We start from the raw sequence: 43,991 nt of genomic DNA, 5'->3' as shown, positions 1-43,991 counted from the left end.
CAGCAGCCTCGGCTACCGCAGCCCAGCCGAGTACGAGACCGTGCTGGCGGCCTGACCACCACACCAACGGTGTCCGTCAAAGCGGAGCAAGCTCAGACCTCCTCGCGCGGCGGGGCCGACCGCGCGTCGAAGAACGACAGGTGGACGGTCACCTGGCTGGTCCCGGTGTCCAGGCCCGCCACCTGGAGCCAACCGGCGTACCGGCCGTTCTCCCGGGTGCCCCACTCCATCCGCATCTGGTCCTTCTGCGCCCGCAGGAGCCCGCGCTCGTCCTCGCCGGTGCGGTCCTCGTGCACGGTCACCGCGGGCGGGTCGTCGACCCGCACGTGCAGATCGCGGGGCATCCACGCGTCGAACCGTCCGGGGTCGGAGGCCTGGTCGAAGACCAGCTCCGGCAGGGCAGGCATGGTGCGGGTGCGCTCGTACTCGGTCATCGGCCGCTCCTCGGATCCTGTCCGCGCCGGCAGTGGGCCGGGCGGTCCGCTGCCCACCCTCGGCCCCGTCCGGCGATACCGCGACCAGGGAGCCGCCGGCCGACGGACGCCGGGCCCCGACGGACGGGGTCCGGCGCCGCGCCTGGACGCCCGGTGCAGCGAGCTCTCCCTTCCGGCGCTCGCCGGGACGGAGACGGCCGCGGCGCCGAAAGCGGCGGCGACATCGGTCCTGCCGGTCACAGGATGTCCTTTTTCGGGCCAGGCCGAAGCATGGCAACGCCGCCCGGCGCCGTCGGGAGGAGGGGGCACGGGAAGCGCCGAATCGACAGGGCATCCCCGGCCCCCCGCGCCTGATGTGTGCGCGGGCCAGCGAAAACAGGGCCTACTGGTGGCTCCGGTCCAACCCGGGCGCCACCAGAGGCCCTGTCCTACGGCTTCTTACCCCAGCTGCCAGCGACGCGAAAGGTCGTTGTCGCAGTTGTACTGGACGAGGGTGACGTTGTTGTCGGCGGAGACCCCTCCGGCGACGGTCGCGCACTTGCCCGTCTTCACGTTGACGAACTGGTAGGAGTTGCCGTTGCTGTTGCCGAGGCGCCAGCGGCGCGAGGAGTCGTTGTCGCAGTTGTACTGGACGAGGGTGACGTTGTTGTCGGTGGAGACCCCTCCGGCGACGGTCGCGCACTTGCCCGTCTTCGCGTTGACGAGCTGGAAGGTGTTGTTGCTCCAGTTGCTCAGGTACCAGTGCCGCGAGGAGTCGTTGTCGCAGTTGTACTGGACCAGAGTGACGTTGTTGTTGGTGGAGACTCCTCCAGCCAGGGTCGCGCACTTGCCCGTTGCCATGTTGACGACGTGGAAGCCTGTCTGTGCGACCGCGGGGTCGGGGACCAGCATCATGCCCCCGGCCACAAGAGCGGACGCCGTCAGGAGACGTGCCAGGGTGTTCTTGGTCATGAGAGTGCTCCTCGCGTGATGAACGGGAGGGGTGGAGACGGTCTCACGTGCAGCCTGCACTGCCGGTGTTGACCACGAAGGGTGGCCGGCGCAAGGGAGGGGCATGCCGTGATCGGAGCGGATCCGCCAGCTGTTCGCCGCCTCGGTGGAGGTGCGAAGTGGCTCCTCGCCAGGAGCCCTGCCGTTGTCGCCAGACCAGAACGACCAACGGCACGAGGCCGGCTGGTGGCATGACCCACACTTCGGCGCGCGCCATACGGCCACCGCGTCCACTATCGATGACCGCAATCCGGCCCGCAACCGGAAGCCATGACCGGGGGCCGGCCCGCTGACCCGGGCCGCGGGGCCCGTCCGTGGGACAACGACTCCGTCCCGCCACGACGGGTGAGCGGGTGGCGATCGCCCGCGAGCCCTGGACGGTGTGATGTGGCCCGGCAGTGTGGTGAGTTGACGCCGAGTTCGATGAGCCGGCCGTAGATCGGGCGGGCGCCGGCCACGTCCTGGCCGTGGCCCTGGCTGCCGCGGACGGCGAGAACCGTTGCCGGGTGGTGCGACGTCCGGCAGGTGCATTCCCGGCGTGACCGCCCGCCCGGTCCGCCGTTCGTCGACGGCTGCCCGGGTTGCGGGGGCGAGTACGGGCGCTTCTGGAAGCGGCCCTGCGGGCCCTGCCCACTCGCACCGCCCGTGAACTGCGGGCTGTGGTCGAGCCGCCACGAGATCGGTCCCGCCCCGCGGGCCGCGTGGGCGAGGGCGCACCGGTCCCGGGTGGCCGGGGCCCGACGGGCGGGACACAATCGTCGGGGCGGCGCGGCATCCTCCGTGCGACATCCTCGTGCCGCCGGTGGGACGGGGTAAGGACCGGGAGGCGACTGTGGCCGGTGTGAAGAGCGCCGATCTTCTCGTGGACGCGTTCGACAGGATCCGTGAAACGGTCGCCGACGTGGTCGACGGCCTGACCACGGAGCAACTGTCCTTCCGGGTGCGGGACTCGGCCAACTCGATCGCCTGGCTGGTCTGGCACCTCACCCGGGTGCAGGACGACCACCTCGCCGACGCGGCCGACCGCGAACAGGTGTGGACCGCCGACGGCTGGGCGGGCCGGTTCGCCCTCCCGTTCGCCGCGTCGTCGACCGGCTACGGGCACCGGCCTGCGCAGGTAGCCAAGGTCACCGCCACCGCCGACCTTCTCGTGGGCTACCACGAGGCCGTCCACGCACGGACCGTCGACTACGTGAGGGGTCTCGACAACCGGTCCCTCGTCAGGATCGTCGACGAGTCGTGGCAGCCTCCGGTCACCCTGGGGGTGCGTCTGATCAGTGTGATCGCCGACGACCTCCAGCACGTCGGCCAGGCGGCCTACGTACGGGGGCTGCTGGCCCGTCGCTGACGGCCCGCGCCCCGACGCGGGGCAGGCGCGGGGCAGGGCGGAACGACCGGTCCGGGCTGGTCCGGGGGACGGCCGATGGGGATCGGAAGGCTCTCAGGCCCTGGGGCGGCGCTCGCTCGGCATGCGCGCCGTGACCGGCTGCGTGAGAATGGGACGGCGTGAAGGCTTGTCCGTCGTGCGCGGAGACCTGACGCTTCTCGAAGGCAGTCGGCATGGACCTCGCCGATGCCGCAGGCCGCCGGCGCGCCGGCCGCTGCTCGGGCGGCGGGTCCGCGCCCCGCCGCCGTCCCGTCCCGCGGGAGCCGCAGGCCGCCGCGACGCGTCTCAGGCGGGCAGCACCCACTTCTGGTTGGCGCCACCGGTGCAGTCCCAGATCTGCACCTGGGTGCCCGCGGTGGTGGACCACCCGGGGTCGTCCAGGCACTTGTCGGACTGCGGGTTGTACAGCGAACCGTCGGAGCGCGGGATCCAGACCTGGGAGCCGGTGTTGTTGCAGGCGTAGATGTCCACCGCCGTGCCGTTCGCGGTGCCGGCCGCGTACACGTCCAGGCACTTGCCCAGCACGTGCAGCGTGCTGCCGGCCCGGGCGACCGTCCACTGCTGGGCGGGCGTGCCGTTGCAGGTGTAGATCTGCACCGGGTTGTAGTCGGCGGTGGAGGCGGCTCGGTCGTCCAGGCAGAGGCCGCCGTAACCGGTGATCGCCGAACCGCCGCCGCTGCCGCCGGTGGTGGTGTACGCCGCGACGGATGCGACGCTCATCGTGGCCCCGGAGGTGGTGGCGGCCGTCGGGGTGGTGCACCCGCAGACGCCGTTGGGGAAGCCGCCGCCGATGGCCAGGTCGAGGATGATGGACAGCGGGTGGTCGAAGGCCTGCTGCCAGACGGCGGCGCCGACCTGGTTCTCCGTCACGGTGAAGTACGCGGCGCCGTCGAGGTACCAGGTGATCGACTCGGCGGCGGTGTCGGTGCGGTCCAGGACCATCGCGTAGTCGTGGTAGCCGCTCTGGCAGCCCGGGCAGGCGCGCAGGCCGCTGCCGATCCCGTTGCCCTCGTTGCACACGCCGCCGGGGGAGGTGCCGCAGTGGACGGTGCCGGCCACCTGCGAGCGGGCGTTGACGTCCTCCATGATGTCGATCTCGCCGTTCTCGGGCCACTGCCCCGGGCCCAGCATCCAGAACGCGGGCCAGTACCCCAGTCCGCCGGAGGGTGCGGGCTGCATGATCGAGGCCGTGACCTCCAGCTTGCCGCCGGCCGGCGCGCCGGCGACCGCGCTCGGCGTCCGGATCCGGCCCGAGGTCCAGGAGCCGCCGCTGCCGAGGGCGGTGATGTCCAGGTTGCCGTTGCCGTCGAGGTGGACGTTGGCGGTCGAGTCGGTCATGGTCTCGATCTCGCCGGTCCCGAAGTTCGAGCCCGGGCCGGTGTCGTACGTCCAGTTCGCCCCGGAGGGCCGTGCGCCGGCGGCGCCGGAGAAGTCGTCGCTGAACACGGTCGTCCACCCCGGCGGCGGCCCGGCGGCGGCCACCGGGGCCGCCGCCGTCACCGCCGTGGTGGCGGCGGTGACGGGCGCCTGACCGATCAGCGCGAGGAGCATGCCGAGGGTGGCCAGGACCGCGAGTCGACGGCCGGGCCTGGTGAGTCGGCGAGCGCGTCGGCCGGTTCGGCGGCGCGCGGGGTCACGAGTCATCTACAGCTCCCGAGGAAGGGGCGCGGAGCCGGCCCGCGAGGTGGGGTGGGGGCCGGTTCCGCGGAGCGGAGCGGGGCTCCGGTCCGGCGGATCCTGCCGGACGGGCCCTGGATTCGTCCCATCGTGTGCTGAGCTGAGGCGCATTCAACTCCTGTACCTGTCAAGGCGTCAAGAGGTCGGAAGGGCACTCCGTGGCGTCAACTCGTGAAGGCCGATGGTGACGGCACGGGCCTCGCCGTTGCACGGGCCGGTTCGGATGAGAACGTCCGGATTCCGTCTTCAGGAGGTCGACCCCGGCGCGAGCGCCACCTACTCCACGTCGGTGGCGATCACGGTCCACGCTCCGGTCGACGTGTCGTCCAGCCGGAGATCGAACGCGAAGGCGATCGGCCTGCGCCGGCGTGCGTCGCCACGGAGCACCTGCTCGCTGCGCCGGTCGACCTCGTAGTAGACGCCCTCTGCGGCGACCGCGACACGGAAGACGATCGGGTCGCGTGAGACCAGCGAACGCACCGTGACCGACCTGACGACGGCGTCACGCATCACGGTTCGATTGACCGTGCGCACGGACGTGAAGTCCAGACTGCCGTCGTTCATGACCCACTCCTCGATGAACCGCTCGACGGCGACCTCGAGAACCGCCCTGTCGAACCGGCCGTCGAGCACGCTCAGATCGCCGACGGCGGTGTCGGCATCCGTGCTCCACGAAATGTTGGTGAGCGACAGGATGTCGCTCACACCCTTGACCGCGGTCTTCCCGGCCACCTCCAGCACCGCCTCGCGAGCGACCTCCTTCTGGTCCCAGCCGTCCGTCTCGATGGCGCTGGTCAGGTGGTGCGCACCCTCGGCCGCCTGCTCCACCGACGACACGATCCACTCTCCGGCCCGGCTCTTGCGCAGCGTCCAGTACTCGACCGGGCGCGTCGAGCCGTCCTTGCGCGCGGCATCCGGGCCGTGGCTGCGGCGCACGTAGTCCTTGAGCGTCGCGGTGACCCGGAAGGTGACGGTGTCGTTCAGCTCGCCCGCGCGATTCGCGACGTCGACCAGCTCGACCACCGGGCCCGAGACGATCTCCACGACGTTGACCTCGCCGCGCGACTCGTAGTCGCGCAGCTCGTCGGCCCACTTGCCGTAGAGCACCGGCGACAGGATCTGCTGCAACGTGGCGTGATCGTGCCGGGTCCAGGCTTGTTGGGCGGTCACGTACAGCCAGACGGCCCGGCGCTCGATCGCGGCACGATCGAAGGTCGCATCCGTGTCGGCAATGGCATCGACCCGGGCCCCGACCTGGGCGGCGCGCTCGCGCGCCTGTGCGTCCGCGCGGTGCGCCGTACGGTCCGACACGGTGTTCAGGCCGACTGCCTGCCCCGCCTTCCGGCGGCGGTACACGAGCCACAGGATCAGGAGGACGACGACCACGATCACCAGCAGGGCGAAGTACTCGCCGCCACCGGATCCGAAACCGAAGCCGCCGCCGGTCGATCCGTGGAAGCCGCCACCATGGCTGCCCCCGCTGCCCCCGCTGCCCCCGCTGCCCCCGCTGCCTCCGAACCCGTGGCTACCGCCCCCGCCGCGGGCATGCGCGACCGTCGGGCTGCTCAGCGCGACGGCTCCAGCGACCACAGTTGTCCACCGACGGGCGCGCACTGGGCTCCCCCTTCAAGAATCAGAGCTTTTCCACGTGAGCCTACAAGCCCGGTCGCCCGGGAGACCTCGGGGTCGGCCAGTCGCCCGAGAGCGGGGACGGCCGATCGGGGTGGGGCTCCCGCGCGCGCACGACGTCGATGCCCAGCGTGCGCCCGGAACGCGCGGGCCGTCCGCGTTCAGCCGGTTCCTACGGCGTGGTCCGGATCCTGCGGGGCATGAGCACGTACGCTGCCACGGCCAGGGCGAGCGGCAGGAGGCTCGTGACCAGCATGGTGAGCCTCAGGCCGTCGGTGAAGTCCAGCCCGAGGTCCAGCCCGGCCTGCCGGAGCAGGTTCGGGTCGTAACCGGCGCCGGTCGGACTCTGCGCCATCGCGCTGCGGGTCGCGTCCACGGCCTGGGCGGCCCGGGTCTCCGACAGGCCGCGTGCATCGGCGTCGTCGAGCCACTGCCGTCGGAAGAAGAGGTTGAACAGCAGGAGGTAGACGGCGGGGCCGAGTGCGTAGCCGGTCATTCCGAACGCCGGCTGGACGGAGGCGACGGCACCGGACCTACCGGGCGGGGCGTGCGAGAGGATGGTCTCGGCCACCGAGGCCGAGGCCACCAGCGAGCCCAGGTTGGTGAGCCAGGTGGCCAGGACCAGGACCCACAGCGCCATCGCGGGCCCGGCGGTGGCCGCCATCAGCAGCCCGCCCGCGACCAGCACCAGCATGCCGGTGATGAGCACCGGCCGGGGAGTGTACCTTCCGATCAGGCGCCCGGCGAGGACGACGGCGCCTGCCACCAGCAGCGTGCCGGGCAGGTACAGCAGGCCGATAGTGCGCGGGGACAGCCTGAGGACCACACTGCCGAACTGCCCCAGGGCGAAGCTGAACCCCGCGGCGATGAAGTTCAGTGCCAGGCTGGCCAGCGCGGCCACGGTGAACGCGCCGCTGCGGAAGAGCGACGGCTCCAGGACCGGCTCGGCGGCGCGGCGCTCATGGAGGACGAACAGCACGCCGGCGATCGCACCGATCACCAGGGGCAGCCAGGCCTGGAGCCGGGTCATCCCGTTCTCCGCCTCGGCGATGCCGTGGACGAGGGCCAGCAGGGCGGCGCCGACGAGGCTGACGCCGACCACGTCGACCCCACGGCGCTGGGGGACGGAGGACTCGGAGACGTAGCGGGCCGTCAGCCCGAGCGCGATCAGTGCCAGCAGCGGGACGAGCAGGAAGAGCCACCGCCAGCCGACGGCCCCCACCACCCAGCCCACGGCCGCGGGAGTCACCCCGCACAGCACCATTTCGACGGCCATGAAGATGCCGATGGCCGTCGGCCGCCGCTCCGGTGGCACCGCGACCTTGAGCAGGGCCAGTGACACTCCCAGCATCGCGGCCAGTGCCAGGCCGTCGAGGAGGCGCATCACCAGGAGGAACTCGTAGCTGGGGGAGAGCGCGGAGAGCAGGTTGACGACGATGCCGCCGGCCAGCCCCAGCATCAGCAGCCGCTTGAGCCCGAAAGCGTCCCCGAGACTGCCCACGGCGAGGACGGCGGCGGCCACGACCAGTGTCGCCGCGCCTCCCAGGAACCCGACGACGTCGGGCGGTACGTGGAGCGCCCGGCCGATCTGCGGCATGTTCAGGCTGAGGACCAGCGGGTCGACGGTCGTGATCGTGAACGCGGTGGAGAGCCCCAGGATGATCGGGAGGGTCGCGATGGTGGATCGCTTCTCCGCAGCCGACACAGCAGCACCTCCCGTACGTCGGGCGGCGGCGACCGCTCACCAGCTGACCGCGATCCGGTCACCGCTTCCGGAACGGCCTGCCACGGCCGACGCCCGCGGCCCCGGAGGACCGTGCCGATGTGGTCCGGAGCCACCCGCCGGTCGCCGCCTGCGTCGGTCCCGCAAGGGCTGCGGGGACTCCCGGCCCAGCTTTCCAGAGCATCGGCACCCGGGCGCTCTCATCCGCGGGTGGCGGGGCCTGGAGTTCACCTGCACTTGGCCGGGACCGCCGACGGAGCCGGCGCCGCGCTGAACCGGGCCTGATCCCGGAGCTCCTTCCCGAACCGGGGCCGGCCACCGCGCTTCGCGTCCGGATGCGCGGGGTGGCCCGGCGGGGTCAGCAAGTGCTCGCCAGGACGGCTCCGTTCCGGCGTGGGGACGAACCGGGTTGGAGCCGGGAGATGGAGCGTGACCGGGTGTTCGCCCACTACAGGTGACCCACGACCGACTCCGCGCCCACCCCGGTGGAGGGCCCGACCCGCAAACCCCACTTCGCGTCGCGGGTGCAACCGAAGCACCCCCACCGGCCGCACCTCCGTCCTCGACACCCGCGGCCGCTCCGTCCGTCGTCGGCCGGTGCCGTGGGCCGGTGCCGGTCACCCCACGGGTGGCGGCTCGGCAGGACCGTCGTCGGCGGCCGGTTCCCGGAGGTTCTGGCGGCGCGCCTTGGCAAGGGCCCGCTCGAACTGCTCGCGGGCCCGCCGCTGGATCGCGTCGCCGTCGTGCAGGAGCGCGTCCATCTCCTCGGATGTGGCCGGGACGGGTGACGGTCCTTCGTCGGTCAGGCGGTCGTAGAGCCACCGGCACGCCCGGTCCTCGTCCGTGAAGTGTTCGAGCACCTCTCGCCCGCCGCGCTCACGGACTCCCACGACCCACATCCCGGCGCGTTCTTCGAGGAAGTAGCGGTCGGCCCGGTTCGGGCCGCGGGGACAGCCGGGGATCTCGTAGTACGGCTGCGGGACCCCGGCCGCTCGAAGGGCCCGGCACAGCTGGAACCGGTCCATGCAGCCAGTCTCCTCCCACAAGCTCCCACCAGCGACAACGCCGGGGCCCGGCCTCCGAGGGCCGGGCCGCGGCGTCACGAGGTCATCGCGAGGTGGCTTTCCCGCTCATCGGCGCGGGCCTCTGCCCCGTCTGAGCCTCCTCCTCCTCAATCGGCGTGGTCTTCACTCTCACCAGGGTGCCGTTGTTCACCAGCGTGGCGACGGTGGCGAAGGGGATGCTCGGGCAGAACTTGCTCGACGCCACGTACTGAATGGCCCCGCCCGGCTGCTCGAACGCCGGGGCGGCCGGCCCCGCGCACACGGTGACGTCCTTCGCCACCCGGTACAGGTTGTAGTCGTACGGGTATCTGGGGTCGATGGTGTTGAGGCTCGATGGCGGGATCGCCCGCTGCCCGTACTTCGTGCCCGCCGGGGAGAAGAACCGGCCGGATTCGTTGCCGAACCGGTCGACCATCAGGTTCTGACCCGCCTGGAGCAGCAACGGCGCTGCGAGCACGCCGCCCGTGGCGTCGTGCGCGAAGCCGTCGTCCTTCGGATAGTTCCAGTCTCCCTCGCCCGAATCGAGGGAGGGGTCCCACCACGTGTTCAGGAACTCCACGGCGGTGAGCCCGCCGAGCCGGTGGTAGCCCTGGAGGATGTTTCCCAGCAGCCCATGGGTCGGCAGCCGCTTGGGGCCCAGCCGCCAGTCACCGCAGAAGTAGTACGGGCGGAATTCCTCGGGGATGGGGTACGGGACGAGTCCCTCGCACACACGCGGCCGACCGTGTTCGCCGTCCTCGTCCCCCCGGTGCGCCGACGACCCCGACGGCCCGGGCGCCGGCAGGGCCGCCCTGGGCTGCCCGAAGGCAGCCGCCCGACCGGGGCCGTCCACGAGCGCGGGCGCGGCCGACGACACGGAAGGGCCCACGACCAGGGAACCGGCCATGCCGACCGCAACCGCGCAGCCGACGGACCATCTTGACGATCTCACTGAACCTCCCACGAGAACTCGGCGTCCGGCACAGGCCGCCCGGCCCGCCGGGAACGACCGTGGAACGGCCGGAATGACGAGATCACTGAAGCGGAAGGCATCGACGAGTGCGAGCAGCCGTGCCGGACCCGCGTCCGAACGAGTTCGGCCGGATCGCGACCTGACGTGCCGTCCGGGTGACCTGACAGGCGGCGCGTCGGACATCCGTGTGAGGCTCCTCCGACGTGCGGGCGGGAGCCGCAACCCCTGTACGCGGTGCCGGCCCAGCTCCGGGCTGCGGCGCGGCGGGCCGGGATGGTGGCGGCGAGGGCACCGACGGTGGGGTCTGGGCGGCGCGGCTCGCTTCCGGCTTCCCGTTCCGGCGCGTCAACTCCGACGGCATCGCGGTGGCCGTGACCGCCGGAGCCGGAACCGAACCGCTTGGCTCTGCGGCTGACTTCGAGTCGGTCGCGTCCGAGTCGGGCGTGCGAGCATGGCCGGATGACTGTGAGTTCCGATGAGCTGTACGAGCTGCACCGGGTGACGACGCCGGTCCTGGAGATCGCCTACCGCCGGGTCGGCGAGCGCCGCCGGGAGGCCGACGTTCCGGTGGTCCTGCTGCACGGCTTCCCCTACGACGTGCGGGCGTACGACGAGGTGGCGCGGCTGCTCGCCGACGCCGGCCGGGAGGTGCTGGTGCCGTACCTGCGAGGCTACGGGCCGACCAGGTTCCTGACTGAGGACACCCGGCGAAGCGGCCAGCAGGCCGCGCTCGCGCAGGACTTGGTGGAGCTCATGGACGCGCTGGGGATCGAGCGGGCCGTGGTCGCCGGCTACGACTGGGGCGGCCGCGCGGCCTGTGCGGCGGCGGCGCTGTGGCCGGATCGGGTCCACGGCCTGGTCACAGCGGGGGGCTATCTCGTCCAGGACATCGCTCGCGCGATGGAGCCGGCCGCACCGGAGGCGGAGCGCAACCTCTGGTACCAGTACTACTTCCACTCCGAGCGCGGCCGCCTGGGGCTGGAACGCAACCGCGAGGAGCTGTGCGGGCTGCTGTGGCGGCTGTGGTCGCCGACCTGGGCGGACGCCGGGAAGGCGTTCGCCGCGTCCGCGCCCAGCCTGCACAACCCCGACTTCGTGGACGTCGCGATCCACTCCTACCGGCACCGGTACGGGCTGGTGGAGGGGGATCCGCGCTACCGGGCGCTGGAGGAGCGGCTCGCCCGCCGGCCGCCGATCGAGGTACCGACGGTGGTGCTGGTCGGCGAGGAGAACGGGGTGATCCCCGCCGCGGACCAGACCGGCACCGAGCGGTTCACCGGGCCCTGCGAGGTGCGGACGCTGCCCGGAGTGGGTCACAACGTTCCGCAGGAGGCGCCGGAGGCCTTCGCGGAGGCGGTGCTGGGCCTGGTGGGGTGAGAGGCGGCGGGGCCGCCGGGTGGACGGCGGCCCCGCGCTTCGGCCGGGGTGCTCCTAGCCGTGCGTGACGCACTTGTTGGCGCTGTTGGACCACAGGCCCTGGAGGTCGAAGGTGCCGGTGCTCAGGGTGACGTAGGCGTCGAGGTTCTCGCACTCGTCGCCGATCTCCCCGCCGCCGCCGTTCCAGCCGATGCTGGGCCAGAAGTCGGTGACGGTCTCGGCGTACTCGTGGGTCTCGGTGGACTCGATGCCGGAGAGCATCCGGCCGTCGGTGAAGGTGGTGCAGGCGCCCGCGCCCAGGTCCGGGATGTACGGCAGGTTGGTGTAGGCCAGCGTGCCGTAGGAGCTGCTGGTCTTGTCGTGCCAGGCGCAGAAGCCGCTGTTGGGGAAGCCGTCCGGGTGGGTGCCGGTGGGGGAGATCACCACGTACTGGGCGTTGAGGTTGGGCGCCTGGGTGGTGTTGCCGAAGTGGGCGGCGGCCTTGCCGGCCTCGGCGCCGAGCTGGGTGCTGGTGGCGCTCGCGGGCGCGGCGGCGGAGTTGTCGAACCAGACGCCCGCCAGCGGCGTGGTCGCCGGGTGCTGGACGTGGACGCCCTTGGTGCCGCAGCTGGTGGTGCCCTTGGCGACGCCCTCGCAGTACTGGTCGAGGACGGTGCCCCAGGTGTCCTGGCTGCCGTAGAGGCCCTTGAACATGTTCTGCATGTCGGCCGCCACCCCGGCCGGGTCGGAGGACCACTGGCTGCCCCAGAAGACCAGGTACACCTTCGGGGTGGGGGACACCACGCCCTGGCTCGCGGAGGAGCGGACCGAGAGGGTGTCGTTGGTGGTCGCGGCCGCGTGCTGGGCGGCGCTCGGGTGGAGCGGCTTGGCCCCGAAGTGGGCGGCGGCCGGGGCGGGTCGCGCCTCGGCTCCGGTGGCCAGGGCGGTGGTGCCGAGGGCGGCCAGGGCCAGCGCGGTGAGGGTGTGCGCGGCGGCCTTGAGCGGTGTGCGCATGCGTCTGCTCCCGAGTGTGAGGGTGTGGGAGGTTTGTCCGTGCTCATCGAGCCCGGACACCACATCAACTCGGCGGCGATGTCGTCCAGATGGCGGACGCGGCCGTGTCAAGCCTTTGCCGTGGTCATACCAAGTCCTTGACGGTGAACGGGCGATGGGCGTGTTCGATGGCGTCCGGCGGTTGGTACTACGATGCGCAGCGATGTCTTCCGGCCGATCGAAGGGGGGAGCCGATGGCGGGTCAGTGGCAGGAGCTGGTCACCTACCCGGGCGCCCGGCACGGCTTCGCGGCCGACCGTCCGGCGGACCACGACGCGCCGCGACCGCCGACGCCTGGCGGCGGGTCCACGAGGCGCTGGCCGAGCGGCTGTAGCCCGTTCCGGTCCGGCTGTTGGGCTGTTGGGCTGTTCGAACGGGGGAGCGCGATGGAGGAGCGGCGGTACGCGGAGCCCCGGCACGCCACCGTGCTGCGGGCCGGGCTGGAACTGGTCGGCTGGATCGGCCTGCCGATCGCGCTGTGGCCGCACTCGGTCCTGCTGGCGATCGGTGTGGACGTGCTGCTGATCGGCGTCCCGGCGGTGCTGCAGACGCCGGGGGACAAGCCGGGGACGGTCGTCGCGGTGCCCGGCTGGGCGACGGTCCTGATGGTGCTCGCCGAACTCGCGGGTGCGGTCACGGCCGCCGCGCTGCTCCTCCCGGGCTGGGCGGCGGTGCTGGTCATCCTCCTCGCGCTGGCCTGCTGCGTGACCGAACTGCCGCGCTGGCGGCGGTTGTTGCGCCAATAGGGCGCGCCCCGGCGCCGGGGCCCGCTCGGGACGCCGGTCGGTGGAGGACGTCCAGGGAGTCGGTGGCGTCGTCGACGAAGTGGACGGCGTTCCGGCCCAGGTCCACCGCGAGGCGGAACAGCGCGCCCGCGCCGGGCGGGTCACCGCTGGTGCCGGGCGTGCGGACGGTGACCTGCTCGCCGGTGTCGCGGCGGAGGGCGCCGTGGATCACGGTGATCCGGTTGCCGACGGTGTCCGCCACGTAGAGGTGTCGCCGTGGCCGACGCCGACGCCGGTCGGGCGACCACCAGGGCGTCGGGACCGGTCCGCTCGCCGAAACCGGAGCCGATCCGGGTGGTCGCGATCCGCTGCGGCGGCCGGTCACCCTCCCGACACAGGGTGACCCGCGGCACGGTGCCCTCGTCGATCTCGGCCCCGCCACCGGCCACCGTGCCGTTGAGCACGTTGCTGAACCTCCCTGCCGGTGACCTCGCGGTGACCGGGGCGGCGCTCGCCACGGCCTGGTCGGCCGATGGAGGCCGGCCGGGGCCGCCGCTGACGTTTGAGCGGGCGCTGCTGGGCAGACGCAGGGGTGGGACACGCGGGACCCGCGGGTCGGTGCGCGCGTAGGCGCGGCAGGCCCGGGGGTCGCAGAGCAGCGATCGGAAACGGCCATGAACGACCAGGAATCGACTTCATCTGCCCCGTCGACGGGCACGCCCCTGTTGCTGCGCCCGGTGGAGTCCGCCGCCTCCGCCGTGCGGCGCCTGCCGGGTGCCGGGGCCGTCGGCGGGATGGTCGACGGAGTGCTCGACACCGTGGGACTGGTGTCGCCGCGGGCCCGCCGGATCGCCGCCTACACCGGCGCCGGGCTGCTGGGAGCGCTGGGCGCAGTCGAGTGGCCGGTGGCCGCAGCCGGTGCGGCGGCCGTCTGGCTGACCCAGGCGCGGCCGAGGAGTTCCGCGCGGTCCGCCGCCACGCCCGCCCGGGCGGACGTGGCGGAAGACACGGCCGGATCGGCCGGTGCGGCGCAGCCGAGCACTCCGAAGGCCTATCGATCGGGTGGCACGGCGCCGAGCCGCCGTCGGACCACCGCCGCCACGTACGCCGGGTCGTCCCGGCGGAAGAGCGCCTGACCCGGCGGATCGGGGCCGAGCCGTGGTACTGCACCGACTGGCCCGACTGCCGGCGAGGGGCCTGGGGCTGACCCTGGCCGTGCCGGTGGTCCTCGCACGCTCCGCGGTACCCACGGCGCGCGCCGCCGCCCGGGTGGCCGCCGAGGCCGGGCGCGTCGGGGCCCGAACCACCGTCCGAAGCACCGTCCGCACCGCCACCTCGGCCGCCGGGACGGCGACCCGGGTGGGCCGGGTCGCCCGCAGCGCGGCCGAGGCCGGCACGGGCTACTGGCACGCGGGCTCGCGGATCCAGCTGCCGCTGCGCCCCCGGGGCGCCGCCGGGACGGCGCGGAACGTCGAGGCGGCGGCCCGGCGGGTGGCACTGGGGCTGGCCCGGCGGCCGGACGTGATCGCCGCCTACTGGGACGGCGGCCTCTCCCGGCTGGTGGTGCAGCTGGCCCAGGACGCGGCCACCGACCGCGTGGTGGAACGGGCCACCGAACTCGCCGCCGGCCAGCGCCTGGAACGGGTGGACGAGGACGTCCTGGAGACCGCCCACCCCGGACGGACCGGCGGTGTCCGCGCCCAGGCGGTCGCGCTGGTCTGCGACGCCGTCGGCTTCGTCACCGCCGTGGGAGCCCGGGCGCTTCCGCTGCGCACCGGGCCCCGGATGGCCACCGCCCTGGTCTCCCTGGTCCGCGAGGACCCCGACGTCCGCGCCCTGTTGCGCCGGCGGCTCGGCGAGGCCGGTTCCGAGCTGGCGATGGCGGCCGTCGGCGCCGCGGCGTACGGCGCCGGGCAGTCGCCCGGCGCGCTGGCCCTGGACGCGGTGCTGCGGACCGGGCGGCTGATGGAGACGATCGCCGGCGCCGCCGCCTTCGACGCCGCGCACGACACGGTCTGCGCGCCCGGACGGCTGAGCGTCGCGGGTGCGAAAAGCGCCCGGCCCGCGCTGCGCCCGCTGCCCGGCGAGGAGTTCGCGGACCAGGCGGTCGGCAGCACCCTGCTCGGCGCGGCCGCGGCCCTGCTGTTCACCCGCGACGTGGCGGAGGCCGCCGAGGGGCTGGTGGCGGGCAACCCGAAGGCCGTGCGCTACGGCCCCGCCGCGTTCACCTCCGTGCTCGGCACCGCACTCGCCCGTGAGGGCGTCCTGGTCCGCAACCTGGAGCGGTTGCGCCGACTGGAGCTGGTGGACACCGTGGTTCTGCACCCGGACTCGCTGCGCGGTACGGGCAGAACGGTCCTGGAGGTCCACCCCACCGCTCCCGACTGGGACCACGACCGGCTCTGGCAGGCGGCCGTCGCCGCCCTGGACCGGCCCGAGGCGGAACTCGAACTACGGCCGGTGCCCGACCGGGCGGGCCGGCCGGACGCCGGGACGGGGCTGCTGGTCGCGGCCGCCGGAGGCGTGGACGTCGGCACGGTCCTGGTCGGGCGGGAGATCGCCCCGGTGGCCGAAGCCGCGCTGGACGCCGCCCGCCTGGCCGGGCTGCACGTCGTGGTGGCCGACGACGGGACGCTCGGCGACTTCGGCGCCCTGGCTGATCAACTGATCGGCTACGAAAGGCCGTTGGCTGACGCGGTGCGCGAACTCCAGCGCGCGGGAAGGGTGGTGCTCACCATCGCTCGCGTTCCCGCGGATGGAGCAGCCGAGTTGACGGATGAAGCCGGCGAACTGCTCGCCGGACTGCTGCGCGGCGACCTCGCGGTCGCGGTCACGGACCCGGACAGCGCGGTGGTGTGGGGGGCGGACCTCCTCCTGCTGAACGGCCCGGACGGCCCGGCCGGCCTCGACTCCGCGTGGCGGCTGCTGTCCGCGATCCCCGCCGCCCGCACCGTCGCCCGGCACTCCAAGACCCTGGCCGAGGCGAGCGCCGCGCTGTCCGGGCTCCTGGTCGTCACCCGGGGCCGGCGCCCCCACAGCACCCTCCCGGTCGCCGCCCGGCTCTCCCCCGTGAACGTGGCGACCGCCGCGGCCCTGGTCTCGGGCTTGCGGGCCGCCCTGCGGGTCGGCACCCGCAGCGCCCCCCATCCGCCGCCGCGCGTCCCCTGGCACGCGCTCGCGCCCAAGGAGGCGCTGGCCCGGCTCAAGGCCGTCCGCCGCCCGGCGCAGCGCGACGGGTCGTGGGTCCGGCGGCTCGCCTCCCACCCGCCGCTGCGCGGGGCGGGCCGGCTGGTCGGCGCGGTGCGCTCCGAGCTCGACGATCCGCTGACGCCGGTCCTGCTCGTCGGGGCGACCGCCTCCGCCCTGCTGGGCTCGACCGTGGACGCGGCGCTGGTCGCCGGTGCCCTGGGGATGAACTCACTGATCGGCGCGTTCCAGCGGCTCCGCTCCGAGAGGGCCCTGTCCGCACTGGAGGTGACACAGCATCAGCGGGCCACGGTGGTCGACGGCGAGCGGACCCGGCGGGTGGGCGTCGCCGATCTGAGGCCGGGCCAGGTGATCGAGCTGAGCACCGGAGAGGTGGTGCCCGCCGACGCCCGGCTGATCCAGCTGGACGAGCTGGAGGTGGACGAGTCCGCGCTGACCGGCGAGTCCCTCCCGGTCGCGAAACAGCTGGCCGCCACCCCCGAGGCGACGATCGCCGACCGCCGCTGCATGGTCTTCGAGGGCACCACCGTGGTGGCCGGGCACGCCCGTGCCGTCGTCGTCGGAACCGGCGAGGACACCGAGGCCGGACGGGCCGCGCACCTCGCCGCCCGTACCCCGCCCGCCGGGGGAGTCCAGGCCCGGCTGCGCGAACTGACCGACCGCAGCCTGCCGTTCACCCTGCTCGGCGGAGCCGCCGTCGCCGGCCTGGCGGTGCTGCGGGGCCGCCCGGTGCGCGAGGCCGTCCGGGGCGGGCTGGCCGTGGCGGTGGCCGCCGTACCCGAGGGCCTGCCGCTGGTGGCCACCGTCGCCCAGCTGGCCGCGGCCCGCAGGCTCAGCCGCCAGGGCGTGCTGGTCCGCACCCCGCGCGCCCTGGAGGCGCTCGGCCGGATGGACACCGTCTGCTTCGACAAGACCGGCACCCTCACCGAGAACCGGCTGCGGGTGACCCGCGTCGCCACGGCCGACGGTGCCCGCCACCCGGCCGACGATCCCACGGCCGTCACCGTCCTGCGGATGGCGGCCCGGGCCTGCCCGCCGGCCCACGAGAACGAAGCCGTGCACGCCCACTCCACCGACGAGGCGGTGCTCGCCGCCGCGCCGGACGACCTCGGCTGGGCGCCCGCCCAGACGCTGCCCTTCGAGGCCAGCCGTGGCTACGCGGCCGCGACCGGGACGGAGGGCGACGGACGGGCGCTGCTGGTGGTGAAGGGCGCGCCGGAAGCGGTGCTGCCGGCCTGCGCGGGCGCGGGGGAGGGGCAGGACGGGGACGCGACCGTGGCAGCCCTGGGCGCGGACGGCCTGCGGGTCCTCGCCGTCGCGCTGCGACCGCTCTCCGAGGCCGACGAGGAGGCGCTCGACCGGCCGTTGGAGGGGCTGGAACTCGTCGGCTTCGTCGCTCTGGCCGACACCCCGCGCTCCGGGTCCGCGGCGCTGATCGAGGGGCTGCGCGGCACCGGGGTGCGGCCGGTGATGCTCACCGGCGACCACCCGGCCACGGCCCGCGCGGTCGCCCTCGCCCTCGGCTGGCCCGAGGACCTCGCCCTGGCCACCGGCGACGAGCTGGCCGGCCTCGACCGGACCGGTCGTGCCCGGGCGCTGGGCGGCTGCGACGTCGTCGCCCGGGTCGCCCCCGAGCAGAAGGTGCTGGTGGTCGAGGCGCTCCGGGAATCCGGGCGGGTGGTGGCGATGGTCGGGGACGGCGCCAACGACGCCGCCGCCATCCGCACGGCCGACATCGGGATCGGGATCGCCGCCCGTGGCTCGGCGGCCGCCCGCAACGCGGCCGACCTGGTGATCACCGACGACGAACTGACCGTGCTGACCGACGCGGTGGACGAGGGCCGGGCGCTGTGGCGCAGCGTCGCCGACGCGATCACCATCCTGATCGGCGGCAACGCCGGCGAGATCGGCTTCTCCCTGCTGGGCACCGTGCTCTCCGGGCGCGCCCCGATGTCCACCCGGCAGATCCTGCTGGTCAACCTGCTCACCGACATGTTCCCGGCGATGGCCGTCGCGGTCACCCCGCGGGACGATCCGCCGAACGGCGGGGCCGCCCCGCGCGTCGGCACCGCCGCGCTGGACGCCCCGCTCGCCCGGCAGATCCGGCACCGCGGCCTGGTGACCGCCCTCGGCGCGGCCACCGCCTGGCTCATCGGCACCGCGACGCCCGGCTCGGTCCGGCGCACCAGCACGATGGCCCTGTGCGGCGTCGTCGGTGCCCAGCTGGCCCAGACCCTGACCGGGCGGGCCCGTAGCCCGCTGGTGCTGGCGACGGTGCTGGGCTCCGCGGCCGCGTTGGCCGTGGTGGTGCAGACGCCGGGCGTCAGCCGGTTCTTCGGCTGCACCCCGCTCGGCCCGGTGGCCTGGACGGGCGTGGCGGCCTCGATCGCCGTGGCGCTGGCCGCGCCCCCGCTCATCCCGCAGGCCGAGCGCCTGCTGGTGGTGGCGCTGGCCCGGGCGGTGTCGGCCGTACGCGGGAAGAGGTCGTGAGCGGGGCCGACGGCCGGGCCCGCACACGGCGGCGCGGCTACCCGGCACCGCCCGCGGGACGCCCGATCCGCAGGCGGACCGCCAGCTGCGGGCCCTGCTCCTCCCGGCCCTGCTCGTCCACCCGACAGAGCGCGGCGAGCGCCCGCAGCATCGTGTCCACGTGCTCGGGCGTGCCGAGCAGCTCCGCCGTCGCCCCGCCCGTCAGGGCCGGCGGTCGCTGCGGCGGGGCGGGGCTCTGGACGTCGAAGGCCTGTGAGGTGCTCACCGCCGGGCCCGGCACGGGGATCGCCTCGGTGCCCCCGGGCCCGGCTTCGGCGACCGTCCAGGTGCCCTCCGAGGTCAGCGTGGGCGGCACGTCCCACACGTTGCCGATCCGGGTACGGCCCCGGCCGGTGTGCGTCGGGAAGGCGGCTTCCAGGGCGTCGAGGACCGCTTCGGCCACCTCCGGCGGACCGTCCGTGAAGCGAACGAGGACATGGCCGGCGAGCAGGGGCAGGCCCATCGGTTTCTCCGTTCCGTCGAGGACCAGGGACGCACACCGGGCGGCCCGCCGCACCTTCAGCGCTCCTGCCGGAGCCGGGACAGCAGCTCCGGCAGGTCCGCCACCGAGTCGAGGACGTGGTCCGGGTCCCCGTCGCCGCGGCGCGGGGTGCCCGGGGCCGCCTTGCCGGTGCGCACCAGGACGCCGGTGATCCCGTAGCGCTGGGCGGCGAGCACGTCGGACTCGATGTCGTCGCCGACCATCAGCGCCCGGTCCGCGGCGAGGCCGAGGCGGTCCAGGGCGGCGGTGAAGAACGCCTCGGCCGGTTTGCCGAGCACCTCGGCCCGCACACCGGCCGCGTACTCCAGCGCGGCGACGAAGGCGCCGCCGTCCAGCCGAAGACCCTCCCCGGTCCGCCAGTAGGCGTTGCGGTGCATCGCGACCAGCCGGGCCCCGGCCTGGAGGGCGGTGAAGGCGCGGTCGAGTGCCGGGTAGTCGAACTCGGGGCCCGCGCCGCCGGTCAGGACCACCTCGGCCTCGGCCGGGTCGTCGACCAGCTCGACGGCGCCCAGATCCGGCCGGATGTCGCCGCTGTTGAGCAGCAGACAGCGGGAGCCCGCCAGCCGGGCGGCGGTGGCGGCGGGCGCGGTGAGCACGGACTCGACGGTGACCGGGAACCCGGCTCCGGCGAGGGCCTCGGCGACGGACTGCCGGGTGCGGGAGGTGGTGTTGGTCAGCAGCATGTACGGCAGGCCCCCGGTGTGCAGGTGGCGCAGCGCCGCCACGGCTCCGGGGAGCGGCTGCCAGTCCACCGTGAGCACGCCGTCGATGTCGAGCAGCACGCCTTCGGGTCGTCCCATGACCCGAACATAGCGCCGCCGTGGGCGAAGGGCTCGGCCTCCGCCCGTCAGCCGATGAGGCCGAGGCGCGCTCCGCCCCGGTCGTGCAGCCGTCGCAGGAAGGCGAGCACCCCGGCGGAGCCGCCCGCCCAGGTGGCGCTCGCCCGGGCGAGGCCCGGGTCCGGGAAGACCGGGCGGGCCGGGGTGCCGCCGCTGCGGCTGAGGATGACGGCCGCGACGGTGCGGGCGGCGTCCCAGGACTCCTCGGTGCCCGAGGCGGCCGCGACGTCCACCAGGAAGTCGCCGACGCCGGCGAGCCCGCAGCACTGGCCGACCAGCGGCATCCGCGGCGCGAGCGCGGCGCAGGTGCGGGCGGTTCGCCGGGCGAGGGCGAGGTACCCGGGGTCGCCCAGCCGGTCGGCGGCCCGGACGAGCACCGTACCGACCCCGGCCAGGCCCCGGCACCAGGAGCCGTAGCGGCGGGTCGCCCCCGGGGCGGTGGCGCGGGCGAGGAGCTCCGGCGTGACGGCGGCGAGCTGCGCGCAGGCCCGCTCGGCCCGGCGCAGGTCGGCCGGATCGCCGCTCGAACTCCCGTACTCCAGCAGGAAGTAGGCGACACCCGCGGTGCCGTGCGCCAGTCCCTCGCGCAGTGCGGCGCTGCCGACCGTGTCGACGCCCGCGGGCGAGAGCCGGGCCCGGCCGGAGGCCAGCATCCGGGCGCACTCGGCGGCGACGGCGAGGTGCCGGTCCCGGTCCGCCCGGGAGCACCGGGCGAGCAGCAGGTGGCCGACGCCGATCCCGGCGACGCCCTCGATCAGGTCCGCCTCGGGCGGCCCGCCGTCCGGGCCCCGGGTCGGCAGGTCCTCGGCGCCGTTCACGACGGTGCCGTCCGTGACCGCCCTGTCCGAGAGGGCCCCGTCCGTGCCGATCCCGGCCTCGGCGAGGAACAGCTCGACGCCGGTGCGGCCCGAGTAGAAGCCCGGCGGCAGGCTCCGGGACCGACCGGCCGTCCACCGCGCCAGCGCGTCGACGGCCTCCGGCACGCCGGGCCGGTGGTGGTGGCGGAGGAGCTCCAGGCCGAGGCCCGCGCTCCCGCCGTAGACGTCGGCCGGCGTCGGCACGGCCGCGCGCGCCGAGAGCACCGGGTCAACGATCCGCCGGGCCTCGGCGACGCAGTACGCGGTGGTGTGCTCGATGATCTCCCGGAGCAGGTCGGCGTCGACCCGCGGCGGCTCGGGCTCCCGGGACGCCGCCCGGGCCTTCCCGGTGCGCAGCCGGTTCGCGCCGGCGGTCCGTACGGCCGGATCGAGGCTCGTCAACTCGGCGACCAGCTGCCGGAACCGGCGATGGCCGTCGCCGGGCAGCGCCCGGGCCAGCCCGGCCAGGGTGCGGTCCCGGTTGACGGCGGGGTCGCCGTCGACGATGACCGGATCCAGGCCGGTGGCGGCGAAGCCGAGGGTCGCGCCCAGCGCGTAGTAGTCGTCGGCGGGTTCGGCCGGCTGCCCGGCCGGGCGCCGTACCGGCTCGCTGTAGCCGGGCGTCGCGCCGTCCGGGGCGGCGGCGCCGAGCGCGCTGATCCCGAAGTCGACCAGCCGGCACCGGCCGTCGGCGTCGAGCGCCACGTTGTCGGGCTTCAGATCGCGGACCACCACGCCCCGCCGGTGGATGCCGTCCAGCAGCCGCAGCAGCCGGGCGGCCAGCTCGGCCAGACGGTCGGCGTCGTACGGACCGCGCTCCTGGACCTCCCGCCGAAGGTCCCGGTCGCCGCAACTGCTCATCACCAGGTACTCGTCCGAGCGGTGCCGGAAGGAGTCGAGGGCCCGGGGCACCCCGGGGAGGCCGTCGAGCGCGGTGAGGACGGCCCGCTCGTTGCGCAGCCGGTCCCGGGCGTCCGCCCCGGACTCCTCCTCGGCGACGAAGGCCCGTGCCTGCTTGACCACCACCGGCAGCCCGGTGGTCAGGTCGACGGCCCGGTAGACGTTGCCCTGCGGCCTGCGCGCGATGCCGGCGGTCACCCGGTAGCGGCCGCCGCCGAGCCCGGGGGAGCCCTGTGGTCCGGCCGCCGCGGCCGCCCGCTGTTCGAAGGGGTCCTCGGCCCAGGGCGGGCACCGGTAGGAACCGGCCGCCAGACCGTCGAAGACCCGACCGTCCGGACCGACCATGACGGATTCCAGCCGCCCGCTCCGGCCGGTCCGGTAGTCGCCGGTGAAGGGCCCGTAGCGGTAGTGGACCGGTGCGTCCGGATCGACCCGCCGGTCGCTCACCACCGTCGGTCCCTCACGCCCGCGCAGCACCGCGACCAGCTCCTCGGCGAGCGCGACCACCGTGCCCGGCGCCGGGTACACCGTGATCGCCTTCCCGACCGAACCTGCGCCGCGCGCACCGGAGTTGAGCTCCCGCAGCACCTCGGGGCCGCTCGCCCACTTGGCGTGGCAGACGTACCGCAGCAACACCGGCCGGACGAGCCCGGTCACGGCCGCCAGCTCGCCGGGCCGTGCCGAGACGTGCAGCTTCCAACCGTGTTCCACCGCCGGCATCCGGGGATCGTTCAGGTACGTCCAGGTGTCGTCGGACCACCCGTGGCGGCCGGCGGCGGAACCGGTCACGTCAGGAGTTGAAGTCGCAGGCGAAGCGGGTGGTCGCCGTCACCCACGGGTCGGCCAGACACGCCGTGGCCTCGCGGTCGGCGCGGTCGTCGTCCTCGAACGCGATGGTCTCGTCGTCGACCAGCAGCGGACCCGCGTCGCGGATCTCCTCGATCATGGTTCCGGGCATGGGAAACCTCCAGATCTTGTCGTGCCTCCGGTGATGGTGCGGATCGCGGCCCCTGCGACCGGCGCAGTGGGCCGGGATCCCGATGCACGAAGGTAGGGAGGAACGTTCCGCCTGACAAGGGGTCAGGACGCACCAACTCCACTTCCTGAGCACATTCGTGGAGAAACCGTAAACGCGCCCGTGGATGTGGGGCCGCCGGCTCGGAAGCTGACGCCGACCGCGTGACGGAAGCCCGCCCGGTCGGTGGCCGGGCCCAGCCCGGCCCGGGCGACGCCGGTGCGCCGAACCCCTCGCCGCTCTGGAGGAGTTCGCGTTCGTGCTGCTGAACGCCGTCTCCAGCCGGATCGACGAGCAGTCCTTCGCCGCCGTGGCCGAGGCCGGGCGCCGGTGCGGCCTGCCGGTCGAGGAGGTCGATCCGTCCGCCGTCCCCGCCCACCGGCCGCTGGACAACGACCGCGCCCTGCGCGCCCTCCACCTGCCCGCCGAGGCCTACCTCGACGCCCGCCGCTGGCTCGCCACCCTGGACGCGGCGCTCGCCGCACTGCCCAACGTCACCAGAGTGCCGACCGGCCGGCTGCGGGCCGTCCGCGAGGGCTACCAACTGCGCGGCCGCAAAACCTGGTTGACCGCGCCCACCCTGGTGCTGGCCGCCGGGGCCTGGACCACGCCGCTGCTCGACACCCTCGATCCCGGCCTGTCCGTCCTGCCGGTCGTGGCCGCCGAGGGAACCGCCGTCACCGTCACCGCTCCGGGCCCGCTTCCCGCCGTGCTGCGCACCCCCAACCGCGCCTACGCCTGCGGCCTGCACGCCGTGCCCCAGGTCGACGGCCCCTGGTACCTCGGCGCTTTCGCCGCCCCCGCGCTCGCTCCCGGCGCCGAACCGTCCGCCGTCGGGCAGCTCCACCACGGCCTCGGCACGGCCAGGGTGCGCCGCCTGCACCACGGCAACCGCCCGGTGGGCCTCGACGGCCACCCGCTGATCGGACCGACCGCCCGCCCCGGGCTCTGGGTGGCCACCGGCACCCACCGGGACGGACTGCACGCCTCCCCGCTGATCGCCCAGGAGCTCGCCGCCGCGATCCTCCGGGACAGCCCCGGCCCGTTCCTCGCGCCCTGGCGCCCGGACCGTGGCCCGATCGCGGACTGGACCCGGGAGGAGGCCGTCGAGGAGGCCGCCGTCCAGCACGCGGCGCTGGCCGCCGAGTCCCGGATGCGTCCGCCGCTCACTTCGCCGAGTTGATCGCCCGCCACCTGAAGGCGGCCGGGACGCCGGGCCGTCAGCGTCCCAGGTAGCGGCGGCCCGGTATCTGTTCGAAGATCAGGTTGGTGCGGGTCTGGGCCACCGCCGGGTGTGTGGTGAGGTGGTCCACGACGAAGTCGCGCAGTTCCTCGGGCCCGGCGACGCCCACGTGCAGCAGGTAGTCGTCCGATCCGGCCATGTGGAAGACGGCCAGCACGCCGGGCAGGTCGGGGGCGGTGCTGCGGAAGCTCTCGTTCTGCTCGCGGGTGTGGGCGCGCAGCCGTACCGAGATCATCGCCTGGAGCGGCAGCCCGATCGCGGCCGGGTCGAGCTCGGCCCGGAAGCCGCGGATGATGCCGCGCTCCTGGAGCGCCCGGACGCGGGCCAGGCAGGTGGAGGGGGCGATGCCGACGGCGGCCGCGAGGGCGTTGTTCGGGAGGCGGGCGTTGTCGGCCAGGGCGCGGACGATCGCCCGGTCCACGTCGTCGAGCGGCGCCCGGCGGGCCTGCGGATTGTTCGGCATGCCCGCCAGGATCGCAGTCCGTTCCGCAGATTCGCAAACCTGATCGGGCCTGGGCCGAATGTTCTTCGGAGGGTCTTCCACGGAGCGCCCGAAAGTTCCATCCTTACCGACGGTCCTCACCGACGACCGTCGTCGACGTAGACGCACGCCCGTCGCCCCACCGCACCCCGGAGCGCCCCCATGAGCCCGACCGCCTTCCCCTCGGCCGAGACCGCGCCCGCGACCGCCGTCGATCCCGGTCCGGAGCTGGACGGCGGCGACTTCACCCTCCCCGAGGGCGGCCTGGACGACGACCGGCGGCTGCGCGCGCTCGACGCCGTGGACGAGTACCTGACCCGCAAGCGCAAGCACCTGGTCGGCTACCAGGCCACCCAGGACATGCAGGGCACCGCGCTGGACCTCGCCCGGTTCATGCCGAACAACATCAACAACCTCGGCGACCCCTTCCAGAGCGGCGGCTACAAGCCCAACACCAAGGTCGTCGAGCGGGCCGTGCTCGACTACTACGCGAAGCTCTGGCACGCCGAGCGCCCGCACGACCCGGCCGACCCGGAGTCCTACTGGGGCTACATGCTGTCCATGGGCTCGACCGAGGGCAACATGTACGCCCTCTGGAACGCCCGGGACTACCTGAGCGGCAAGGCGCTGATCCAGCCGCCGGCCGCCCCCTTCGACGCGGTGCGCTACGTCAAGGCCGACCCCGACCGGCGGAACCCCAACGCCCACCACCCGGTGGCCTTCTACTCCGAGGACACCCACTACTCCTTCGCCAAGGCCGTCGCCGTCCTCGGCGTGGAGACCTTCCACGCCGTCGGGCTGGAGAAGTACGCCGACGAGTGCCCGCTGGTCGACCCGGTGACCGGCCTCAACACCTGGCCCACCGAGGTGCCCTCCCGCCCGGGCCCGTCCGGCCTGTCCTGGGACGGGCCCGGTGAGATAGACGTCGACGCCCTCGCCGTACTCGTCGAGTTCTTCGCCGCCAAGGGCCACCCGGTCTTCGTCAACCTCAACCTCGGCAGCACCTTCAAGGGCGCCCACGACGACGTCCGCGCGGTCTGCGAGCGGCTGCTGCCGATCTTCGAGCGGCACGGGCTGGTGCAGCGCGAGGTGGTCTACGGCAGCTGCCCGCAGACCGGCCGGCCGCTGGTGGACGTGCGCCGCGGCTTCTGGATCCACGTGGACGGCGCGCTCGGCGCGGGCTACGCGCCGTTCCTGCGGCTGGCCGCCCAGGACCCCGAGCAGTACGGCTGGACGCCGGAGGTGGAGCTGCCCGAGTTCGACTTCGGCCTGCGGCTGCCCACCGCCGGGCACGGCGAGGTCGACATGGTCTCCTCGATCGCGATGAGCGGCCACAAGTGGGCCGGCGCGCCGTGGCCGTGCGGCATCTACATGACCAAGGTGAAGTACCAGATCTCGCCGCCGTCCCAGCCGGACTACATCGGCGCCCCGGACACCACCTTCGCGGGCTCCCGCAACGGCTTCTCCCCGCTGATCCTCTGGGACCACCTGTCCCGGTACTCCTACCGGGACCAGGTGCACCGGATCCGCGAGGCCCAGGAGCTCGCCGCCTACCTGGAGCGGCGGCTGACCGCCATGGAGCACGAACTCGGCGTCGAGCTCTGGCCGGCCCGCACCCCGGGCGCCGTCACCGTGCGGTTCCGCAAGCCGAGCCCGGAGCTGGTGGCCAAGTGGTCGCTGTCCTCCCAGGACGTGCTGGTGGTCCCGGGCGACGAGACCACCCGGCGCAGCTACGTGCACGTCTTCGTGATGCCCTCGGTCGACCGGGCCAAGCTTGACGCGCTGCTCGCCGAACTCGCCGAGGACCCGGCGATTCTGGGCGCACCGTAGTCCGCAACGCGTCCGTGGCTCCCCGTCAGAGGTTGGTCAGCTGGTCGCCTTCGGCGTCCTGGAGCACGTGGTCGACGCAGACCGCGAGGATGACCAGGATCAGGGCGTCCTGCTGGCTCATCACGTCCACGGCGTAGGCGTCGCGGATGGTGAACCAGCGACGGGAGACGTGCGCCAGGGTGGTGCCCTCGTGGCGTATGTCGAACTCGCGGTCCCACAGGTTGCCGTTGATGCTCAGCCTGCGGCCGTCGCCGAGGCGGACCTTGAAGCGGTCGCCGAAGAGCTTGAACAGCTTCTTGCTGACCTTCGCGGTGGGCTGCCCCTCCTGCTTGATCAGCAGGGTGTGGTGGAAGGTGAAGGCCTTGCGGACGATGCTCGCGACGTGCTCGCCGCGGGTGTCGACCAGGGCGAAGGTGCGGCGCAACCGGAAGAACCTCCGGTTCACGCGGTAGAGCTTCTCCCGCTGCTCGGTCTCGATCCAGGCCTCCTCGTGGAAGGCGAACATGCGGTCGCGGACCAGGTAACGCACAGTGGTTCCCCCGTGGTGGATCCGCCGGCCCCCGTGGCGCGGCGCGGCCCAGAGCGTAGCGGCTGGTCAGCGAGGGGAGGGGCAGGGGGTCGGGCTTTTACCGGACCGCGACGTTCCGCCCCTTGCGCGTGCTCGCCGCCGTCGGCCTCGACCAGGTCTTCACCCTGCGCTCCGGCAGCGCCGACGCCGGACGGGCCCCGGAGGAGCCGCCCGGCGACCGGTGGCACTGCCCGTCGCGTGCCGCCGGCCCTGCCGCAGGCACTTCGAACCGCAGGCACTTCGAACCGCAGGTACTTCGAACCGCAGGCACTTCGAACCCGTGCTCATCCGGCGGACGCACCGGAGGGAAGCGGGAGTCCCGGTTGCCCCCGGGCGATGACGGCGGAGCGCCGTGCCGCCCTGTCCGGGAGGCGCGCCCGGCGTTCACGTCCGCGCAGCGGTCGCGTCCGGGGAATGTGACCGGTCTGACAGACATGTCGCGGCCCGGACGGGTTACCGGCTGGGGGTGGAGATTGCTGGCGTGGACGTGGTCGCGCGCGGAGCGAGTGTGCGCGGGCCCAGGGGAGCGGTGTTCGAGAACCTCGACCTGCGCGTGGATCCTGGCGGGCTGCTGGTGGTCCACGGGCCGGGCGGCTCGGGCCGGACGACGGTGCTGCTCGCGCTCGCGGGGCGGATGCGGCTGGACGGCGGGGCGGTTCAGGTGGGCGGTGCCGTCCTGCCCCGGAACGGCCGTCGCGTGAGAGAGCTGGTGGCCGTGGCTCGTGCGGAGCCCGCCGTCGGGCTGGACCCGGACCTGCGGGTGCGGGAGTTGGTGGCCGAGCGCCGCTGGCTGAGCCGCCGGCTGAGCGCGGCGCAGGTCGCCGAGGCGTTCGCGGTCCTGGGCATCGAGGTGGACCACCGGACGCCGGTGCGCGACCTGCCCCCGGTGGAGGCGTTGGGCGTGGCCGTCGCGCTCGCCCTGGCCACGCGTCCCGCCGTGGTCGTCGCGGACGACGTGGACCGCGGGTGCCCGGCGGAGGACCGCACGCGGGTGTGGCGGCTCCTGGGCCGCGCCTGCCGGGTGGGCTGCACCGTCCTGGCGGGTGCCGTCGACCCTCCCGCATCCGCTGTCGGCCTCGACCCGGCGCCCGTGCTGGTGGGCCTGCCCCGAGGGAGCAGCCTGCCCGGGGGACGGCCCCCGGAGGAGCCGGACGCCCCGGCGGAACGCGCGCGGCTGGCATGCGAACGGCGGGGCCCGGGCGACGGGCCGGACGGCACGTCCCACGCGGGGGAGGGCGGCGCATGACTGCGATCAGGCTCGCGGTGCTGGAGCTGTGCGGCTTCCGGGGCCCGCTGAGGCGGTTCGTCCCCCTCGTGCTGTGTCTGGTTCCGCTGCTGTACGGCGCCATGTACCTGTGGGCGAACTGGGATCCCTACGGGAAGACGGGGCACATACCCGTGGCGGTGGTCAACGAGGACCACCCGGCCGAGACCCGGCAGGGGCAGCGGGTGGACGCGGGCGCCCAGGTCGTGACGGAGCTCAAGGCCTCTCGGGAGTTCGACTGGGCGTTCGTCGACGACGCGACGGCCCGCACCGGCCTGGAGCACGGGCGTTACTCGTTCACGATCCGGATCCCCGCCGACTTCAGCGCCCGTCTCGCCACCGGCCCCGACGCACAGCCGGAACAGGCCCGGATCCACATCCAGCTCAACGACGCGAACAACTACATCGCGGGCGTCATGACCGAGGTCGTCCAGGCGAAGCTGCAGGAACAGGTCAATTCCGCGGCACACCAGGCCTACGTCCGCGGCGTCTACGGGCAGCTCGCGGACATCGGCGGAAGGCTGAACACGGCGGCGCAGGCAGCGCAGGGGCTCGTGAACGCCACCACCGTCGCCCAACAGGGGAGTTCCGCGGCGGCGGGCGCGAGTGCGACGCTGCAGTCCGGCTCCACCCAGCTCGCCGACGGCGCCCGGAAGCTCAGCCAGGCCACGGCCCAGGTGCACGCCGCGGCCGCCGCCCTCACCGAGGCCGCGCCGCAGCTGAGCACGGCAACCGACGCCGTGGTCGGCGCAGCCACCCTCGTCTCCGAGGGCGTGGACGCCGTCCACACCGCGACGTCGACGGTGAAGCAGGGGACCGCCAAGGCGGTGGCCGATCTTGACCGCCTGTCCGAGGCGCACCCGGGACTGGGCTACGACCCCTTGTTCCAGCGCGTGAAGCAGGACATGGCGGCAGCCGACACCGCCGCCGGCCAGATCGACGGTCACGCCGCGACCGCCGGCGGCAACGCCCACACGGCGCTCCAGCAGGCCGTCGGACTCCAGAAGGCAGCCGCAGCCGCCCAGCAGTCGGCCCAGAACGCGCAGACACCCCTGGCCCTGGTCGACTCCGGCGCCCAGAGCATCGCCGCCGGAACCGCGACGGTGTCCACGGGTCTGTCCGCGCTCCAGCAGGGCTCCGGAGCGCTGAAGACCGCCGCCGATCAGGCCCACACCGGTGCCACGACGCTGGCGACCCTGATCGACGACGGCAGGAAGCAGGTCCCAGTCCTGGGCGCCGACCAACTGGAGCACGCCTCGCAGGTGTTGGGGACACCCGTCGACATCGACCGGTCGAACCTTCATCCCGCCGGCGCCTACGGCCGCGGGCTGGCCCCGTTCTTCTTCGGCATCGCCCTGTGGGTGTTCGGCCTCTTCGCCTACCTCTTCCTGCGACCGGTCAACACCAGGGCGCTGGCCGCCCGCACCCGCGCCTCGACCCTTGCCGTGGCGGGCTGGCTGCCGGCCGCGGCCCTGGGCGTACTCGGAGCCCTGATCCTCTTCGGCGTCGTGAGCACCGCCCTCGGGCTGCACGCAGCGGCCCCTTGGAAGACCGTCCTGCTCCTCGCGGTCGGCGCCGCCGCCTTCGTCGCCGTCGACCACTGCCTGCGCACGGCGTTCGGCACGGTGGGCGACGTCCTGTCCCTGATCCTGCTCATCCTGCAGCTCACCGCCTCCGGTGGGCTGTACCCGATGCAGACCACCCCGGCGCCGTTCCAGGCGGTCCACCCCTTCCTGCCGATGACCTACCTGGTCGACGGGCTCCGCGTGACGATCAGCGGTGGCCTGGCCTCCCACCTCACCCGGGACATCGCCGTCCTGGCGGGCGTCGGGGTCCTGTTCCTGGCCCTCACCTCGCTGGCCCTGCGCCGTCGGCGCGTGTGGACGGTCGCCCGCCTCCACCCCGACCTGGACCTGTGACGTGGCGGGCACGACCGGCCCGTGCCCGCCCCGGCCCCCGCCCGCCCCCGGGACGTCCCGTGCCTGTTGCGGGACGGCCGGGAGCGAGGACCGGCCGCCGAGGCCGGGGCGTGGCCGGTGGTGGTGGCCTCGGCGCGGGTTGCACTCGCCGGCCACCGGCCACCGGCCCGGCCCGCGGACGATCAGCCGACGTCGATGCCGGTCACCACCGGAGTGCCGACGCTCACCGCCCCCTCCTCGTACCCGGCGGCGGCGAAAGCCCGCCGGGCCAGGCCCAGCGCCGCTTCACCGGCGGCGTTGCGGTCGGGGGCGTCCACCTCCAGGCGCAGCACGAAGGTTCCCTCCGGCTCGTCCAGGGTCAGGACGTCGAGATCGGGTACCTGTGCGCCGGCCTCCTCCGGGTCCGCACCGTGCACAACGGCCAGCAGGGTGCGGCGTGCCGCCTCCTCCACCGGTCGTCGGACTGTCCCTGGAACGGTGATCACGTAGCTGCCCATGCCCTACGTGTCACCGGCGCGCGGCGTCGGAAACCTCGGTGACGACGACCGGGCCGCCCGCACCGCCTGCCCGCGCCCGGCTAGGCGATGCCCTGCCCGTCGATGTCGGCCCCCCACTCGTCCTCGCCCGTGGCGCCCACGCAGTACCCGCCGCCCTGGACGGTGCCGCCGTTCTCCTGGCACTGCTCGGCGGTGACGTCGTGGGGGAGGGCCAGGGCCGGGGCGTAGCCCGCGAGGACGAGGACGCCGGTGGTGGCGAACGGGACGGCCAGGCGGGCCAGTGATGAAGTGATCATGTGCCTTACGACAGCACGCGCCCGCGGTGGCGGCGAGCCGGACGCGCCCGTTCGCAGGTCACGCCCCGTCAGCGCGGGTCGGCGGCCTCCGGGGGCCAGGTGTCGGGGGCGAGGACGCCGAGCGCGTAGGCGCGGGCGACCAGGGCGGTTCGGTTGGGGAGGTGCCAGCGGCGGGAGAGCCGGGCGAGGTGGTAGTTGACGCCGTCCGTACTGAGACCGACCTCCTTGGCGATCCGGGCGGTTGTGTTGCCCCGGGCGGCCGCGGCGAGGATGCGCGCCTCGATCGGACTGACCTCGGCGCCCGGGCCGGGCTGCCGGGGGACGGGCGGGGCGGCGGGCTCGGCGAGGGTGCGCAGCGAGATCAGCAGGTTCGGGGTCTCCTCCGGGGAGTCGCTGATCAGCTCGACCGTCATCTCGCCCTGCCGTTCCCGGCCGTCGGCGGACGTCCAGGAGACCCTGGCCGGGTACTGCGAGCGGCGGTGGAGGCGGACGGCCTCGGTGAGCGCCTGGAGGGTGGCGCGGTCCCGGAGGGTGAAGAACTCCAGGATCCGCTGGTGGCGCAACTGGCCGGGCAACAGGCCGAACTCGGCGGCCATCGCGCGGTTGACGATCAGGATCCGGCCGCCGTACTCGCACACCGCGATGGGCAGTGGCACGTGGTCCATGAGCCGCAGGGCGCGGTTGCGCCAGATCACCGCCGGGTCCTGCCTGGTCACCGGCGCGGGGCGGCGGCCCTCGATCGGTCGCATGCGTGGTCTCCTCCTGTCGTACCGGGCCGCAACTGATGGGGCGTAGGCAAGTCTCCGGACGGTGCGAGTACTACACAATCATGTAGTGATCACTGTTGGGCGGCGGCCGCGGGGGCTCAGAGTGGAGGAACCGAGAAGTTTTCCGCCGTGGGAGGGACCCACCGATGACCGACACCACGACCGAGGCCGGTACCAGGACCGGGACCGGCACCGGGACCACTGACGGGGCCGCCACCGAGGGCCCGGCCGTCCCCCTGGTGGACATCTCCGCGCTGCCGCCGGTCAGCGTCCCCGTGCTGCGGAGCATGGAGCTGGCCAGAGCGCACGGGCCGGCCTTCGTCCAGCGCCTGCACGGCCGGGAGGTGCTGGTGGTGAGCAGCCTGGAACTGGTCGAGGAACTGGCCGACGAGGAACGCTTCACCAAGGCGATCGGCCCGGCGCTGGAGAACGTCCGCGAGTTCACCGGGGACGGCCTGTTCACCGCCTACAACGACGAGCCGAACTGGGCCAGGGCGCACGACATCCTGATGCCCGCCTTCGCGCTCGGCTCGATGCGCACCTACCACCCGGTGATGCTGAAGGTGGCCCGCAGGGTGATCGAGTCCTGGGACCGCCGCTCGGCCGCCGGCCTGACGGTGGACGTGCCCGGCGACATGACCCGGATGACCCTGGACACCATCGGCCTGGCCGGGTTCGGCTTCGACTTCGGTTCCTTCGAGCGGGACGAGCCGCACCCCTTCGTCGAGGCGATGGTGCGCTGCCTGGACTGGGCGATGACCAGGCTGACCCGCGACCCGGCGCTCGACCACGCCGAGCGCGACGCCGCCTTCCGCCGGGACGCCGACTACCTGGCCGGCGTGGTGGACGAGGTGATCGCCGCCCGGGTGGAGAGCGGCGCCGGGGACGGCCCGGCCGAGGACCTGCTCGGCCTGATGCTCGGCGCGGTCCACCCCGCCGACGGCACCCGGCTGGACATCGAGAACATCCGCAACCAGGTGATCACCTTCCTGATCGCCGGCCACGAGACCACCTCGGGCGCGCTCTCCTTCGCGCTGCACTACCTCGCCAAGCACCCGTCCGAACTCCGGCGGGTCCAGGAGGAGGTGGACGCGCTCTGGGGCGACCAGGCCGACCCGGAGCCCTCGTACGAGGACGTCGGCCGGCTGCGCCACACCCGCCAGGTGCTCAACGAGGCGCTGCGGCTGTGGCCGACGGCGCCCCAGTTCAGCCGGGAGGCGCGGGCGGAGACCCTGCTCGGCGGGCGGATCCCGGTCCGTCCCGGGATGCCGATCTTCGTGCTGACCACGATGCTGCACCGCGACCCGGCCTGGGGCGACAACCCGGAGCTGTTCGACTCCTCCCGGTTCGATCCCGAGCGCGAGGCGGCCCGCTCGCCGCACGCCTTCAAGCCCTTCGGCACCGGCGAACGCGCCTGCATCGGGCGGCAGTTCGCGCTGCACGAGGCGACCATGCTGCTGGGCATGCTGGTCCACCGCTACCGGCTGATCGACCACGCCGACTACCAGTTGAACCTCAAGCAGACGCTCACCATCAAGCCCGACGGCTTCACCCTCGCCCTCGCCCCGCGTACCCCGGCGCCGCCGGTCCGGCACGCCCGGTCCGTCCAGCCGGTCGTGCCGCGGCAGGCCACGGGCGCCGCCGAGCGCCCCGAGCGCCCCGGTCGGGTCCGCCAGGGCACCGGCCTGCTGCTCCTGCACGGCTCCAACTACGGTGCCTGCCGCGACTTCAGCCGCCAACTCGCCGACGTCGCCGCCGAACTCGGCTGCGACACCGAGACCGCCCCGCTGGACGCGTACGCCGACGGCCTGCCCACCGACCGTCCAGTGGTGATCACCGCCGCCTCGTACAACGGCCAACCGACCGACGACGCGGCCGAGTTCGTCCGCGGCCTGGCCGAGGCCCCGGACGGCGCGGCCGACGGGGTCCGGTACGCGGTGCTCGGCATCGGCGACCGCACCTACGCCGCCACCTACCAGCGCATCCCCACCCTGATCGACGACCGGCTCGCCGCCCTCGGCGGCACCCGGCTGCTCACCCGTGCCGAGGCCGACGCCTCCGGCGATCTGGCCGGCACGGTAAGGGAGTTCACCGAGGCGCTGGCCGACCTCCTGCTGGCGCGCCACGGCGACGCCGAGGCAGCCGCGGCCCCGAGGGAGGAGGCCGCGTACACCGTCACCGAGCTGACCGGCGGCCCGCTGCACGCGCTCGCCGCCCGGCACGGCATGAGCGAGCTGACCGTCACCGCCGTCGGCTGCCTGACCCGTCCCGACTACCACCGGGTGAAGCGGCTCGTCCGGCTCGCACTGCCGGCCGGGGCCGAGTACCGGACCGCCGACCACCTGACCGTCCTCCCGGCCAACGACCCGGTCCTGGTCGAGCGCGCGGCCAAGCTGCTCGGCGCGGACCTCGACACGGTGCTGAGCATCGTCGCCCACCGGCGCACCGGGCTCGCCGTCGACCGCCCGCTGACCGTCCGGGAACTGCTCACCCACCACGTCGAGTTGCAGGACCGGCCCGCCGCCGAGCAGCGCGCCGCGCTGGCCGCGCTCAACCCCTGCCCGCCCGAGAGGGCCGCGCTGCTGGCGCTGCCCGCGGACGACCCGCGCACCCTGCTCGACCTGGTCGAGGACTTCCCGGCCCTGCGGGAGGCGCTCGGCTGGCCGGTGCTGCTGGAACTGCTGCCGCCGATCCGGCCCCGCCACTACTCGATCTCCTCCTCGCCCGCGGGCGCCGCGCCCGCGGCCGGCGGCGTACGGGAGGTCGACCTGATGGTCTCGGTACTCAGCGCCCCGGCGCGCTCGGGCCGGGGCACCTTCCGGGGCACCGGCTCCGGCTACCTCGACCGGGTGGGCGTCGGCGACACCGTGCTGGCCCGGGTCCAGCCCTGCCGGGAGGCGTTCCGGATCGGGCACCGCACCCCGGTGATCATGATCGCGGCCGGGACCGGACTGGCGCCCTTCCGCGGCGCCGTCGCCGACCGCCGGGCGCTGCTCGCCGGGGGCGCGGACCTCGCCCCGGCGCTGCTGTACTTCGGCTGCGACGCCCCGGAGGCGGACTACCTGCACCGGGCCGAGCTGGAGGAGGCCGAGCGGGTGGGCGCGGTCTCGATGCGGCCCGTCTTCAGCGAGCGGCCCGAGGACGGCCGGCGGTTCGTCCAGGACCGCATCGCGGCCGAGGCCTCGGAGGTCTGGGCACTGCTGGAGGCCGGAGCCGAGGTGTACGTGTGCGGCGACGGCGCGCGGATGGCGCCCGGGGTGCGGGAGGCCTTCCGGTCGCTCTACCGGGAGCGCACGCCGGGGGCCGACGAGCAGCGGGCGCAGGAGTGGCTGCAGGGCCTGGTTGAGGCGGGGCGCTACGTCGAGGACGTGTACGCGGGCTGAGGGCCCATCCGCTGGAGAACGTCCGCCTGCCCGCTGCCTCGCCCGAGGCAGCGGGCAGGCGGGCAGCTCCTTCGCGCTGGTCCTGCTGCGGGTGCGGGTGACGGGTGGTCACACCGCAGCCGGGGCGGACGGGCCCTTCGACGGCGGTGCGGGTGCGCTGCTCCGGGGGCCGGCGGCCCTCGACGGCGGAGCCTACGGCCGGGCGCAGACCTGGATGACGGCGTGGCGGCCGCTGACGCGCCACGGCGCGCCGGTGCCGTCGAGCCGGGCGACGGTGGCGGCGTCCAGGCCGACGATCACGTCCGACTTCAGCGTCCGCAGGGCGGCGACGCCCGACGGGAAGTGCCCCGCCGCCTCGGCGAAGGGGGTGGTCGCGAGCCAGAGCCGGTCGCCGACCAGGCGGCGGTAGTTGAGGTCGCCCTTGAGGATCGTCAGCGCCGCCCCGGCGAGTTCGGCCCTGAGGTCGGCGGGCAGGTCGTGGTACGGGAGCGGCGCGCAGAAGAACGGATGGGTGCGGATCACGAGCGTGCCGCGGTTCAGCGCCTGCCACAGCCGGTCGCCGACGGCCCCGGCCGCCGGTGACGGCGCGGTGCGCAGCCGCTCGACCGAGGCGAGGACGTCGGCCGTCGTCGCGTCCGACACGTAGTACGGCTGGGGCTTCACGTACAGGGCCACCTGGGCGGCCCGGCCGTCGGTCAGCAGGTGGTCGATCAGCACGAGGTCCGGCAGCAGCTCCCGCCCGGCGTTGTCCGCGACGAGGCAGACCAGCCCGCCGCCGGTCCGCTCCAGTTCGGAGCGGAGCAGCTCGCCGTCGTCGGCGAGCAGGTCGGAGGAGGCGGGGCCGCCGGGCCCGGCGGTGAGCTGGAAGCCGAGGTCCGCCCGGTTGCCCCACAGCGCGGACGACAGCAGCGCGTTCGCGCGTCGGGTCTTCGGCAGGGCGTCGAGCCCGTCGAGGGCCGCCAGCTCCTCGTCCACGGCGGGGCCGGCCAGTTCGGCGTTCTTGAACGGCGCGAACGGGTCGATGCCCTGCCAGGCACCGGGTCGGAAGTACCCGGTGGCGTCGAGCAGCCGGCGGTAGAAGTAGCTCTCCGCCCACAGGAACGGCGCCTCGCCCCAGGGCCTGCCCCACACGGACCCGCCCCACTCCCGCCACCGGGCGGCGTCCGGGGTGTCGTCGTCCGGCGGCTCCAGCAGGCCGGTGGTGCTCTCCACCAGAAGCCGCTCGACCGCCGCCCGCTCGGCCGGGCCGTACGGCAGGGCGCCGAGGACCCGCCGGATCAGCTCGGGGTGGCGCTCGTGGAACACGGCCCAGGGGAAGGAGCCGGGGACGTCACTGCGGATCACGGGTGCGTTCGGCACGGTGGGGCCTCTCGGCGGAGCTGCTGGCTGGGCCGGGGGCTCGGTTCCCGTCGGCTCCAGCCGAGACTAGACGATCACCGGTGGGACGGAGCGAGGGGGAGAAAGTGTTATCCGCCCGCCGGTCCGGCGGTCTCCTGGGCATGGGAACGAACGCGCAAGGCCGTGGCAGAGGGTGCGCGGCCGGCACGCGGGGTTCGAGATGGGGCGCTCCGCGCGGGGACGGCAGTCTCCGGCCCGCGTTCGTTTCCCACGGCGCCCGGCCGGATCGTCCCGTCCGTCCGGCGTCGCCCGGCGGTCTGCACGCATTCCCCCACGGCGGCGGACCGTCGGGCACCGTTCGTCAGCCGCGCCGGAGCCGCCAGATCTGCTCCTCGCCGGTCTCCGCCGGAGCGACCGCCTCGGCGGGGCGGCGCCGGTACTCGGTGAAGCCGAGCCGGGCCGGGACGGCGGCGCTGGCGAGGTTGGCCGGGTCGTGCACGATCTCCACGAAGTCCACGCCGGGGAGGCGGAAGGCCTGCTCGGCCAGCGCCCGGGCCGTCCGGGTGGCGATGCCGCGGCCGGTGGCGGCGGGATGAAGCCAGTAGCCGATCTCCCGGCCGTTCGCCTCGGTGTCCTCGCGCCGGAACAGCCCGCAGGCGCCGACGATCGCGCCGTCCAGCAGGATCGCGTACGTGAAGTCCCTCCCGCTCTCCCACAGCTCCGGCCGCTCCGCCAGGAACGCGGTGGTCTTGGCCCCGCTGTGCTCGGCGACCCACGGCATCCAGGGCCGCAGGTGCTCCAGCGACTCCTCGATGACCCGGAAGAACTCGGGGAAGTCCGCTTCGCCGCGGAAACGGCGCAGCGTCACCTCACCCAGGGCGATTTCCTGCTCTGCCAGCTCCATCCAGGGAGGATGTCCGCTACCCCGCCGTCGGCGCAACGGGATAACGGCGCCTCCGCGCCAGCTGGAGGAGGGCGCCGAGGCCGGCCGTCGCGGCGGTGACGGCGAGGAGGGAGACGTCGGCGAGGCCGACCAACGCGAGGTCGAAGCGGGGGTTCTCGGCCTCCGAGGTGAACGCCGGGTCCACCAGGCCGCCCGGGTCCTCGGTGACGCTGACGCGCTCGCCCGCCGCGTCACCGCTGCCGCAGGCAACGGACCGGGTGCGCCCCGGGGCGTCGTCGTAGCGCACCGCGCAGCTGTAGCTGGTGCCCTTGCCGTGGATCACCGTGACGTCGGTGACGGTCCCGGGGTGGGCGGTGCCGCGCACGGACAGCACCGCGGCCTGGACGGTGTTCATGCTCATCATCGGGACGGCGATCACCGGGGCGATCGCCAGGAGCAGTGCCACGGTCTGCAGCGCCTTGGTCTGGCAGAGGCACATCAGGGCGTAGATCAGGCCGATCACCCCGGTCACGGCCAGGGCCAGCGCGGGGACGAAGAACCACGCGCCGAACGCCCCGAGCGCCCCGCCCAGCGGGAGCAGCACGGCGGCGGCCGGGATCCACAGGGCCGTCAGCAGCGGACGTCGCGGCCACGGCGTGCCGTTCTTCCCGGTCTTCCCGTTCTTGCCCGGCCCGGACTCGCCGGTTCGCCCGGCCCGGCCGCGTCGCCGCCCCGGCCGGGACGTCTCGTCGTGCGTCATGGCGGGAGATCCTGCCAGGTCGACCCGGGGCCGGGCGGCGGCGGGGGCGGCCCCTTTACCGGGCCGGGCGGCGGCCAGGCCGTCGGGGTGCAGGGTCGCGCGCAGCACGTTGACGGGCGGCCGGGTCGACTGCGGCGGCAGATCCGTGGGGAACAGGCCCATCGCGCGGTTGGCAGCCAGCACCTCCCAGCGGACGGCGGCGCTGATCGACCTCCGCCGCCAGTTCGTCGCCCACCTCGGTGCCCGTCACCCTCCGGCTGCGCCGCGCCCCCGAAGTGCACCACCAGCGCGCCCGCGTCGAGTGGGAGTTGCTGACCGGCGAGGCCGGGGACACTTCCTTCGCGACCGGCACGGACATCGTCCAGCTGGACGAGGACGGCCGGATCAGCGCCGTCACCGTCTTCCTGGACCGCGCCCCCGAGGGCTTCGACGCCGCCGCGCACCAGTAGGTTCCGGCCTGCGGGGCAGCGCATCCACGACAGGTCCAACGGCTGGGCGGTCACGGTTCGTTCCCGCTGGGAATGTGACGCTTCGCCCAGCCCGTTGACCTGTCGCAGACCCGCTGACCGGCCCATACTCCGGAACCTCACGAACCACGAGGCGGAGGAGCGCAATGAGCACAGCAGCAGCGGCAGGAGCACCGGCAGCGGGAACCTGGAAGCTCGGGGACCTGGAGGTGAACCGCATCGGGTACGGGGCGATGCGGCTGACCGGCAACGGCATGATGGGCAACTCCGACGGCGCGCCGATCGACCGCGACGCCGCGGTGCGGTTGTTGCACAGCGCCTTCGAGCAGGGGGTCGACCACGTCGACACGGCCTCGTTCTACTTCTCGCCGATGCGATCCGCGAACGAGCTGATCAACCGGGCCCTGGCGTCCTGGAGCGGCGACGTGGTCGTGGTGACCAAGGTCGGTCCGGGGCGCGACCCCTCCGGAGAGTGGCTCACCACGGCCCGTCCCGACCAGCTGCGCGGCCAGGTCGAGGAGAACCTGCGACAGCTCGGCCGGGACCACCTCGACGTGGTGAACCTGCGCCGCAACGGTCCCGGGACGGCCTCGATCGCCGAGCACTTCGGCGCCCTCGCCGAGCTGCGCGAAGCGGGCCTGATCCGGCACCTCGGGCTCTCCAATGTCAGGCCGGAGCACGTGGCGCAGGCGCAGGCGATCGCGCCCGTGGTCTGCGTGCAGAACTCCTACGGCCTGGACTGGCGCCGCGCCGACGAGACCGGACTGGTGGACCTGTGCCGGGAGCAGGGCATCGCCTTCGTCCCGTACTTCGCCATCGCCGGTCTGCGGCGCGAGGCGGCCTCCGTCCGGGAGCGGGACGCGAGGGTCCACACGGTCGCCCGTGCCCACGGTGCGACACCCGCCCAGGTACGGCTGGCCTGGACCCTGCACCGCGGGCCGCACGTGCTGGCCATCCCCGGCACCACCGACCCCGGCCACCTCGCCGAGAACATCGCCGCCGGTGCCCTCCGTCTCACCGAGGAGGAACTGGCCCTCCTCGGCGAGCAGGCGTGAGCTCGGGGCGGGCACGGATGGAGAGGAACGGCGGCAGCCCGGCCTGCTGGGGCTGCTGGGCGGCCACCTGCGGGGTGGGGGCACGGCCCCGGCGCCGACCTCGTCGAGGGACACCTCCGTAGCGCTACGCCCTCGGCGACGGCCCCGCCGTCGCCCTCGAACTGCGCACTCCACCAACGTCAGCTGGTCCGCCGCGCTGCTGCTCCCGTTGCTGCGCCCGTGACGGCTTTGGCGACCGACCGCCTGACCAGGCATGATCGGGGCATGGTCGAACGAGTCATTGCAGCGTGTGACGGAGCAGCCAAGGGCAACCCGGGTCCGGCGGCCTGGGCCTACGTGGTGGCGGACGGCGCCGGGGTGCCCCAGCGCTGGGAGGCGGGGCCGCTCGGGCACAGCACCAACAACATCGGCGAGCTGACGGCACTTCAGCAGCTGCTGTCCGCCACCGACCCGACCGTCCCGCTGGAGGTGCGGCTCGACAGCACCTACACCCGTGACTCGGTCACCAAGTGGCTCAAGGGCTGGAAGCGCAACGGCTGGAAGACCGCCGCGGGCAAGCCGGTGGCCAACCGCGAGTTGATCCAGCGGATCGACGAACTCCTGGAGGGCCGGGACGTCACCTTCGTGTACGTACCCGCCCACCAGGTGGACGGCGACCCGCTGAACGCCATCGCCGACAAGGCCGCCAGCGACGCCGCCCGCACCCAGCGGGCCGCCGCGGGGACGGCTGCCGACCTGCCGGTGCCCGACCCGGCCGCGGCCGCGAAGGCGCCGAAGCCCCCCAAGGCGCGCAGCACCGGTTCCGCCGCCACCGGCACCGCCAAGCGCGGCGGCGGCTCGCGCACCCTGAACGCCCGCTTCCCCGGTACCTGTCCGTGCAGCCGCTCGTACGCCAAGGGCGAGGAGATCACCAAGGTGGGCAGCAGCTGGGGCCACCCGGAGTGCGCCGCCGCCCGCGCCTGAGCCCCGGCACGTCCACGCCCGAGCCCCTGAACGCAGCCGCCCGGGCACCCGCACTCGGGCGGCGGCCCGCTCGAACGCGACCGGCCGACCGCGGGGGGCGGTCGGCCGGTCGGTGGGCGAGGACGTCAGGAGGGGCTCACTTCTCCTGCGCCATCGACTTGATGTCCTCGAAGCCCATGCCGAGCTTGTTGAGGGCACGGGCCTGGTCCTCCGGCACGCCGAGCGCGGTCAGCTCCTTGAGCTGGGCGTCGGTCAGCGGGGGCGCGTCGGTGCTGAACGGTGGGACGGCGCCCGGCCCGGCGCCGTCGCCGAGGTCGGAGTCCGCGCCGCCGGCGGCCACCATGAAGAAGGTCTTCATGAGGTCCTCGGCGGTCATCCTGTTCGGGACGGGGGACGGGGCCTCGACCTTGGGCGCGTCCTGGTTGAAGGTCAGCTTCACCGGGAACTCGACGCCCGGCTCGACCTTCTTCGCCAGCTGCGCCAGGTCGAAGGTGGCCGAGGAGAGCGAGCCGTCCTTGAGGTAGAGGTCGGCGCCGACCTGGCGGTCGGGGACGCCGGTGGGGGCCTCGGTCGGGAACTTCTTGAACTGCTGGGGGAACCTGGTGGAGAGCGGCTTGAGGGCCTTGTACAGCTCGTCCACGGCCTGGCGGGCCGGGGCGCTCATCCAGATGTGCTCGGTGCCGTCCTTCTTGCCCTTGTCCTCGAAGGTGACCGTGCGGTTGAAGACGTCCTTCAGCGAGTTGAAGAGTTCCTGGCCGGCCTGCGGGTCGACCGAGGGCACCGCCTCCGGCTTGCCGCCCTTGGCGCCGTCGGCCTTCTTGGCCGCGTCGGCGAGCTCCTGGAGGTCGAAGGACGTCCAGTTGCCGCTCAGCAGGCTCTTGGCGGGGGCCATGTCGGACGGGAGGCCCTCGGTGAGGTCGTCGACCTCGGACGCGTCCTGACCGGTGAGCTTCAGGACGCTCTTCAGGTCGATCTGCAGGTACCCCTTGGCCTCGACCTGGCGGTACTCCAGGAGCGGGGTGCCCTTCTTGTCGGCGATGCGGTAGGAGACCCGCACCGACTTGTCGAGGGTGACGTCCTTCTGGTCCTTGGCGGCCGCGTTCCTGAACGCGTCGACGTCCTTGAGCGGCTTGTCGGCGGAGACCGCCACGGATATGGAGAGGCCGGACAGCGCCTTCGCGCTCTTCTCGTCGGCGGCCTCGTCGCCGGTGGCCTTGCTGAAGGCGACGATCTGCTCGGGGGTGGCGTCCACGGAGAGCGTGAAGCCGGCCGACTTGCCGTCACCGATCTTGCCGAAGGCCTTGGACACCTTCTGGCCGGCCGAGATCTGCTCGGCGGTGCCGCAGGCGGTGAGGCCGGCTGCGAGGACGGAAGCGGTGACCGCGACGGGCAGCGCACCGCGCGCGGCCTTGCGGATGGCGGTGTTGATGGTGCATCTCCTGCGTGACAGGGCCTGAACGAACGGCGTCAGGCCGACCCTCCCCTGCGGCGAATTGCGCCGCAGCGCATACACATGTGAGCACGGTATCAGCAAGGGCGCACACGATTTTTTGACCCCGGCTTTAACGCATCTGTCCGAGCCGATGACCCTTTGGCCGGATTTCGCCCCCGTCCGGCCCGCCGGACCACCCCTTGGACGGGCCGGAGTTGGCCCGCCGCACGAAGTGGCGCCGGAACAGGAAGAACAGCACCGCCACCGGCGCGGTGGACACCAGCGCCGCCGCCAGCGTGAGCGGGTACTGCGTCCCCGAGCCGAGGCCGCCGGAGACGAAGTGCGCGAGGCCGGTGGTCAGGGTGTCGTGCTCGCCGGACCGGGTGGATACGCTTCGGCCTGCGCACCCTGGACGCCGCCACCGCCGGCTTCAACCCGTTGTGGTACCACACCGGTTCGGTCTGGCCGCACGACACCGCCGTCGCCGCGCACGGCCTGGCCCGCGCCGGACTGCACGGCGCCGCCGCGCCGTTGGCCGCCGGGCCGGTGCGCGGCGCCGCCGCGCCGTTGGCCGCCGGGCCGGTGCGCGGCGCCGCCTTCGACCACCGGCTGCCCGAACTCTTCGGCGGCCATCCGCGCGCCCGGTACGCCAGCCCCGTCCCGTACCCGGCCTCCTGCCGACCCCGGGCCTGGGCGGCCGCGTCCTCCGTCCTGGTCCTCCAGTCGCTGCTCGGGCTGGCGGCGGACGCCCCCAACCGCCGCCTGCGGGTGCGCGACCGGGTCCCGGCCGGGTACGAGTCGCTGCGGATCGACGGGCTGACGGTGGCCGGGCTGCCGATCGAGGTGGAGACCGACCACACCGGGGCCGTCCGGCTGCGGGCACCGGAGGGCTTCACGGTCACCACCGTCCGCTGGCCCGCGGACGGGGGGCGGCGCTCGGCGACCGCCGCCCAAGCCGTTCCCGGGCGGTCCGTGTGCGGACTCGGCCCCGCCGGGCCGCGGCCCGGCGGGGCGCCCGGACCGGCGGGGACGGGGGTGTTCGAAGCGTCATCACCACCTGCTAACCTCAGCCGATTTCCCGCCGCACCGAGTCGGCGGACAAGACGGGGTAAGAGGTACAGAAGACATGGCATTCCTCCGGGCCAAGCAGAAGGCCCAGGTCATCGAGAAGCTCTCGCAGGTGGCGCCTCCCGGCGAGACCTTCATCGCCTGCGTGCACGCGGAGAGCGGGCCCAGCCCGTGGCTCGCCGCGGCGCTCGGTGAGATTCCGCTCGTCGGCCTGATCATCGTGCTGACCCGCAGGTACTACTTCCTGACGCTCACCAACAGTCACGTCGTGATCAACTCGGCGAACCGCTGGAACAACCGCCCCGGCGAGGTGGTCGCGGCGTTCCCCCGGCACGCCTTCCCGGTCAACCGGGTCAAGCGGGCGAGCATCTGGAGCTCGATGTACATCCAGATGCCGGGCAACAGCAGCCCGACGCGCCTGAACATCCACCGCATCTGGCGCGCCGAGATGGACCAGCTGAGCGCCGCCTTCCCGCCCGGGTCGATCGACCCGAGCTCGCAGCCGTTCGACACCCCGCAGGGCCAGGGCTACCCGATGCCGGGCCAGCCGATGCCCGGTCAGCCCGTGCCGGGCCAGCCCGGCATCCCGCCGCAGCAGGGCTACGGCGCGCCGCAGGGCCAGCCGTACCCGCCGCAGCAGCCGTACCCGGCGCCCCACGCTGCCCCGCAGGGCCAGCCGTACCCGGCACCGCAGGCCTACCCGCCGGCCCAGCCCTACCCGCCGCAGCCGCACGCCCAGGTGCCGCCGCAGGGCCAGCCGTACCCGCCACAGGTCCCGAACGTGCCCTACCCGGGCCAGCCGGGCCAGCAGGGCTACCCCGGCCAGCGCTGACCGCGCCGTGCGGCCCCCGAGCCCCCCCACGCGGGCCCGGGGCGCCCCCGGTTGCGGTGCCCCCCCGGGATAGTGCCGCGGGCGGCCCTGGCAGCGCCGCGCGCGG

35 protein-coding genes and 1 pseudogene are annotated in these 43,991 nt (G+C 74.1%); 14 read left to right on the top strand and 22 right to left on the bottom strand.

Annotation, left to right across the window (positions count from 1 at the left end; all coding sequences use genetic code 11):
* Positions 1-95: 95 nt before the first annotated feature.
* Together ACFV1W_RS30170 and ACFV1W_RS30165 are read right to left on the bottom strand one after the other, a co-directional pair.
* Positions 96-434: pseudogene (locus ACFV1W_RS30170) on the bottom strand (SRPBCC family protein); the annotation flags it as partial.
* A 438-nt stretch (positions 435-872) separates the two neighbouring features.
* Complete coding sequence (locus ACFV1W_RS30165) at positions 873-1,385, bottom strand: RICIN domain-containing protein (RefSeq protein ID WP_380420425.1); 513 nt, start codon at positions 1,383-1,385, stop codon at positions 873-875.
* Between the two features lie 880 nt (positions 1,386-2,265).
* Between ACFV1W_RS30165 and ACFV1W_RS30160 the strand changes: the two genes are divergently transcribed.
* Positions 2,266-2,772, top strand: coding sequence for a DUF664 domain-containing protein (locus ACFV1W_RS30160; RefSeq protein WP_380420426.1), 507 nt, complete (start codon positions 2,266-2,268; stop codon positions 2,770-2,772).
* A 324-nt stretch (positions 2,773-3,096) separates the two neighbouring features.
* On the opposite strand, the gene ACFV1W_RS30155 is transcribed toward ACFV1W_RS30160, so the two are convergent.
* The 5 genes from ACFV1W_RS30155 to ACFV1W_RS30135 form a co-directional block, all read right to left on the bottom strand.
* Positions 3,097-4,455, bottom strand: a complete 1,359-nt coding sequence (locus ACFV1W_RS30155) for a ricin-type beta-trefoil lectin domain protein (protein WP_380420424.1) — start codon at positions 4,453-4,455, stop codon at positions 3,097-3,099.
* Between the two features lie 309 nt (positions 4,456-4,764).
* Entirely contained in the window at positions 4,765-6,078 is a 1,314-nt protein-coding gene (locus ACFV1W_RS30150; protein WP_380420423.1) for a TIM44-like domain-containing protein, read from the bottom strand.
* 211 nt (positions 6,079-6,289) lie between these two features.
* Positions 6,290-7,822, bottom strand: coding sequence for an MFS transporter (locus ACFV1W_RS30145; protein WP_380420422.1), 1,533 nt, complete (start codon positions 7,820-7,822; stop codon positions 6,290-6,292).
* 635 nt (positions 7,823-8,457) lie between these two features.
* Complete coding sequence (locus ACFV1W_RS30140; protein WP_380420421.1) at positions 8,458-8,865, bottom strand: hypothetical protein; 408 nt, start codon at positions 8,863-8,865, stop codon at positions 8,458-8,460.
* An 82-nt stretch (positions 8,866-8,947) separates the two neighbouring features.
* Complete coding sequence (locus ACFV1W_RS30135; protein WP_380420420.1) at positions 8,948-9,616, bottom strand: TNT domain-containing protein; 669 nt, start codon at positions 9,614-9,616, stop codon at positions 8,948-8,950.
* Between the two features lie 699 nt (positions 9,617-10,315).
* Between ACFV1W_RS30135 and ACFV1W_RS30130 the strand changes: the two genes are divergently transcribed.
* A complete protein-coding gene (locus tag ACFV1W_RS30130; RefSeq protein WP_380420419.1) occupies positions 10,316-11,233 on the top strand; it encodes an alpha/beta fold hydrolase in 918 nt (305 codons plus the stop codon).
* Positions 11,234-11,287: 54 nt separating this feature from the next.
* Here the strand turns inward: ACFV1W_RS30130 and ACFV1W_RS30125 are convergent, their stop codons facing one another.
* Positions 11,288-12,226, bottom strand: coding sequence for a hypothetical protein (locus ACFV1W_RS30125; RefSeq protein WP_380420418.1), 939 nt, complete (start codon positions 12,224-12,226; stop codon positions 11,288-11,290).
* A 425-nt stretch (positions 12,227-12,651) separates the two neighbouring features.
* Between ACFV1W_RS30125 and ACFV1W_RS30120 the strand changes: the two genes are divergently transcribed.
* The 3 genes from ACFV1W_RS30120 (at position 12,652) to ACFV1W_RS30110 (ending at position 18,687) form a co-directional block, all read left to right on the top strand.
* Complete coding sequence (locus tag ACFV1W_RS30120; protein ID WP_380420417.1) at positions 12,652-13,011, top strand: hypothetical protein; 360 nt, start codon at positions 12,652-12,654, stop codon at positions 13,009-13,011.
* Positions 13,012-13,664: 653 nt separating this feature from the next.
* Positions 13,665-14,126, top strand: a complete 462-nt coding sequence (locus ACFV1W_RS30115) for a hypothetical protein (RefSeq protein WP_380420416.1) — start codon at positions 13,665-13,667, stop codon at positions 14,124-14,126.
* Between the two features lie 22 nt (positions 14,127-14,148).
* The gene (locus ACFV1W_RS30110; RefSeq protein ID WP_380420415.1) at positions 14,149-18,687 is read left to right on the top strand and encodes an HAD-IC family P-type ATPase; all 4,539 of its coding nucleotides are present in this window, start codon (positions 14,149-14,151) and stop codon (positions 18,685-18,687) included.
* A 37-nt stretch (positions 18,688-18,724) separates the two neighbouring features.
* Here ACFV1W_RS30110 and ACFV1W_RS30105 read toward each other — a convergent pair whose 3' ends face one another.
* The 4 genes from ACFV1W_RS30105 to ACFV1W_RS30090 are packed head-to-tail and all read right to left on the bottom strand — an operon-like array spanning position 18,725 to position 22,782.
* Positions 18,725-19,189 (bottom strand): hypothetical protein, encoded by a 465-nt coding sequence (locus ACFV1W_RS30105; protein ID WP_380420414.1) that lies wholly within the window; start codon positions 19,187-19,189, stop codon positions 18,725-18,727.
* A gap of 56 nt (positions 19,190-19,245) precedes the next feature.
* Positions 19,246-20,028 (bottom strand): HAD-IIA family hydrolase, encoded by a 783-nt coding sequence (locus tag ACFV1W_RS30100; protein ID WP_380420413.1) that lies wholly within the window; start codon positions 20,026-20,028, stop codon positions 19,246-19,248.
* A gap of 47 nt (positions 20,029-20,075) precedes the next feature.
* Positions 20,076-22,613 (bottom strand): class IV lanthionine synthetase LanL, encoded by a 2,538-nt coding sequence (lanL, locus tag ACFV1W_RS30095; RefSeq protein WP_380420412.1) that lies wholly within the window; start codon positions 22,611-22,613, stop codon positions 20,076-20,078.
* A gap of 1 nt (position 22,614) precedes the next feature.
* The gene (locus ACFV1W_RS30090; protein WP_350508941.1) at positions 22,615-22,782 is read right to left on the bottom strand and encodes an SflA family class IV lanthipeptide; all 168 of its coding nucleotides are present in this window, start codon (positions 22,780-22,782) and stop codon (positions 22,615-22,617) included.
* 316 nt (positions 22,783-23,098) lie between these two features.
* On the opposite strand from ACFV1W_RS30090, the gene ACFV1W_RS30085 reads away from it, so the two are divergent.
* Positions 23,099-24,022, top strand: coding sequence for an NAD(P)/FAD-dependent oxidoreductase (locus ACFV1W_RS30085; protein WP_380420411.1), 924 nt, complete (start codon positions 23,099-23,101; stop codon positions 24,020-24,022).
* A gap of 37 nt (positions 24,023-24,059) precedes the next feature.
* Here the strand turns inward: ACFV1W_RS30085 and ACFV1W_RS30080 are convergent, their stop codons facing one another.
* Positions 24,060-24,545, bottom strand: coding sequence for an Lrp/AsnC family transcriptional regulator (locus tag ACFV1W_RS30080; protein ID WP_380420410.1), 486 nt, complete (start codon positions 24,543-24,545; stop codon positions 24,060-24,062).
* A gap of 180 nt (positions 24,546-24,725) precedes the next feature.
* Between ACFV1W_RS30080 and ACFV1W_RS30075 the strand changes: the two genes are divergently transcribed.
* The gene (locus tag ACFV1W_RS30075) at positions 24,726-26,393 is read left to right on the top strand and encodes a histidine decarboxylase (protein ID WP_380420409.1); all 1,668 of its coding nucleotides are present in this window, start codon (positions 24,726-24,728) and stop codon (positions 26,391-26,393) included.
* A gap of 25 nt (positions 26,394-26,418) precedes the next feature.
* Here ACFV1W_RS30075 and ACFV1W_RS30070 read toward each other — a convergent pair whose 3' ends face one another.
* The gene (locus tag ACFV1W_RS30070; RefSeq protein ID WP_380420408.1) at positions 26,419-26,922 is read right to left on the bottom strand and encodes an LURP-one-related/scramblase family protein; all 504 of its coding nucleotides are present in this window, start codon (positions 26,920-26,922) and stop codon (positions 26,419-26,421) included.
* 505 nt (positions 26,923-27,427) lie between these two features.
* On the opposite strand from ACFV1W_RS30070, the gene ACFV1W_RS30065 reads away from it, so the two are divergent.
* Both ACFV1W_RS30065 and ACFV1W_RS30060 read left to right on the top strand, forming a co-directional pair.
* Entirely contained in the window at positions 27,428-28,207 is a 780-nt protein-coding gene (locus ACFV1W_RS30065) for an ATP-binding cassette domain-containing protein (RefSeq protein WP_380420407.1), read from the top strand.
* Positions 28,204-30,144, top strand: coding sequence for a YhgE/Pip domain-containing protein (locus ACFV1W_RS30060; protein ID WP_380420406.1), 1,941 nt, complete (start codon positions 28,204-28,206; stop codon positions 30,142-30,144). The genes ACFV1W_RS30065 and ACFV1W_RS30060 overlap by 4 nt, the downstream gene beginning before the upstream one ends.
* 182 nt (positions 30,145-30,326) lie before the next feature.
* Here the strand turns inward: ACFV1W_RS30060 and ACFV1W_RS30055 are convergent, their stop codons facing one another.
* From ACFV1W_RS30055 to ACFV1W_RS30045, 3 genes are all read right to left on the bottom strand, one after another.
* On the bottom strand, positions 30,327-30,641 hold the full coding sequence (locus tag ACFV1W_RS30055; RefSeq protein ID WP_380420405.1) for a hypothetical protein: 315 nt from the start codon (positions 30,639-30,641) through the stop codon (positions 30,327-30,329).
* An 80-nt stretch (positions 30,642-30,721) separates the two neighbouring features.
* Positions 30,722-30,937 (bottom strand): hypothetical protein, encoded by a 216-nt coding sequence (locus ACFV1W_RS30050; protein WP_380420404.1) that lies wholly within the window; start codon positions 30,935-30,937, stop codon positions 30,722-30,724.
* A 68-nt stretch (positions 30,938-31,005) separates the two neighbouring features.
* Entirely contained in the window at positions 31,006-31,686 is a 681-nt protein-coding gene (locus ACFV1W_RS30045) for a LuxR C-terminal-related transcriptional regulator (RefSeq protein ID WP_380420403.1), read from the bottom strand.
* A 164-nt stretch (positions 31,687-31,850) separates the two neighbouring features.
* Here ACFV1W_RS30045 and ACFV1W_RS30040 point away from each other — a divergent pair, with 164 nt between their 5' ends.
* Positions 31,851-35,087, top strand: coding sequence for a cytochrome P450 (locus ACFV1W_RS30040; protein ID WP_380420402.1), 3,237 nt, complete (start codon positions 31,851-31,853; stop codon positions 35,085-35,087).
* Between the two features lie 192 nt (positions 35,088-35,279).
* Here the strand turns inward: ACFV1W_RS30040 and ACFV1W_RS30035 are convergent, their stop codons facing one another.
* The 3 genes from ACFV1W_RS30035 to ACFV1W_RS30025 all read right to left on the bottom strand — a co-directional run bounded on the left by ACFV1W_RS30035 (position 35,280) and on the right by ACFV1W_RS30025 (position 38,251).
* Positions 35,280-36,446 (bottom strand): damage-control phosphatase ARMT1 family protein, encoded by a 1,167-nt coding sequence (locus tag ACFV1W_RS30035; RefSeq protein ID WP_380420401.1) that lies wholly within the window; start codon positions 36,444-36,446, stop codon positions 35,280-35,282.
* A gap of 340 nt (positions 36,447-36,786) precedes the next feature.
* Entirely contained in the window at positions 36,787-37,329 is a 543-nt protein-coding gene (locus ACFV1W_RS30030; RefSeq protein WP_380420400.1) for a GNAT family N-acetyltransferase, read from the bottom strand.
* Positions 37,330-37,345: 16 nt separating this feature from the next.
* Positions 37,346-38,251, bottom strand: coding sequence for a hypothetical protein (locus tag ACFV1W_RS30025; RefSeq protein WP_380420399.1), 906 nt, complete (start codon positions 38,249-38,251; stop codon positions 37,346-37,348).
* Between the two features lie 56 nt (positions 38,252-38,307).
* On the opposite strand from ACFV1W_RS30025, the gene ACFV1W_RS30020 reads away from it, so the two are divergent.
* The 3 genes from ACFV1W_RS30020 to ACFV1W_RS30010 all read left to right on the top strand — a co-directional run bounded on the left by ACFV1W_RS30020 (position 38,308) and on the right by ACFV1W_RS30010 (position 40,553).
* On the top strand, positions 38,308-38,517 hold the full coding sequence (locus ACFV1W_RS30020; protein WP_380420398.1) for a hypothetical protein: 210 nt from the start codon (positions 38,308-38,310) through the stop codon (positions 38,515-38,517).
* Positions 38,518-38,681: 164 nt separating this feature from the next.
* Positions 38,682-39,590 (top strand): aldo/keto reductase, encoded by a 909-nt coding sequence (locus ACFV1W_RS30015; RefSeq protein ID WP_380420397.1) that lies wholly within the window; start codon positions 38,682-38,684, stop codon positions 39,588-39,590.
* Between the two features lie 264 nt (positions 39,591-39,854).
* Positions 39,855-40,553, top strand: coding sequence for a ribonuclease H (locus tag ACFV1W_RS30010; RefSeq protein WP_380420396.1), 699 nt, complete (start codon positions 39,855-39,857; stop codon positions 40,551-40,553).
* Between the two features lie 136 nt (positions 40,554-40,689).
* Here the strand turns inward: ACFV1W_RS30010 and ACFV1W_RS30005 are convergent, their stop codons facing one another.
* Both ACFV1W_RS30005 and ACFV1W_RS30000 read right to left on the bottom strand, forming a co-directional pair.
* A complete protein-coding gene (locus tag ACFV1W_RS30005) occupies positions 40,690-42,066 on the bottom strand; it encodes a hypothetical protein (protein WP_380420395.1) in 1,377 nt (458 codons plus the stop codon).
* A 276-nt stretch (positions 42,067-42,342) separates the two neighbouring features.
* Positions 42,343-42,618 (bottom strand): hypothetical protein, encoded by a 276-nt coding sequence (locus ACFV1W_RS30000; RefSeq protein WP_380420394.1) that lies wholly within the window; start codon positions 42,616-42,618, stop codon positions 42,343-42,345.
* Between the two features lie 493 nt (positions 42,619-43,111).
* On the opposite strand from ACFV1W_RS30000, the gene ACFV1W_RS29995 reads away from it, so the two are divergent.
* The gene (locus ACFV1W_RS29995; protein ID WP_380420393.1) at positions 43,112-43,885 is read left to right on the top strand and encodes a hypothetical protein; all 774 of its coding nucleotides are present in this window, start codon (positions 43,112-43,114) and stop codon (positions 43,883-43,885) included.
* Positions 43,886-43,991: the final 106 nt, after the last annotated feature.

This window comes from Kitasatospora sp. NPDC059648, from assembly GCF_042734825.1.
Lineage (GTDB): Bacteria > Actinomycetota > Actinomycetes > Streptomycetales > Streptomycetaceae > Kitasatospora.
The sequence above is the reverse complement of the archived record's forward strand: the minus strand, read 5'-3'. Positions and strand labels throughout refer to the sequence as shown.

Coding starts and splice junctions, on each gene's coding strand:
- ACFV1W_RS30010 (WP_380420396.1), top strand. CDS start 39,855: ATGGTCGAACGAGTCATTGCAGCGTGTGACGGAGCAGCCAAGGGCAAC.
- ACFV1W_RS30090 (WP_350508941.1), bottom strand. CDS start 22,782: ATGCCCGGAACCATGATCGAGGAGATCCGCGACGCGGGTCCGCTGCTG.
- ACFV1W_RS30120 (WP_380420417.1), top strand. CDS start 12,652: ATGGAGGAGCGGCGGTACGCGGAGCCCCGGCACGCCACCGTGCTGCGG.
- ACFV1W_RS30000 (WP_380420394.1), bottom strand. CDS start 42,618: ATGGCCGCCGAAGAGTTCGGGCAGCCGGTGGTCGAAGGCGGCGCCGCG.
- ACFV1W_RS30115 (WP_380420416.1), top strand. CDS start 13,665: ATGAACGACCAGGAATCGACTTCATCTGCCCCGTCGACGGGCACGCCC.
- ACFV1W_RS30075 (WP_380420409.1), top strand. CDS start 24,726: ATGAGCCCGACCGCCTTCCCCTCGGCCGAGACCGCGCCCGCGACCGCC.
- ACFV1W_RS30155 (WP_380420424.1), bottom strand. CDS start 4,455: ATGACTCGTGACCCCGCGCGCCGCCGAACCGGCCGACGCGCTCGCCGA.
- ACFV1W_RS30125 (WP_380420418.1), bottom strand. CDS start 12,226: ATGCGCACACCGCTCAAGGCCGCCGCGCACACCCTCACCGCGCTGGCC.
- ACFV1W_RS30105 (WP_380420414.1), bottom strand. CDS start 19,189: ATGGGCCTGCCCCTGCTCGCCGGCCATGTCCTCGTTCGCTTCACGGAC.
- ACFV1W_RS30040 (WP_380420402.1), top strand. CDS start 31,851: ATGACCGACACCACGACCGAGGCCGGTACCAGGACCGGGACCGGCACC.
- ACFV1W_RS29995 (WP_380420393.1), top strand. CDS start 43,112: ATGGCATTCCTCCGGGCCAAGCAGAAGGCCCAGGTCATCGAGAAGCTC.
- ACFV1W_RS30015 (WP_380420397.1), top strand. CDS start 38,682: ATGAGCACAGCAGCAGCGGCAGGAGCACCGGCAGCGGGAACCTGGAAG.
- ACFV1W_RS30030 (WP_380420400.1), bottom strand. CDS start 37,329: ATGGAGCTGGCAGAGCAGGAAATCGCCCTGGGTGAGGTGACGCTGCGC.
- ACFV1W_RS30050 (WP_380420404.1), bottom strand. CDS start 30,937: ATGATCACTTCATCACTGGCCCGCCTGGCCGTCCCGTTCGCCACCACC.
- ACFV1W_RS30060 (WP_380420406.1), top strand. CDS start 28,204: ATGACTGCGATCAGGCTCGCGGTGCTGGAGCTGTGCGGCTTCCGGGGC.
- ACFV1W_RS30130 (WP_380420419.1), top strand. CDS start 10,316: ATGACTGTGAGTTCCGATGAGCTGTACGAGCTGCACCGGGTGACGACG.
- ACFV1W_RS30045 (WP_380420403.1), bottom strand. CDS start 31,686: ATGCGACCGATCGAGGGCCGCCGCCCCGCGCCGGTGACCAGGCAGGAC.
- ACFV1W_RS30100 (WP_380420413.1), bottom strand. CDS start 20,028: ATGGGACGACCCGAAGGCGTGCTGCTCGACATCGACGGCGTGCTCACG.
- ACFV1W_RS30165 (WP_380420425.1), bottom strand. CDS start 1,385: ATGACCAAGAACACCCTGGCACGTCTCCTGACGGCGTCCGCTCTTGTG.
- ACFV1W_RS30140 (WP_380420421.1), bottom strand. CDS start 8,865: ATGGACCGGTTCCAGCTGTGCCGGGCCCTTCGAGCGGCCGGGGTCCCG.
- ACFV1W_RS30055 (WP_380420405.1), bottom strand. CDS start 30,641: ATGGGCAGCTACGTGATCACCGTTCCAGGGACAGTCCGACGACCGGTG.
- ACFV1W_RS30080 (WP_380420410.1), bottom strand. CDS start 24,545: ATGCCGAACAATCCGCAGGCCCGCCGGGCGCCGCTCGACGACGTGGAC.